The following is a 55819-nucleotide window of genomic DNA, read 5'->3' on the forward strand; positions in this document are numbered from 1 at the left end:
ATCGACGCGGTCGCGCGCTCCTAACGTAAACCCACGGTAAGCCCCTTCCCCCATTTCGGAGAACTCGCATGTATCAACGCATCCTAGTACCCGTCGACGGCAGTCCGACGTCGGAACGCGGCTTGCAGGAAGCCATCCGCCTGGCCCTGCTGACGCACGCCAGCCTGCGCCTGATCCACGTGATCGACGAAATGTCCTTCATGCTGGGCATCGACGCCTACGGCTACGCCGCCGGCGAACTGCTGGACCTGCTGCGCAAGGACGGCACCGAAATTCTGCAGCAGGCCAGCGCCACCGTGCGCGCGCAAGGCGTGCCGGTCGACAGCGTGTTGTATGAGAATCTGGACAAGACCGTGCAGCAGCGCATCATCGCCGAAGCCGAAATGTGGAAGGCGGACCTCATCGTGATCGGCACGCACGGCCGTCGCGGCGTGCGCCGGCTGGTGCTGGGCAGCAGCGCCGAAGGCGTCCTGCGCACCTCGCCCGTGCCGGTGTTGCTGGTGCGCGCGCCAGAGGAATCCGCGTGATTCCAGGGCGGCACCGGGCGGGGTGATGCGGCATGCGCGCGCCGAGCCACCGGCCCGCGGCGGGCCGGCGCCGGGCGCGGCCCCGCCGGTCCGCTGCCTCGCCCTACAGTCCGCGGCAGTTGGGCGCCGGCCTGATCACCGGCGCGGCCGATGACGATCCCAGCGGCATCGCCACCTATTCCCAGGCCGGCGCCCAGTTCGGCTACGCAATGCTGTGGACGATGCCGCTGACGCTGCCGCTGATGGTGGCGATCCAGCTGGTGAGCGCGCGGATCGGCTACGTAACGCGGCGGGGCCTGGCGGCCAACATCAAGCGCGCCTTCGCGCCGCCGGTCTTGTGGCTGGTGGTCGGCCTGCTGGTGATGGCCAACACGCTCAACCTGGCGGCGGACATCGCCGCCATGGCACAGGCGCTGCACCTGGCGGTGGGCGGCCCGCGCGGCGGCTATGCCGTCGGCATCGGCGCGCTGTGCCTGGCGTTGCAGGTGTTCATGCGCTATCAGGCCTATGTGCGCTGGCTGAAATGGCTGACGCTGGCCCTGCTGGCCTACGTCGCGGTGGCCTTTACCATTGAACTGGACTGGGGCGAGCTGGCGCGCCAGCTCGCCCTGCCCCGCCTGGCGCCTGGCCGTGATGCGCTGCTGATGATCGTGGCGGTGTTTGGCACCACCATCAGCCCCTATCTGTTCTTCTGGCAGGCCGCGCTCGAGATGGAATCGGGTCGGGACGGGCTGACGCGCTCGGCTGGCGAAGTGCGGCGGCAACTGCGGCGCATCCGCGCCGACACGCTGGTCGGCATGACGTTCTCGAACCTGATCGGCTTTTTCATCATACTGGCCACCGCCGCCACGCTGCATGTTGGCGGCGGCGTCCGCATCGAAACCTCGGCGCAGGCGGCCGAGGCGCTGCGGCCCGTGGCCGGCGACCTCTGCTTCCTGCTGTTCTGCCTGGGCATCGTCGGCACCGGCCTGCTGGCGGTGCCGGTGCTGGCGGGATCGGCCGCGTATGCCGTGGCCGAGGCCGCCGGCCTGTCCGCCACCCTGGATGCCCAGCTGGGGCGGGGCGAGGGACACGCGTTCTACGCGGTCATCGCCGCCGCGACGGCGGGCGGCGTGGCGCCGTGCTTCGCGCCGGTCGACCCGGTCGAGGAATTGTTCTGGGCCGCGGTGCTCAACGGCGTGGTGGCCCTGCCCATCATGGCCGTGATGATGGTGTTGGCGTCCCGGCGCGCGGTGATGGGGGCGCACGTGATCGGGCCGCGCCTGTGGCTGGCGGGATGGTGCGCCACGGTGGCGATGGGAGGTGTCGTCGCCGCCATGCTGGCCACGCTCTAGCGGCTCGCCCGATCGCCCGCGCAGGCCGTGGCGGCGTCCCCGCACATGACCAGCGGGACCTTGATGAACTGACTGCCTGACAGGGACAGGCCGCGCAACAGGCGATCCGTCGACAGGATGAAGCCGGCGATCTGCGCGACCGTGGGCGCGCGCGGCCCCGCCATGGCGCTTTCGTCCAGGATCTGGATGGTGCCGTTCTCACCCTCGATCCAACCGGGGCCGGCCAGGAACGCGCGCAACGCGTCGTGGGCGGAAAAGAACAGCACGACGGCCTTGCCGTCGAGGCCGAGAATGGCGCCGGCCGGGCCGGCGATGACGTTGTAATAGGTGCGCTCGCCGCTGGCTTCGATCAGGACACCGCGCCCGTAGGCCACGCCCAGGATGCCGCCGTCGGCGCGCAGGCCGGGCACCACCAGCACGCCGAAGGCGCGCGCCACCAGGGCCTGCGCGGGGGGCGAGAGCCGGTACAGCCGCGCCAGGGTGGCCTCGGCTTCGCGGTCGATCCGGTCCAGCATCGCGGGCGGCACCGCCAGCGGGCCCGGGGCCGGCTGGGCCCGCGCGGCGCTGGTCAGCAGCAGGGCCAGCAGGAGAAAGAGCAGCAACAGGAGGATGGGCTTTTTCATGAGGCGCTCCCGTGGTGGGCGGCATGGCGGACGCGGCGGCGCCGCCTGGCCAGGATTCACCTAGATTGACGCACGGGCGCGCCGACCCGCTGTTGACAAGTGTCAACCAGTGGGCGGCGTGGCGATGCTACACCGGGTTGTCGGCGCGGACATCCCGGACGCGCCGCCGGCCTTGCGAGGACGCGCGTCATGCCGCCATCCGCGGATATCTCCGATCTGGTCTTCGCCGACCGCTACGCCCGGCCCGGCGAAGCGACGCGGCTCGACACCTACCGCCGGGTGGCGACGGCGCTGGCGCGCTGCGAGGCCGCGCCCGACCGCGCCCGCCACGCCGCGCGCTTCTTCGACAACTTCCTGGCGGGAGCAATCGGCGCCGGCCGCATCATGGCCAACGCCGGCGCGGGCGATGACGCCACCATGGTGAATTGCTTCGTGCAGCCGGCCATCGACACGGCGCCAGGGGGGCCGGCCAGTGTCGATGCCGCGCTGGCGCGCGCCGTGCGCACCCTGCGCATGGGCGGTGGCGTGGGCTACGACTTCACCCCGGTACCGCCGGCGGGAAGCGGCACGGGCGGCGTCTGTGCCGCCATCGACCGCTACGACCAGGCCTGCCAGGCGCTCGCCGCCAGCGGGCGCCGGCGCGGCGCGCAGATGGCGGTGCTGGCGTGCGACCACCCCGACCTGCCCGCGTTCCTGCGGGCCAAGGCGGGCCGTCGTCGCTGGCCGACGTTCAACCTTTCCGTGGCGCTGAGCGACCGCTTCCTGCGGGCGGTGGAACACGACGCATCCTGGGATCTGCGCCACGCCTGCCCGCCGGCGGCTGGCGCGCTATCGCCGCGGGCGGCTCGCGACAGCGACGGCTGCTGGCGCTACACGCGTCTGCCGGCGAGACTACTGTGGGAGTGGATTACCAGCGCGGCCTGGCGTGACGCCGAGCCGGGCGTGCTTTTCATCGATACGATCAACGCCCTGAATACGCTGCGCGGTAGCGAATGGCTGGCCGCCACCAACCCCTGCGGTGAACAACCCTTGCCCGCCTATGGCAGCTGCGTGCTCGGCCCGATCCACGTCTCGCGCTTCGTGCGCCATCCGTTCGGCGTGGGCGGGCCCGCCGGTTTCGACTTCAGCGCGCTGGCGCGGCGCGTGCGCATCCAGGTGCGGCTGCTGGACAACGTGCTGGAACTGACCCACTGGCCCTTGCCCGAACAGGCCTCCGAAGCGCGGGCCAAGCGTCGTATCGGCGTCGGCCTGTCGGGCCTGGCCGACACCCTGCTGATGCTGGGGTTGGACTATGGCGAGGCGCCCGCGCGGGCCTGCGCGGCGCGCATCGCGCGCTGTATCCGCGACAATGCCTATCTGGCATCGGCCGAATTGGCGGGCGAACGCGGCGCCTTCCCGGCGTTCCAGCCGGCCGCCTACCTGGACGCGGGCGCTTGCGGCCTGTCGCGCCTGCCGCCGGCCGTGCGCGCAGCCATCGCGCGGCATGGCCTGCGCAACAGTCATCTGGTGTCGTTCGCGCCCACCGGCAGCGTCAGTATCGCCTTCTTCGACAATTGTTCGTCGGGGATCGAGGCAGTCCATGCCTGGCAATACTCACGCCGGCTGCGCCTGGGCGGCGGCGAGCCGGTCTCCGTGCGGGCGACCAATCCGGCCTGGCGCTTGTGGCATCGCCTGCACGGTGACGCCGCCGCCCTGCCCGCCTGTTTCCGCCGCGCGGCCGAGTTGCCCGCGGCGGCGCATCTGGCCATGCAGGCGGCCTTGCAACCCTGGGTCGATGCGGCGATTTCCAAGACCGTGCCGTTGCCGCCGGCCAGCACACCGGCCGATGTCGGCGCCCTGTTCCAGCAGGCCTGGCGCCAGGGCGTGAAAGGCCTGACCGTGTTCCGGCCGGATCCGGCCATGACGGCGGTGCTGGAACCGGCCCCGGACCCGGCCGGCGCGTGCGCGGCCGCCCGCGCGGCGGGTTGAGGGCTGCGCGCTACGCGGGCGCGGGCAGTCTTGCGGGCGCGCCCTCCGCCAGGCGCCGCGCCACGCGCCCCTGTTTGCGCGCCGCCCAGAACGACGGCGCTCGCAGGAAGCGCCTGCCGGCCTTGCGCGCCTCGGCCTGGGCTTGGCGCCGCAGGTGTCGGCAGGCGTCATCCAGGCCTTGGCGCGCCAGTTTGCCGGTGGCCAGGCTGACGCAGGTATCCGGCGCCAGGCGCGCCGCGGTGCGCAAATCCTGTGTGCCGCCCAGCGCCGCCTGCAGGTCGGCCAGGCCCTTGGCATAGCGTTCCAGCCGGCGCGAGGGACACAGTTGCAACAGCGCTTCGCTGGCGTAGCGCAGGCGCTTGATCTCGATGCGGGTTTGATGCTCGCGCCGGGCGCCCTGCCCCTCGGCCTCCAGGCGGCCGCGCAGCGCCGCGTCCCAGCGCTCGAGCCGACGGCGCATGGCGCGGTACAGCGCCTTGGGCTGGCGCTCGGCCAGGGCCGCGTGCATTTCATCGCTGCGCTCGCGCAGCAGGCGCACCATGCCGTCGAAGCGCTCGTTGCGCAGGCTGGCGTACATTTCGGCATGCGCCACGTCCGAGCGCGCGCCCGCCCGCCGCAGCGAGACCTCGCGGTCGATATCCGGCTCGGCCTCGCACAGCCGCGGCAGGACGTCGGCCATGAACACATCCCAATCTCGCGCCCGCGACAGGGGCTGCATGGCCCAGGCGACCTCCCGGCGCAGCGCGCGCCGCAACGGCCGCCGGTCGGCCGGACGCGGCAACAGGTCCGACAAGGCGCACAACCGGCGCACGTAGATCCGCAGGTCGTGGATGAGGTCGGGCGCGGCCTGCCCTACCGCGGCATCGCCTTCCCTCAAGCGCCGCACGCGCCCGTGGATCTCGCCGAACCAGATCGCGGCGACGGCGTGCAGCCCGTCCCGCAAGGGAGATGGCGCGGCGGCGCCATTGCCCTCGGGCCTGGCCCGCGGCGCAGGCGTGGCGCCGGCGGGTTCCCGCGCGCCGCCGCCGTTGGCGGCGGTGCGCTTGGTTGATCGCGTCATGACCGCGCTCCTGGTGATTGGGTCAATCCCACGGTACTCGCGCCCGCCCGGGGCTTATTGACGCGGATCAAGCTTGCAAGGCGCCAACGAAGGGCGCGCCTGGAAATCCGCTGACCGTGGGCGGCAGCGCGATGCCTGCCGTCCCTGCGCGCGGCCAGGCAATGGCAGGCGGCATCAGCCCCCCGCCGCCCGACCCGCATCAGCCCACCACCAGCCTGTCGGCCACCTCGACCACGCCCGGGGCCGACCAGGCGGCGCGTTCGGCCGCGCCCCGCTCGCTCCAGCTGTTGACGCAGCCGTTCAGCGTCACCTTGTTGCCCTGCACGCTGACCTGGACCCGGTTGGCTTCCAGCTGGGCGCTGCGCAGCAAGGCGTCTTCGATGCGCCGCTTGATGTCGCCGGCGCGCACGCTGGGAACGACTTCGATCGTGTTCGAAATGCCGATCACGCCGGAGAGCTTGCGCACCGCGCGTTCGGCGGCGTCTCGCTGGTAGAACCACTCCACATTGCCGCTCAACGTGACCCAGCCTTTTTGCACGGTGACCTGCACCTTGCCATCGGGCACGGTGGCGTCCCAGGCAATGATGCTGAGCGCGCGCGCGGCGATCTGGTCGTCCGCCAGCTGTTTGGCCGCCGCGGTGCGCACCTGGATTTCCTGGGCGATGCCGCGCACGCCTTTCACATGCTGCACTGTATGCTCGGCGGCCAGTTTCTGCGCATAACTGCCGACGTGGCCGCTGAGCGTCACCACGCCGTTCTCCACCGCCACGCCGATGTGCAGGTCGTCGATGCTGGGCTCGAATGCCAGCGCCTGCAGCACCCGCTCCCGCAGTTGTTCGTCACTCATGATGTTCTCCTGGTCCCGGGACCGGGACACCCGGTCCGCGTACATCGCCCGGGCGCGTCGCGCCCCTGGCATCCTGGGGCGTGGCGCTATTCGATCCGCAGCGTCTTGCCCTGGCTGCCCGCCATTTTCGGCAGCGTCAGCACCAGCACGCCGTTTTCGCAGGCCGCCTTGGCGGCGGACGCATCGATCGGGGTTGCCAGGGTGACCGAGCGCTCGATCTGGCCCCAGTAGCGCTCCCTGCGCAGGACCTTGCCTTCTTCCTTGACTTCGCTGCGCTGTTCCTTGTTGGCGGAAATCATGACGGTGGCGCCGTCGATCTGCACCGAGATGTCCTTCTTGTCGACGCCGGGCAATTCGGCCTTCAGGACATACTTGTCGCCGTCCTCGGTGACGTCGAGGTCCATCCGTGGCGATTCGCCGTCGGCGCGCTGCCGCAGCGGCCGCAGGAAAGCTTGGAAGACGTCCGCGAACGGATCGGCGGAGACGGCGCTGTAGGGGGTGAGGCGAGACATGATGGCTCCTTCAATAGCGGTGTGGACACACCTGTCCCGCCATCTTGAGCCGTCATCTCCGGCGCTTGTTGACCTTTATCAAGCAGAAATCGCGCCCCTATTTCGACCGAGGCGATCACCGTCCCTGCAGCCGGACGAGCGCGGCCGCCAGGTCATCGCGCGCCTGGCCAGGCGCGGCGTGGTCGAGCGCCTGCCGCAGCGGTGCGACGGCGGCCTGGCCCGTCCGAAGCAGCATTGCCTGCACGGATGACCGCAGCAACGGATCGTCACTGCGCAGCCGCGCGTCGATCGCCGCCTCGATCACCGCCGATGCAATTTCAGCCGGCAACGGCCAAGATTCACCCGCCACCGCCGCCATCATCGTCGCCTTGTCTACGAGTCGTGTGGCGTCGGTCTCCCCTTTGATCGAGCCCGCAAGATACAGCAGCCCGGCCGGGCCGCTCTGCGCGAGCGTGCGCCACGTGACCCTGGAGGACGTGTTGGAGCGCGATACGGCATCGATCATCGCCTGTGCGATGGCGTCATCGGGCTTGGGAAAGCCGCCGAGCGTGACGATGAGGCGTTCACGCGCTTCATCGGAGGGAGCCCTTTCCAGTGCCAAGATCAGCTCGCGCACGATATCGCGATAGCCTGTAGACCCTGGCCCCAGCGTCTGGGCGATCTGGATGCGGACAGCGGGCGATGTTGATGCCGCGCTGGTGGCATCGAGTTTCAGGCGCACGTCGTCCGGCAAGGTCAGGCCTGCGGCGATCTGCGCCAGATCTCCCAGCGTTCTTTCATCCCGCGTGTCGCGGATGGCCTGAAAAATGGTCTCGGACGCGCCTCGAGTCGCGGTCCAGAGCGCCGTCCGCGTTGAAGCGCGATCCGGCTCCGCCTGCGCCTGCCGCAAATGCGCGAGCAAGGGGCCTGCCATGGCAGCGCGTCCAGGCGCGTCGGCCACGGCGAGAATCCTGGCCACCGCGTTCATGCGCGGCTGCGGGACATTGCCGGCCATGTCTCGCGCCATAGCCTGTAGCAACGCGTCGGACAGGCCGACGCCGCCTTGACGGCGTTGCGAGAGAAACGGCGCTGTCCAGAGTTGTTCGGCCAATGCCTGCGCGGCCTGGGTTTTCTCGCCTTCGTCCTGCGCAGCCACATAGCGGCGCGCGATCTCAGCAAACCTGCGCTGGTGCTCCGCCGACAGTTCCTCGCGTGGCGGGGACTGCCGGGGCGGATCCGGAAGACCGGCCGCGGCGGCTCCCGCGGCTGTCAATCCCAAGATGGCTGCCAGCCCGAATGGCCGCAATGCCGGGCCGCATGCCCGCCACGCCGGTCGCCGCACGGCGAGCCTGCGCAGGTTGTGTGCCCATTGCCAAAACGTGTCGATAGGTCAGGCTCCGTGTTCAGGTCAGGACGCTGGTCACGCTTCCGGCTGGATACCCTGTGCGGCGTGAGTCCGTATATTAGCCGGCGCTCCTGTCGGTCGCCGGTCGCGCTACGGCGCTCAGCCCGGATGGAACTTGTACAGCGCGCATGCCAGAAAACCCGCTGCCAGCGCGAGATGGATGGCAATCCCCTGCCGGCCTTGCAGGATCGACGCAGGCCGTCTTGCGCGGAGCGCCCAGGCGAGCAAGCCGGAATGCGCCAGCAGCAGTCCGACCGGCCACAGCGCCAGGTAAAGCAGCACCCCGAGTGGATCGGGGCCATAGCCGTCGCTGTGGCGCGGCGGTTCGTAGACGGCGGCGGCGATTGTCCAAGCCGCGAGCGTCAGCAGGCTCACGATAAAACTTATCCGGTAGTACAGAAACAAGGGGTCCCCTTTGTTTTTGTGGAGGCGTCATCGCTCCGGTCATGGCGCTCCTCATGCAAGCGTTCTCGACTCAATTCCCCAGCAGCCGCACCGTCCGCGGGTTGTAGCCGGCATAGGCGCCGGCGCCGCAGGCGACGACCGTTCGCGCTTGCGGCGGCACGCCGGTGGCGCGCACGGCCAGCTCGCCGCCACGCAGCCGGAATTCCCGGAACCGCTCCGCGGCCACTGAGCCATCCGGCAGGAAATACAGCCGCACCCGTGGCAGCCCCTTGTCGGGATCCGCCTGGCTCGCGGCGCTGAAAGTGGGCACCACCGCCCTCGCCTCGTGCCAGCGCGAGGGATCTTCCAGCGTCTGCCAGCGCACGCGCAGCGGCTGTTCCAGGTCCAGCATGGCCGGGCTCCCGCCCCGTCCCGGGTCGCAGGGTTCGCCGGCCTGGCTGCGCGCCGCCTGGCCGCCCAGGTCCAGCGTCTGGCCATTGATTTCCAGGCGGGCGATTGCCTGCGTCGTGTAGTTGTCGAGGCTGACTATCGTCAGTCCCGGGGGGCGCGCGGCTGTCATGGCCTCCTCGGTCGTGCCGGCAAAGCGCTCGATGGTCGGCGCGACCTCGACGTGGTCGGCGTAATGGAAGTACTGATAGATCAGCAGCGCCGCCTCGCCGTAGGCGAATGCCGGCAGCAGCTTGTCCAGATCGGGCGCGGGCAGGCGCCGCAGCGGCAGGGAATCGCCGGCATTGCCATCCTGCGAGGAATATGCATAGCGCTCGCTGTCTGGCTTCAGGTGCGCGCCGGCGTAGGGAAACGTGCCAGCCGCCACCAGGTTCGCGCCGGGATAGCGGCGAAAGCGCGAGAACCGGTCGTTTTGCGCCGAAGCGGGTTCCATGTAGGGTGAGCCGCCGCCATCGTTCGAAGATGCGGCGCGATAGTCCAGCCAGAGCGTGCGGCCGCTGAAGTTGACGTGATTTTCAGTGATGGCCGGGTTGGCATCGCGGAAACGGTCGGCGCCCGCCCGGCGCAGGGTGTCGTCCACCGGCACGATCAGCAACGCCAGCAGCGAGGGCAGGAACAGCAGCGCGTGTACCCGGCCGGGCACCTTGCCGCGATCCCGCACCAGGTACACAACCCAGGTCAGCGCCAATACGATCGCCAGCGGCCCGCCGTACAAAACCCCGTACGACAGCAGCGCCGCCATGCCCCAGCCGAGGTTGTCGCTGAAGACGGCGAGCAGGCCAAGCGAGGCCAGCAGCGTCGCCAGCGCGAACGACACGATGATGCCAAACAGATAGTTCGTGGTTTTCAATCGATCAGGCCTCGTCGGACTGCCCTGGCATAGGCGGCGGGGTCTTGGGGATGCGGCATGGGGATCCGGCCCCGGCAACGATAACAGAGGCCCGGATATTGCCAGGACGATACCCCCGAAGGCGTGCCGCGGCCGGCCAGGTCAGGCCGGGTCGGCGCGTCCGTCGGGCCAGGGATCGGCCCAGGCCGGCAGGCGCGCCAGGCCATCGAGCCATTGCACGATGTTCGGGAACGGCGCCATCGGCATGGTGGATGTTCGCCAGTACGCCGCCATCGACGCGAGTTGGAAGTCGGCGATCGTCAGCCGGCCGCACGCGACGTGATCGCGCCGCTGCAGATGCGTGTCCAGCACCGCCGCGTACCGGTTGAAATCCTTGCCCTTGCCCGCCAGCTGGCTCTCGTCCGGCGGCCCGATGCCGAAGGTGGGTTTGACGATGTGCTCGAAGTAGTACGGCGACACCGCCTGTGCCCAGTGGCAATCGTTCCAGGACAGCCAGCGCAGGACCTCGATCTGTTCCTGCGCATCGGTTGGCCACATGTCCGAGCCGGCCTTGACGCACAGGTAGGCCATGATCGCCGATGATTCCCACAGCCGGTAATCGCCGTCCACCAGGGCCGGCGCCTTCATGTTGGGATTGATGGCGGCGTAGTCGGGCCGCCGCAGCGCGCCCGCCATCAGGTCCATTTCGATGAGTTCGGCCTCGATGCCCAGGTGCTTGACCAGGGCCAGGACGCGCCGTGGCGCCTGCGCCTGGATCCAATAGATCTGCATGGGTTGCTCCTCCGGGGTGTCGATAGGGTCACGACTTGCGCAACACCATACCCACGCGGCCGGCCTGGCGTCAAAGGACGTTGCATTGGGAAACGGCCAGCAGCGACGGGCGCCGCTTGCCGCGGCGCGCGGGCGCGCGGAGAATGCGTGGGCGGGTCCCCTTCTTCCCTTCCCTCCGGGAGTTCCTTCGAACATGGCAGACACCCTACTCGTTTTCGCCGTGGTGGCGTTCATCGGCATCGCGACGCCCGGCCCGACGGTGCTGCTGGCGCTCAACAACGGCGCCAGGCTGGGCCTGCGCGCGTCCCTGCCCGGCATGGCGGGCGCGGTGCTGTCGGATGTCGTCCTGATCGGCGCGGTGGCGCTGGGGCTGGGGGCGCTGCTGGCCGCTTCCGAATTCTGGTTCTCGGTCGTCAAATGGATCGGCGTGGCGTACCTGGCCTACCTGGGCCTGCGCCTGTGCCGCTCGTCCGGCGCCCTGACGTTGCCGGACGAAGCCGCCGCGCGCACGCCGTCCGGCCGGGCGGTGTTCCTGCGCAGCTTCCTGGTTGCGCTGACGAACCCGAAGGGATACCTGTTTTTCTCGGCCTTCCTGCCGCAGTTCATCTCCACGCAGGCGCCACAGTTTCCCCAGTATGCGGCGCTGGCGGCGGTGTTCGCCGCCATCGACCTGCTGGTCATGTTCGCCTATGCCTGCGCCGGCGCCAGGGCCATCCGCCTGTTCAAGCGGCGCGGCGCCCGCTGGCTGGACCGGGCGTGTGGGGGCGCGCTCCTGGCGCTGGCCGGCTCGCTGGCGTTCTATCGGCGCGGCGCGTGATTCATTCGCCGCGCCCGTAGCATCCCAGGAACATCGCCACGGCCGAATCCACCACCCGCTCGCGCTCGGCCGCGCCCAGCGGCGGCTGCCCCAGCGTGACCTGCGGCCAGAAGGCGAAGCTTTTGATCAGCCCCTGCAATTGCTGGCCGGCGAATTCCGCGTCTCCGGCGGTCAGGCGGCCATCAGCGATGGCGGCGCGGATCCAGGCGGTTTCGCTGCCCTCCTTCGCGCCCATGCGGCAGACAATGGCCTGCGCCCGTTCCGGTGTGTGGATGATCTCGGCCATGGCCACGCGCGCCAGGTCGATGAAGTTCGGATCGCCCAGCAGTTCCAGTTTCCGCAGCAGCAATTGGCGCAGTTGCGCCGCCAGGGGCTGGTCGGCACGGTAGACGACCGTGGCGTTGGCGATGCTGCGGTTCCACAGCTGTTCCAGCATCAGCCCGAACAGTTCTTCCTTGCTGGGGAAATGGTTGTAGACCGTGCGTTTGGACACGCCGGCCGCGGCGGCGATGCGATCCATGCTGGTGGCTTCGTAGCCCGCCGTGCGGAATTCCTCCACGGCGGCGCGGAGGATGGCTTCGCGCTTTTTGTCGGTGAGGCGCTGCGGTGCTTCTGCCATGAGGATTTCCTGATTGGAGCAATAGCGAAAATTCTACACTCGACGGTGTACTTTAAAGAAAAACGAAATTACACTGCTCAGTATACTTTTGGCCTCCGCGGCCATTCCCCCTCCCTTCTGCCGCCAGGAATCTCGCCGTGACCGCTTCGATGCCCGCCTCCCCCGCTTTGCCGGTTGCTCCCGGCGCTCGCCCGACGCATCATGGCGACGGCCGTTTCCGCAATGCCCGTCCCCGCCCGTCCCTGGGGTTCTGGCAGGGGCTCAAGCTGACCTGGGCCTTTCTGTTCGGCAAGCCGGCCGGCACCGTGCCCGACCAGCCGATCCCGGTGCGGCCGCTGAGCCGCGCCGAACTGGGCGCCGCGCCCGACCGCAGCCTGTTCCGGCTGGGGCACTCAACCATCCTGATGAAATTGCGCGGCCGCTACTGGCTGACCGATCCGGTGTTCTCCGAGCGCGCCTCGCCGGTGCAATGGGCCGGACCGGCGCGCTTTCATGCGCCGCCCATCGCCATCGACGATCTGCCGCCGATCGCCGGCGTGATCCTGTCGCACAACCACTATGACCATCTCGACCGCGCCGCCGTGACCCGCCTGGCGGCGCGCACCGGCCGCTTCATCGCGCCGCTGGGCGTGGGCGACCAGTTGATCGCGTGGGGCATCGATCCGGCCAACGTGGAACAGCTGGACTGGTGGCAGTCCACCGAGGTCGAAGGCCTGCGCCTGACCGCCACCCCGGCGCAGCATTTCTCCGGTCGCGGCCTGGCCGACAGCGATCGCACCCTGTGGGCCTCGTGGGTCATCGACGACGCCGGCATGCGCGTGTTCTTCAGCGGCGACAGCGGCTATTTCGACGGGTTCAAGGCCATCGGTGACGCCTTCGGGCCGTTCGACCTGACGCTGATGGAAACCGGCGCCTACGATAAGCGCTGGGCCTTCGTGCACATGCAGCCCGAGGAAACCTTGCAGGCCCACCTGGATCTGGGCGGCCGCTGGCTGCTGCCGATCCACAACGGCACCTTCGACCTTGCCATGCATGCCTGGCAGGAGCCGTTCGAGCGCATCGCCGCGCTGGCGGCCGAACGCGGGGTCCCATTGGCCACGCCCGAAATGGGTGAGCGGCTGGACCTGGACACCCCGCATCCGGGATCGCCCTGGTGGCGGGCGGTTGCCGCGCGCCAGCCGGCGTCCGGCGCGTGCCGCCGCCTGGCGCCTTGCCGGGCCCGGTGAAGCGGCAGGATGGCCCCCCGAGGGCCGTCCGGGTATCGGTGGGAACGCCCGAGGGCCTCGCAACCGCAATCTGTTTACAATCGCAACGCAACGCGTATTGCGCCCAAGCCAATGCCCGCGACCCGGGTATTGCGGCTTGATCAGCCAGCTTCGGCTAGGCTGTGGCCTGCGCGCATGACCTGACCGCGCACCCATCGACAGATGGGTCGCTCCGGCCGCCTGCCGGACCGGTCGGGTTCCCATTCCATGATGTTCCCGCAACCGCCCCGTCCCGCCCTGGCGCCCTGGATGGCCGGGAAGCCGTTTGCGTATTTTTCGTCCGGAGGTGCCTGCGCCCCTTTTCCCGTAGTGCCTACAACGACAACAACATAATCCTTTGAACCGTAAGGTCTAATACCCATGAGAAAGTTTCTCAAAATCGTGGGCAGCCTGGTGGTGACGGTGGTGGTCGCGGCCGCCCTGTTCCTGTACTGGCCCCTGCATCAACGTTCGGTCCCGGCAGCCGACAACGACAAGCCCCTGGACGCCGTGCTCGTCGGCGGCGGCATCATGAGCGTGACGCTCGCCACCTACCTGCAGGAATTGCAGCCGGACTGGCGCGTCGAACTGTTCGAACGCCTGGACGGCGTGGCGCTGGAAAGCTCCAACGGCTGGAACAATGCGGGCACCGGCCACTCGGGTTTCGCCGAGCTGAACTACACCCCCGAGATGCCCGACGGTTCCGTCGATATCAAGCGGGCCATCAATATCGCCGAGCAGTTCGAGATCTCGCGCCAGTTCTGGGCTCATCAGGTCAAGGTCGGCCGCCTGGGCCAGCCGTCGGACTTCATCAACCCGACCGGCCACATGAGCTTCGTCTGGGGCGATGACCGCATCGAATACCTGCGCAAGCGCCGCGATGCCCTGGTCAAGAGCCCGCTGTTCTATGGCATGGAGTATTCCACCGACCCGGCGCGGATCCGCCAGTGGGCGCCGCTGCTGATGGAAGGCCGCGACGCCAGCCAGAAGGTCGCCGCCACCTACATGCCGCTGGGCACCGACGTGAACTTCGGCGTCATCACCAACCAGCTGACCCAGGGCCTGCAACGCAATCCCAACTTCACGCTGCAACTGCGGCATGAGGTCACTGCGCTGCGCCAGAACGGCGACAAGACCTGGAACGTCACGGTCAAGGACCTGAAGACCAACCAGGAGCGCACGGTGAAGTCGCGCTTCGTCTTCATCGGCGCGGGCGGCGCCTCGCTCAAGGTGCTGCAGCTGTCCGGCATTCCCGAATCGAAGAACTACGCCGGCTTCCCGGTGGGCGGCCAGTTCCTGGCCTTCGACGCGCCGGCCATCGCCGGCCGCCACGAGGTCAAGGCCTACGGCATGGCCGATACCGATTCGCCGCCGATGTCGGTGCCGCACCTGGACGCGCGCAAGCTGGACGGCAAGCCGGTGGTGCTGTTCGGCCCGTTCGCGCTGGCCACGACCAAGTTCCTCAAGCAGGGCTCGGCCTTCGACCTGTTCTCGTCGGTCAACCACAACAACGTCGCCAGCATGGTGGACGTGGGGCTGGAGAACCTGGACCTGGTCAAGTACCTGGTGGACCAGGCGCAACTGACCGACGCCGATCGTCATGCCCAGTTGCTCAAGTACTTCCCGCAGGCCAAGCCCGAAGACTGGCGCCTGGTGACGGCCGGTGAACGCGTGCAGGTCATCAAGCGCGATCCGGAGAAAGGCGCGATCCTGCAGTTCGGCACCGAAGTGGTGACCGACAAGGACAACACCATTGCCGCGCTGCTGGGCGCCTCGCCGGGCGCCTCGACCTCGCCGCCCATCATGCTGAACCTGCTGGCCAAGGCCTTCCCGCAGCAGATGGAGGCGGGTTGGAAGGCGCGGCTGAAGGAGATCATTCCGTCGTACGGCCAGAAGCTCAACGACAGTCCGGCGCTGACCAACCAGATCCGCGCCATGACGAGCCAGGTGCTGCACCTGCCGTACGTGGAGGTGCCGGTGCAGGAAGCCGCGCCCGCCGCGCCGGCCGTGACGCCGGTGGCGCCCGCCGCCCGGGAGCCGGGCGCGCCGGCGCCAGGCCGCAATGCCAACACGGAAATGCAGGCGCTGTAAGGCCCGCCCCGCCCTCCCTCGCCGGAGGGCTTTTTTTGCTCGCGAGGCGACTCGCGGGCACCCGCGCAAGCGGCCTCGCGGCCGCGTTTTTCCGCTACGCCGTCGCGGCGGATCGCCGGCGTCATTGTGCTAAGGTGCCCCATCGGCAACCCGATAATGACAAGCACAATGCGCCATCCCCTGATCTGCCCGCGCACGCCCTGCGCGGCCGTCCTGTTGTCGCTGTCCCTGGCCGCCATGGCCGGTCCGTCGCAGGCCCGCACGATCTATAACGACAAGGGCTTGCGGGTCGAGGAAACCGATATCGGCTTCCAGGACTACCAGGAAGGCAGGCGGCGCAACGCCAGCCAATACACCCTGGCCTACCAGCGCCAGCCGCTCTGCGGCAAGGGCGTCAAGCTGGGCGAGCGTTTCCTGCCGGCGGGCGACCCGCGCCGCGCGCGCGACTATTTCTGCGGTCCGGCCAAGGCCATCAACGCCCACGGGGTGCTGGCCTTCGTCACCCGCACCTCCGGCCACGGCAACCTGCTGTACCTGGATGTCGGCGGCGGCGATCTGCGCATCACCGACATCCCGGTGCAGAAGGAAGGCGCCGGCGACAGCATCGGCGGGCAGGTGTTCCTGGACGCCGGCTTGCCCGGCTGGACGCGCTACGAAAACGGCTGGTACGAGACCACGCTGATCCGCCACGAACCATTCCAGGCCGTGCGGCTGGGACGCGGCCGCCTGCTGGATATCGACAATGGCGTGGCCTTCCTGCTGGTGCCGCGCGACCAGGAGGTTCAGACCGTCAAGCCGGCCAGCCTGGGCCAGACCGCCAATGGCACGCCGGTGGTGATCCCGGCCGAGCTGCGCCAGCGGCCGACGCCATTGCGCTTTCGCGCGGTTGAACTGGAGACTGGCCGCGAGCTGGCCAGCGTGGCCGCGCGCGATGCCTGCCTGGATGCGCCGAGCATGGACTTCTGGGGCACCGGCGGCGCGTCGTCGGCGCAGGTGCCGTATGCCGAACTGGCCGTGTGGCGCGCGCGCAATCTGGTCTATGCGGCGGGCGCCAGGCCGTCCCTGCGCCTGGCGGCGGCCAACGAGCTGCGGCCGGCGGCCAACTGCCGGACCGACTGGCAGCCGGCGCGCTAAGGCGCGCTGGCGCGTCCCGCGCTCTCCGGGGTACGCGCGCCCGATCCCGCCGAACCGCCGCCGTGGCAGTCCGGGTCGGGTCATTCCTGTCCCGGGGTTCTGCGTGCATCGTCGGTCATTATTAGGGTTTCCACTCATAAATGCGCTGAATTTCGCGGATAAGAATTCAGAATTTTTCTTATGCCGGGGGCGCGCGTATAACGGTTGGCGCAGCAATCTGAACCAACCTGCAAGAGAGAAAATCATGAGGGGAAATACCAAGACGGGCCACCAGCCGGTGCGCGCGTCCACCGCCGCATTCATCGGCACGATGATCGAGTGGTACGACTTTTATATCTACGCCACCGCCGCCGCGCTGGTGTTCGGCAAACTGTTCTTTCCGTCCGCCACGGGCTTTTACGGCACGCTGGCGGCCTTCGGCACCTTCGCCGTGGGCTTTTTCGCGCGGCCGCTGGGCGGCGCCCTGTTCGGCCACATCGGCGACCGCATCGGCCGCAAGAAATCGCTGGTCATCACACTATTGATGATGGGCACCGTGACGGTGCTGATCGGCCTGCTGCCGACCTATGCCTCGATCGGCTTCTGGGCGCCGGTGCTGCTGGTGCTGCTGCGCATCGTCCAGGGCGTGGCGGTGGGCGGCGAATGGGGCGGCGCCGTGCTGATGGCGGGCGAGCACTCGCCCGACAAGAGCAAGCGCACCTTCTTCGCCTCGTTCGCGCAGCTTGGCAGCCCGGCCGGCCTGATCCTGTCGATGCTGATGTTCAAGCTGGTGACCGGGCTGGACGATGCCGCCTTCCTCAGCTGGGGCTGGCGCGTGCCGTTCCTGTTCTCGGCGGTGCTGCTGGTGGTGGGCTTCGTGATCCGCCTGAGCGTCAACGAGTCGCCCGACTTCCTGGAGGAAAAACAGGCCCAGGCCAAGCGCGCCAAGCCGGCCCGGGCGCCACTGGCGCAGGTGCTTACCGGCGCGCCGCGCCTGCTGGCGCTGGCCGTGGGCGCCAATGTGCTGGGCATCGCCGGGTTCTACTTCACCAGCACCTTCATGATCGCCTACACCACCCAGTACGTCGGCCTGAACCGCGCGGTGATCCTGGACTGCCTGCTGGTGGTGTCGATCATGCAGTTCTTCATCACGCCGCTGGCGGCCTATATCGCCAGCCGCGTCGGCAACCTGCGCTTCCTGGCGACGATGGCGCTGGTGTCGGTCTTCACGCCCTACGCCATGTTCAACCTGGTGGACCTGGGTTCGCTGGGCGCGATCACCCTGGGCATCGGCGTGGCGGTGCTGTTCATGGGGGCCTACTATGCGGTGATCGCCGGCTTCGTCAGCGACAGCTTCCCCACGGCGATCCGCTACACCGGGATTTCCATGGCCTACCAGCTGTCGGGCGCCATCTTCGGCGGCCTGACGCCGATGCTGGGCACCGTGCTGGCCGAGAACTTCAAGGGCCAGTGGTGGCCGCTGGCCGTGCTGTTCTCGGTGATTTCGCTGCTTTCGCTGGTATCCGTGCTATTGCTGGGCGCCTGCCGCCAGCGCCATGTCCAACTGCAACCCGAGGCTCAACAAGCATGAAGGCGTACTTCCACGACGATCAGAAACTGCATCATCCGCAGACCTATTTCTCGCGCGGCAAGATGCGCACGCCGCAGGAAGTGCCGTCGCGCCTGGACGCGCTGGCGCAGGCGGCGCGCAACCTGGGTTTTGACGTGCAGGCGCCGCCCGACCACGGCAGCGCCCCGCTCGAAGCGGTGCACACGCCGGCGTACCTGCGCTTCTTGCGCGAAGCGCACGCCGAATGGAAGAAGCTGCCCGACGACTGGGGCGACGAGGTGGTTTCCAACGTCTTCGTGCGCGAACCCAACGCGCTGCGCGGCGTGCTGGCGCAGGCCGCGCGCTACCTGGCCGACGGCAGCTGCCCGGTGGGGCCGAACACCTGGCAATCGGCCTATTGGTCGGCGCAGTGCGCCATTGCCGGCGCCGACCGCATCGCCGCCGGCGACCGCCACGCCTACGCCCTGTGCCGCCCGCCCGGCCACCATGCGCGCCGCGACGCGGCCGGCGGCTTCTGTTATCTGAACAACGCCGCCATTGCCGCCCAGCGCCTGCGCGACACCTATGGGCGCGTCGCCATCCTGGACACCGATATGCATCATGGCCAGGGCATCCAGGACATCTTCTACGAACGCAGCGACGTGCTGTACGTGTCGATCCACGGCGACCCGGAGAATTTCTATCCGGTGGTCGCGGGTTTCGAGGACGAGCGCGGCGCGGGCGAAGGCTACGGCTACAACCTCAACCTGCCGATGCCGCACGGCTCGCCCGAGTCGGTGTTCTTCGACCGCCTGCGCCAGGCGCGCGCCGCGATCGAGCAATTCCAGCCCGATGCGCTGGTGCTGTCGCTGGGCTTCGACATCTTCGAGAAGGACCCGCAGGCCATGGTGGCGGTCACGGAAGACGGCTTCGAGCGGCTCGGCCGCGAGATCGCCGGCCTGAAGCTGCCGACCTTGATCGTGCAGGAAGGCGGCTACTATATCGAGGGCCTGGAGTCGAACGCCGCGCGCTTCTTCGCGGGGCTGGCCGGAACCTGAACATGGGACCGGCGTGGCGGACGGAAACCGGCCCTGTCCTTTCGCCGGAATCCGCCACGCCGCCATGTGCCCTGCCCCTGCCCGCCCCGCCCACACCCTGTCGCTCGCGCCCGAGCGCATGGACTGGAACCTGCTGCGCACCTTCATGTTCGTGGTGCAGGCGCGCGGCGTGGGCCGCGCGGCGCAGGCGCTGCACCTGAGCCAGCCGGCCGTGAGCCAGGCCTTGAAGCGGCTGGAGGACGCGGTCGGGGGCATGCTGCTGCACCGGCGCAATGGCGAATTCCGCCTGACGGGGCTGGGCGAGGAGATCTACGCCATCGCCCGCGACATGTACGGCGCCATGGCGCGCATCGAGACCGCCGCCCCGCAGGACCGGCATGAGGTCGCCGGCACCTTGCGGCTGCTGGTCATGAGCCGCATCCAGAGCGCGGCCTACGACGATTTCCTGGCCGATTTCCACCAGCGCCATCCGCGCATCGAATTCCACATCGAGGTGCTGCCCAGCGCCGACATCCTCGACGCCCTGTCCAAGCGCGTGCCGGCGCTGGGCCTATGCCTGTGCCGCAAGCCGGTCGAGGCGCTGGAGCGCCGGCTGTTCCTGCGCCACCATTACGCGGTGGTCTGCGGCCGGCGCCATCCGCTGTTTTCACGGCCGCGGGTGGGCATCGAAGACCTGATGAACCAGAACTTCGTCTGTTTCGCCAGCGACCAGATCGGCGACACGCTGTCGCCGCTGACCATCTTCCGCGACCAGCAGGGCTTCACCGGCCGCATCGTCGGCACCTCGCCGCATATCGAGGAGGTGCGGCGCATGGTGGTGGCCGGGATCGGCCTGAGCTTCCTGCCCGAACACCTGATCGTGCCGGACGTGGTCAACGGCGAATTGCGGCGCCTGCCGCCCAACGAGAGCGTGGCCGAGATCGACGTGTTCCTGACCTGGCACCGGCAGCGCAAGCTGAGCGCGGCCGAGACGGCCTACCTGGAGGCGTTCGAGCGCTTCCTGGCGCGCACGCCGCTGGCGGCCCGCGCCCGCTGAGCGGGCGTTGACGCGGGCCGGGCGCTGCGCGACCTGTGCGGTGTCGCCGTGCGCGCGCGGCGCTCCCCATAGGCGGCGCAGGCGGTTATGGCGATAATGACCCCTTGCGCTTTGCCACCCGTCACCACCGCTCAAGAGGACGCCATGTCTCGTTGGACCTTCTACACCGCGCCGGGCACCTGTGCCCTGGCCACCCACATCGCCTTGCAGGAAGCCGGCGCCGAGTTCGACGTCGTCAAGCTGGATTTCGGCGCGGGGCAGCAGCAAAGCCCGGAATTCCTGCGCGTCAATCCCAAGGGGCGGGTGCCGGCGCTGGCCACCGAGCATGGCGTGCTGACCGAAACGCCGGCCCTGCTTGCCTACGTGGCGCAGCGCTTCCCGGCGGCGGGGCTGGCGCCGCTGGACGATCCGTTTGCGTTCGCCCGCCTGCAGGAGCTGAACAGCTACCTGGCGTCCACCGCCCATGTGGCGCACGCGCACAAGCGGCGCGGCGCACGCTGGGCCGACGACCCGGCGGCGCACGAAGCCATGCGCGCCAAGGTGCCCGAAACCATGACGGCCGTGGCCGCGTACCTGGAATCGCAGATCGCCGGTCCCTGGGCGCTGGGCGACCGCTTCAGCGTGGCCGACGCCTATCTCTACACCATCGGCAGCTGGCTGGAGGGCGACGGCGTGGACTTGGCGCGCTTCCCGGCGCTGACCGCCTACCTGGCGCGGGTCGCGGCGCGGCCGGCGGTGCAGCGCGCCCTGGCGCAGGCCAAGGCCGAATAAGGCGCGCCCGAACAAGCCGGGTTCGAGCAAGCCGGGTTCGAGCAAGCCGGGTTCGAGCAAGCCGGGTTCGAACAAGCCGCTTCCGAACAAGCCGCTTCCGAACAAGGGCGTCTGAACAAGAAGCGTCCCGACAAGACTCGCGGCGCGCGGGCCGGCTCAGCGCGGGGCCGGCGCCGCGTCCGCCGACAGGCCGCGCGGCGTGGTCGTGCCGTAGTCCTCGTCCGCATAGATGCAGGCCGGCAGCGGTGAAACCGCCCGGCCGCCCCGCTCCCACAAGGCCTCGATCCAGTCGGCCGCCGTGTCGGCGATGACGTCCTGCACGCAGAAGCCGGGATCGCGCCCGAACATCGGCACCGGCGGCGTCAGGCCGGTTTCGCCGTGCACCACGTCAAACAGGTGGCGGTGCCCCTCGATGGCCTTGTTCAGCACGTACAGGTCGGGCCCATCCAGGCCGATGACCACGGAGAACGTGCCCTCGCCGTCCTGGTCGGGGAAGATGCCGAACTGGATCTCGCGCGCCTTTTCCGGCAGGCGCGGGAACAGGCCGGCCAGCACGCGCAGCGCGGCGTCAGTGTGGGCGTCGAGTTCACGCCGCAGGGCGGTTTGGTAGTCGTGTTGGTTCATGCCGGGAGCTTAGCGGATCGCGGTGATTTCTGTTATTTCTGTCTTGACAGAAATAACAGAAATATCTACAGTGGCCCCATGAAACTGACTCCGATCGCCGAACGCTTCATCCTCCATTGGGGCGAAATGGGCTCGCGCTGGGGCGTGAACCGCACCGTGGCGCAGATCCATGCCCTGCTCTACCTGCTGGGCCGGCCCGTGCCCGCCGAGGAAATCGCCGAGACGCTGGGCGTGGCGCGCTCGAACGTCAGCAACAGCCTCAAGGAACTGCAGGCCTGGCGCCTGGCCAAGGTGGTGCACGTCATGGACGACCGCCGCGACCATTTCGAAACCTCCACCGACATCTGGGAATTGTTCAAGCTGATCGTCGAGGGCCGCCGCCAGCGCGAGATCGATCCCACCCTGTCGATGCTGCGCGACACCCTGGCCAGTCCCGAGATGGCCGACGAAACCCCGCTCACCGCGCAGCGCGTGCGCGAGACGCTGTCGTTCCTGGAAATCCTCACCACCTGGTCCGATGAAATGCTGCGCATGAAACCCGAGACGCTGATGAAGACGCTCGGCATGGGCGCCAAGATCAGCAAGACAATGCGCCGCACCAAGGCGTGATGGCGTGGGCGGGCCGCGTGTCCCGCCTTTTTTTGGTCTGTTATTTCTGTCTATACAGAAATAACAGAAATTGAAGAATCAATCGGCCGATGCGGCTGGAGGCGGATCACATGAACATCCTGGTATGCGGTGCCAATGGCTTCATCGGCCGCGCGTTGTGCCAGGCGCTGGCGCGCGACGGACACCGGGTGCTCAAGGGGGTGCGGCAGGCGCGGCATCCCGATGAGATCGCCGTCGATTACCGCGTCGATACTACGCCGGCTGCCTGGGTCGACCGTCTGCGCGGCATCCATGTCGTGATCAACGCGGTCGGCATCTTGCGCGAAGCCGACCGCGGCGATTTCGACCGGCTCCATCACCTTGCCCCGGCGGCCCTGTTCGACGCGGCGGCGCAAGCCGGCGTCAGGCGCGTGTTGCAACTATCCGCGCTCGGCGCGCAGCAAGGCGCCACCGCCTATTTCCGCAGCAAGCGCGCGGCCGATGAGCATCTACAGGCGCTGCCGGTGGCGCATCATATTTTGCGGCCGGCGCTGGTGTATGGCGCCCAGGGCGCGTCGGCGCGGTTTTTCCGCGCGCTGGCGTCGCTGCCGCTGCACGCCCTGCCCGCCGGCGGACGCCAGCCGCTGCGGCCGATCCACGTCGATGAGCTGGCCGAGATCGTGGTCCGCCTGGTCGGCGGGACGGTCGATGCGCCGGCGGTGCTCGATCTGGTGGGCGGCGCCGAGGTTACCTTCAAGCGCATGCTGGCGGTCTATCGCGCATCCATGGGCTTTGCGCCGGCCTGGACGCTGGCCGTGCCGGGCGCGCTGGTCGCCGCGGGCGCGGCACTGTGCGACCGCCTGCCCGGCTCGATCCTGACGCGCGACACCTGGCGCATGCTGCGCGCCGGCAATAGCGGCGACGCGGCGCTCACCACCCGCGTGCTGGGGCGTCCGCCGGCTGCCATCGACGCCTTCATTACCCCGGAACAGGCCCCCGCCCTGCGCCAGCAGGCCCTGGCGGCCTGGCGCCCCGCCCTGCTGCGCGCTGCGCTGGCGCTGATCTGGCTGTGGACCGCGCTGTGCAGCGCCTTCATCTACCCGACCGGCGACAGTCTGGCGCTGCTGGCGCGGGTCGGCCTGCACGGCCCGGTGGCCGTGGCGGCGCTGTACCTGGCCGCCGCGCTGGACGCCGTGTTCGGCGTCGCCACGCTCTGGCGACCCGGCCGGCGGCTGTGGGCAGCGCAGCTTGCCCTGGTGCTGGGCTATTCCGCGGTGATCGCGTTGGCTTTGCCGGAATTCCTGTGGCATCCGTTCGGCCCGCTCCTGAAGAACGTCGCCGTCGTCGCGCTCCTATTCATCCTGTTCAGCGAGGAAACCCAATCATGAACGCCTATCTCACGATCAAGACCCTGCACATCCTGTCGTCCGTCCTGCTGGTGGGAACCGGTTTCGGCACCGCGTTCTACCTGTTCTTCGCCAACCGCACCGGCTCGGTGCCGGCCATCGCGGCGGTCTCGAAGCTGGTGGTGCGGGCCGACCTGTGGTTCACCACGCCCGCCGTGGTGGCGCAGCCGCTGACCGGATTGTGGCTGGCGCACACCGCCGGCTGGGGCTGGACCACGCCGTGGATCGCCGTGTCGATCGGGCTGTACCTGCTGGCCGGCGCCTGCTGGCTGCCGGTGGTGTGGCTGCAGTATGAAATGGCGAAGATGGCCGGTGACGCCCACACGGTCGGCGCCATGGCGCTGCCGGCGCGCTACTGGCGCTTCGCGCGTTATTGGGAATGGCTGGGGTACCCGGCGTTCCTGGCGATGGTGGGGGTGTATTTCCTGATGGTGGTCAAGCCGGCGCTGTAGGCGTCCGGCTTTCCCGCCCCAAGGGTCTGGCCTGCCCTGCCCGCCGTGGCGAGACCCGCGCCGGGTCGGCGCGGATCCCGCGCGGCGGTTTCAGTCGATGGCGGCGCCGGCCGTCTTCACGACCTTGCCGAGCCGCGTGTATTCCTCGGCGCCGAACTCGGCCAGCGACTGGCGCGTGGTCGGCGACGGGATCGCGCCGCGCGATTCCAGCGCCTGTTTCACCTCGGGCCGCTGCAGCGCCCGGTTCACGGCGGCGTTGAGCTTGTCGAGGATGGCGGCGGGCGTGCCCTTGGGCGCGTACAGGCCGTCCCAGGCGAAGAACTCGTAGCCTTTGACGCCGGCCTCGCTCAAGGTCGGGATGTCCGGATTCGACGCAACACGCTGCGGCGTGGTCACGCCCAGCGCGCGCAACTTGCCCGCAGCGATCTGGCCGGATACGTTCGGCATGACGTCGATCAGCAGCGAGATGCGCCCGCCCAGCAGGTCGGTCATGGCGGCGCTGCCGCCCTTGTACGGGATGTGCATGATCTTGACCCCCGCCATCTGGTTCAGCAGCTCACAGGCCAGGTGCGACGAGGTGCCGTTGCCGGCCGAGCCACAGGTCAGTTCGCCCGGATGCGACTTGGCGTAGGCCAGCAGCTGCGCCAGCGACTTGAAGCGCTCGTCACTGGCGTTGACCACCAGCGCCGCCGCGATCACGGTAAAGCGCGAGACCGGCTCGAAGTCGCCCGGCGCGTAGCCCGGCGACTTGTACAGCCAGTGGTTGGTGGCCTGGGTGCCGTTGGTGCCGTACGACAGCGTGTAGCCGTCGGGATTGGCGCGCGCCACGATGGCGGTGCCGATGTTGCCGCCAGCGCCGGGCCGGTTCTCGATGATGATGGACTGCCCGAGTTCGCGCGACAGCGGCTCGGCCACCAGCCGTGCCAGGGTATCGCCGCCGCCGCCGGCGGCGAAAGGCACCACCAGGGTGATGGCATGGGTGGGCCATTCGGCGGCCTGCGCCGGCGCGGGGCCGGCCGCCAGCGCCATACCGGCGGCGGCGATGCCGAACGAGATTTTGAGGGGGATCATGGTTTGTCTCCTTGGGGGTGCGGGGCGCGCGGCCGCTGGTTTTGATGTATCGGACGCGCGTGGAACGAAAAATGGAATGGTGCGACAGGCTCCCGGCGGCGTCACACGAAGCGGCAACTGACCGCGCCGAGCACGCCGTAGTCCACGTGGAAGGTGTCGCCTTGCTGGGCGAACACCGGCCTGGTGAACGAGCCGCTCAGGATGATCTGGCCGGGTTCCAGCGCGACGTCGTAGCCGGCCAGCTTGTTGGCCAGCCACACCACGCCGTTGGCGGGATGGTTGAGCACGCCCGCCGCCAGGCCGGTCTCCTCGATCACCGCGTTGCGCGACATCATGGCGCCGACCCAGCGCAGGTCGACGGCATCGACCCGCACCGGCCGCCCGCCCATCACCACGCCGGCGTTGGCGGCGTTGTCGGCGATGGTGTCGAAGACCTTGCGCGGCCGCTTGCTGTCGGGGTCGATCTGGTGCGAGCGCGCGTCGATGATCTCCAGCGCGGGGATCACATAGCGGACCGCGTCCAGCACATCGAACAGCGTCACGCCGGGGCCCTTGAGCCGCCGGTCCAGGATGAAGGCCAGCTCGACCTCGACCCGGGGCACGATGAAGCGGTCGTGGGGGATCTCGGCGCCGTCGTCGAACAGCATGTCGTCCAGCAAGGCGCCGTAGTCGGGCTCGTCGATCTGCGAGGACAGCTGCATGGCGCGCGAGGTCAGGCCGATCTTGTGGCCGACCAGCCGGCGGCCGCCGGCGATCTTGGCCGCCACCCATTCGCGCTGGATGGCGTAGGCGTCGGCGATGGTGATGTCGGGATGTTCCAGCGACAGCTGGCGCACCTGGGTACGGCTGCGTTCGGCCTGGTCCAGTCGCTGGGCCAGCGCCTTGATGGTCGCGGCGTCCATGGAGGTTCCTTGGGGTGTCATGGGATTTTCCGGCAGGGGTTGGGGAATGTCATTCGGGCGGCAGATGGCGCCGGCTGCGCTTTTCCACCAATAGCCAGTCCTGGCCGCTGGCGACCAGCCGGTCCTGGCAGTCGCGGATGGCGACCAGGCGCGGCGCCCCGCCCTGCACTTGCGGATCGCTGTCGTAGGCGGTGAGGAAATAGCCGACCATGGCCTGCGATCCGCTGTGTTCCAGCAGGCGCAGGTTGGTGATGACGTGGCATGTGGCGCGCTGCGGCGCGCGCGCCTCCAGGGCCGCCAGCACCTCGCCCGGCCCGGTCAGCAGCTGGCCCTGGCGCAGCCAGGTGCCATCTGGCGCCATCAGCAAGGCGGCAGCCTCGTGGCGCCGGGTATCCAGCGCGTGGAAAAAGGCCAGGACGACCGCCTCGCAGGCGGCCTTGACGTGTTCGGTCTGCATTCCGTTCTCCATCGTGGGTCAGCCGATCCGGGCGCTGGACAGCGGCGCGTCGGCGCGCGCCAGCTGCGCGGGGTTCACCTGGGTGCCTTGCGCGATCCACTGGCGCAGCTGGCGCAGTTCGCGCGCCGCGTTCACCGCCACGGCGCCGATGACGCGGCCGCCATCGTCCAGCGCCACCGACAGCAGCGCCCGGGCGTCCGCCTGGGGCCGCAGCACTTCGCGGGCGGCCCGCGCCGGAAAACCGGCGATCTGCACCATGGCGTCGTACTGTTCCGACCACACCGCGCCGCTGGGCTGGTAGGGTTGGCCGGCATCCAGCGCCGACAGCGCCGCCGCCGCGCCCTGGTCCTGGGCGTTCTGCCAGGATTCCAGGCGGATGGGGCCGCCGCGGGCGGGCGCGGCCACCGCCACGTCGCCCGCGGCCAGCACATCGGGCGCCGACGTGCGGCAGTATTCGTCGACCAGCACGCCGCGCTCGCAGGCGATGCCGGCCTCGCGCGCCAGGGCGTCGTTGGCCTGCATGCCCACGCCCAGCACCACGGCGTCCGCTTCCAGTCGGCTGCCGTCGGCCAGCTCGGCGACGCAGCCGCCTTCGGGTCGCGCATGCACCGCGCGCAGGCTGGCGTTCAGGCGCAGCGCCACCCCCTGCCCGGCATGCAGCGCCGCCAGATGGGCCGAGACGCCGGGCGGCACGCTGCGGGCGCACAGGCGCGGCGCCTGCTCCAGCACCGTGGTGGCGCAGCCCGCCTGGCGCGCGGTGGCGGCCACTTCCAGGCCGATCCAGCCGCCGCCGGCAATGACGATGCGGCGGCCCGGGCCCAGGCGGGCCCGCAGGCGCAAGGCATCGTCGCGGGTGCGCAGCACATGGACGGCGGGGCCGTCGGCGCCGGGCAACGCCGGCACGATGGGACGGCCGCCGGTGCACAGGATCAGCTTGTCGTAGTCGAGCACGGCGCCGGTGGAGGTTTCCACCTGATGGCGTTCGGGCCATAGCCGTGTCGCCGCGACGCCGGGCCGGAACGTGATATCCAGTTCGGCCAGCCGTTCCAGGGAAAACAGCTCGGTGCTTTCAGGCGCCGCCTGGCCGCCCAGCACCGTCTTGCTCAAGGGGGGGCGCTCGTAGGGCGCGTGCGGTTCATCGCCCAGCAGCACGAGGCGGCCGGCGTAGCCGCGGCCGCGCAGCGTGGCCGCCGCCCAGCCGCCCGCCTGCCCCGCGCCGACGATGACGATGGCGCCCGCTTTCACGGGGCCTCCGCGCTCAAATAGATGGTGCCGGCCTCGACCCGCACCGCGTAGCGGCGCAGGTCGGTGGTGACGGGCGGGCATTGGGGCTTGCCGCTACGGATGTCGAACACGCCCTGGTGCAAGGGGCATTCGATGGTGCCGTCTTCCATATAGCCGTCGGCCAGGCTGGCGTTGCCGTGCGGACAGCGGTCCTGGGTGGCGCAGATATCGCCCTGCAGGTCGTAGAGGCAGACCGCCTCGCCATCCAGCGCGACGCGCAGCGTGCCAGTGTCGGGAGAGATGTCGCCCACCTGGGCGACCGGGGTCCAGGTCGTCATGGTCACAGCCCCATCGCGTTGCGGTAGTAGTCGTAGAACGAGCGGATCAGCACTTCGGTCACCATGTAGTCGGCCGGCTCGGTGTCGCGGCCGCCCATCTCGACGATGCCGCGCGCCTCGGGGTAGCCGGTGACGCCGATCTGCACCTGGTTCAGCATCTCGCTGTCGTCCATCGAGACGAAGCCGGCCGGGCCCAGCAGGTTGGCGTGCTTCAGGCGCAGGCGGGTCATTTCCTCGTCATCGTCCTCGTAGCCGTAGTAGGTGAAGACGAGTTCATGCTCGGTCGGGCTGCGCGGGATCACGTGGCGGGTCTTGAGCGAATTGGCCTGGATGCCGAACTGCGCGGCGGGAAAGACCCAGGCGCCGCCGACCCGGCCGCGGTTGAATTCGGCGCGCGGGGTGACGGTTTCCAGGTCGAGCAGCTCCAGGTCGTCGCGGAAGCGGCTCATCTCGCTGGTGGCCTCGGTCTTCTTCTTGCCCTCGTTGTGCGACACCATCACGCTGTGGGCGCCGCCGCCGGTGGGAATGCACTCGGACTTGGAATCCGCGCGCCACAGGCCGAAGGTGATGTAGAAGGTGTGCAGCAAGGTGGCGTGGTACGGGTCCTTCAGGTTCTCCAGGTACATCTTCCAGTTGCTGGGAATCAGCTGGCGGCTGTAGCCCAGCAGCTTGAGCTTCTTGCCCGGCAGCATGTGGTCGATCTCGGCCAGCACCTCGGGGCCGCAGTAGTCCTCGAAACTGGGCGCATCGTCGGCGAACGTCGCCCAGATCGAGCCGCCGCGGTTGACGCTGCGCAGCTTGCGGATGCCGTTCTGCCTGGGGTCGAAGTCGCGCGGCATGCCGCCCTTGCCCATGGCGCCGCGGCGGAACGGGACGCCCTGCAGGTTGCCGTCCAGGTCGTAGTTCCACTGGTGGTACGGGCAGGTGAAGTCGCTCACCTTGCCGGTGTTCTGCCAGCAGATCTGGGCGCCGCGGTGGGCGCAGCGGTTCTCCAGCACGTTGATCTCGCCGCTTTCGGTGCGCACCATGATGACCGGGCGGTTGCCGATCCAGTTGCGCTTGTAGCAGCCGGTTTCGGGCACCTCGCACTCCAGGCCGACGTAGTTCCAGGTGCGGCCGCCAAAGAACACGTCCATCTCCTTCTGGAAGATGGCGGGGTCGGTGTAGACCCAGTTGGGAATGCGCGTGTAGCCCTCCTTGGGCCAGCGGCGCTCGATATGGATGGGGGCCGCGGCGGGCGTTTCCAGCACGGCGGAATCGGAACAGGTCATGGCGGGTTTCCTGGCAGCGGGATCAGAGGGGAACGATGAGCGAGGTGCGTACGCGGTAGTTGTCGTAGACGCAGTCGCGGCGGGCCAGCAGCGGGCCCTGCGGCGTCAGGCGCAGCTCGTCCAGGTAGCGGCCCACCATGTTCAGCGTGGGCTCGCGGTCGGACAGCGACTCCATCACGGCGAAGTTGGCCTGGGCCACGATGCGCTCGCCCTGCGCCTCGATGACGCGCACGCCGCTGATGAAGTGGCGCAGCGAACGCGGTTCGAACATGGTGGTTTGGCGCAGCGCGGTGACGCGGTCGCGCAGCATGTTCTTGTTCATGCAATAGATCAGGCCGAGCGGCAGGCCGGCGTCGTGGTTCTCGCGCGACAGCACGCGGTAGTGGCAGTCCTCGGTGAAGAAGTCCGGCCATTCCTCCAGCCGGTCTTCGTCCAGGCAGTAGGCGTAGTCGTCGTAGAAGTCGCGCAGGCGGGCGCGCAGCGAGGTGTCGTCGGGCAATTGGATCTGGGTCATGGGAATTTCCGGAATGCGAGCGGCGCGCTCAGGACGCGGCGGCCAGTTGCGCCAGGTTGCTTTCGAAACCGCCCTGGCTGCCTAGCGCCAGGATCGGTTCCTGCATGCGCTCCTGCCAGATCAGCGATTCCATGGCGATCTGCAGGGGGTGGTCCTGCACCGTCAGGGCCGAGGTGGTCTCGGTGCCCGAGTGGTGCGAATGCATGGCCCAGCCGGGCGCCGACAGGATCAGGTCGCCGGCCTTCCAGTCCAGCCGCACGCCGTTGACCTTGCTGTAGCCGTTGCCGCGCAGGTAGTAGTTGATGGCCGACGAGCTGTGGCGGTGCGGCACGTGGTGGTTGTCCGGCGGCGACGATGAAATCGTGGCGAAGAAGCTGTGGGTGGTGCCGATGCGGCGTTCGGTGGCCGGGTTGTACAGCACGAAGAGGCGGCGGCCGTTATAGCCGCGCGCCATGTCCTCGACGCTGGGCAGGTGGCGCGAGACCGCCGCCCAGGGCCAGTGCAGCGCCTTCGATTCGAGCACGTCGATGTCGATCAGCCACTCGTAGCCCATCAGCCAGGCGCCTTCCGGCGTAATCTGCTCGCGCAGCGCCAGGTCGCGGGCGCGCACCGCCTCGGGCGAGCGGGCCGGCGCGGGGCGGGTGTTGGCGTCGGCCGGCGGCACGTCGCCCTCGAACTCCTCGACGTAGTGGATCTCGAGCTTTTCCAGCAGCGGCGCGTTGGAGTACGACAGCCGCACCCAGGGCGTCTGGCCGTCATTGCGGTACGAATGCACCTGCATCGCCGGCGTGTTCCATACGTCCCAGCGCGCCACCCGGATGTCGCGGCCGGCCACCGTGGCCACGCCCTCGCCGCTGATACAGATCTCCAGCATGTTGGAGTTCTTGCGCAGGTTGAAGGTGCGTTCGCCGGGGTTGACGACGTTGATGGTGACGTCCGTGCCGGGGGCCAGCCCCAGGCCCGGCGCGGTCGCCAGCGGATGGGCGATGAGCGAGGCGCGGCGGCCGTTGGCGGGGCGCGGCGCGTCGATCAGGCGGGCGATCTCCAGGTCGATCTCCTCCTTGGGGATCACGATCGATGGCCATTTGTTCTGCTCGCGGGGCGCGGCCCCGCTGACGTCGATGAACATGTCTGTCTCCTGTGGCCGGCGGGCGGTGCGCGCCGGCGTCATGATGATTTGAAAGGGGGTGATTGGAATCAGGGCTGCGCCAGCAGCAGGTTCTCGCGGGTCTGCGGCGGCAAGGCGACGCCGAGCCCGTGGTCGCGGGCGTGCTCGTACGCCACCTGCGCCATCGCCAGGTCCGACAGGCCCATGCCCATGCCCTTGAACAGCGTCAGCCGCGCATCCGGCGCGCGGGTCTCGCCGCGCGCCAGCAGGTCGCCCAGCACCGCCACGCCGTCCCACGCCGCGCCGTCCGCGCCATAGCGTTCGCGCAGTTCGCGCGAGCCGCGCCGGGCGTTTTCCAGGTCGTCCACCACCACGCGGTCGGCGCGCTCGAACACGTCCTGGCTGAATTCGGCCTTGGCCGGCAGGATCGCGCCCACCGCGTTCAGGTGTCGGCAGTCGGCCAGTTGGGCCGCGTCGACGAACGGTTCGACCGCGCGCGTGATCAGCGTGACGATCTCGGCGCCGGCCAGCGCGTGTTCCAGCGTGGGCGATTCCTCGATCGTGAAGGCGTACTTGCCGGACACGGCATCGACGAAGGCGCGGCGCTTTGCCGGCGTCGGACTGTAAACCCGCACGCACCGCAGCTTGCGCACTGCGGCCAATGCGGCCAGTTGCGTCACGGCCTGCGGCCCGGTGCCGATCAGCGCGGCCCGCGTCGCGCCCTCGGGCGCCAGGGCGCGGGTCGCCACGCCGCTGATGGCGGCGGTGCGCAGCATGCCCAGCGCGCGCGCCTCGATCACCGCCCGCAGCAGGCCGGTGTCGGCGTCGAACAGGCTGAACAGCGACCCGCCGCCCGCCTTGGTGTGAACCCAGGTCTTGAAACCGGCATAGCCGCCGGGGCCGGGCCGCACCGAGCCCAATGCATGCATCGAGCTGCCGTCGCCCCAGGTGGCCAGCGCCTTGGGCACGTTGCGCGCGCCCTCCTTCGCCTGCGCCACCAGCATGCGCTGCAGCGCGTCGATGGCGCGCGGGATGGTCAGCGCCGCCACCACGTCTTTTTCGGTGAGATACCGCAATGCCTCGGTCATGCCTGTGTCCTTCGTGTCAGTGGGGGTGGACGGGTTCGTCCGCCACCGTGTTGCGCAGCGTGCCGACGCCCGGCACCTCGATCTCCAGCGTGTCGCCGGCCGCCAGGAAGCGCGGTGGCTGGCGGCTGGAACCGACGCCTTCCGGCGTGCCGGTGGCGATCACGTCGCCGGGCGCCAGCGGCGTGAAGGCGCTGATGTAGGCGATCAGTTCGGGAATCGGGAAGATCAGGTCGGCCAGTTCGCCCTGCTGCACGGTCTCGCCGTTCAGGCGCGTCTGGATGCGCAGGCCCGCCGGGTCGCCGATCTCGTCGGCGGTGACCAGCCAGGGGCCGATCGCGCCGCTGCGCTCGAAGTTCTTGCCGGGCGTGACCTGGGCGTTGTGCTTCTGGAAGTCGCGCACCGAGTTTTCGGCCATGCAGGTGTAGCCGGCCACGTGGTCCAGCGCGTCGCGCGCCGCGATGTGGCGCCCTGCCCGGCCGATCACCACCGCCAGTTCGCCCTCGTAGTCGAAGCGGTCGGAGGCGCGCGGCTTCCAGACCGGCGCGCCGTGACCGACGAAACTGTCGGGATAACGAGCGAACAGCGAGGGATGGCGCGGCAGCTCGCGGCCGGCCTCGGCCACGTGGCGGCCGTAGTTCAGGCCGACACAGAGGATCTTGCGCGGCGCGGGCACCGGCGGCAGCCATTGCAGGCCGGCCAGCGCAATGCCGGGGCCGTCCTGGCCGGCCGCCGCTTGCGCGATGGCCTCGATGCCCGCCGCCAGGGCCGTGGCCAGGTCGGGCCAGTACCGCGTCAACGGCACGACCTCGGCGTCGCGCAGCACGCCCCAGGCCGGCTGGCCCGCATGCTCGAAGCTGATCAGCTTCATCTTGTCTCCTGTTCTGTGGGCGGTCCTCCTGGCATGCAATTGAGTGACGCATTGCATGCATTCGGTGGCTTTTAAGTGCCGTGACCGCTGTTTTTCCGAATTATTGCATGCAATTTTGATAAATCGCAAGGTCGAGTTGTTTTTTTGATCCGCGATTGCATGCAATTTTGTAGGTACACTGGAGGCCCCTTCAGATACGTTTCAGCCGACGATCCGCTATGGCCGCTCAGATCGACAAAGTGATTTCCGAACTCCGGGACATGGTGCTTTCCGGCGCCCTGCAACCCGGCGAACGCGTGGTGGAACTGCAGTTCTCGGCGCGCCTGGGCGTGTCGCGCACGCCGCTGCGCATCGCGCTGACCGAACTGGAAAAGGAAGGCCTGCTGGAACGCCTGCCTTCGCGCGGCTTTCGCGTGCGGGCCTTCACCGTCGACGAGATCGGCGACGCGGTCGAAGTGCGTGGGGTGCTGGAAGGCATGGCGGCGCGGCTGCTGGCCGAGCGCGGCGCCAGCGCCGAAGTGCTGGAACAGCTGTCGCAGGCGGTGGAGGAAGGCCGCGCCCTGCTGGCGCCGGCGCGGCGCGACCCCAAGGCCACGGTGGACGCGCGCGCCTGGGGGCAGATCAACCGCCGCTTCCACGAGATCCTGTGCGAAGCGGCCGGCAATCGCGCCCTGCTGTCGGCGCTGGAACACAACAACAAGACGCCGCTGGCCGGCCCGGCCGCGCTGACGCTGCCGTCCACCCCTTCCCTGCTGGAGACGCCCTTCGTGCTGCGGGCGCAATCGGATCACGAGGACCTGCTGCGGGCGATCACGCGGCGCGAGGCCGCGCGCGCCGAGAACCTGATGCGCGAGCACGCCTACCGCAGCCGCGAGAACAAGCGCGTCCTGCTGGAATCCCTGCGGGGGGGCGTGGCGGGGCTGGCGCAGCCGGCCGACAGCGCGGCGGCCTAGGACCGGGCCACCGATTTGAAAACGCGAGGCCTAGGGCCTGCCCACCTGCCTGACGTGGGCCGGGGCCGCGCATCCGAACGGCAGCCCGAGGCGGCCGCCAGGGAAGGCTGCGTTCAGAACAGCCGGCGCACGCGCTCGCGGATGGCGCCGGCATAGGCCCAGCACCACACCGCCAGCGCCAGCATCGCCACCGTGAAATAGGCGCGCGCTTCAAGCGGCACGGGATTCAGGCGCGACAACGTTGGGAACGGCTCATAGCCGATGAAGTCGCTGGCGGCCAGCGCGCTGAACAGCAGCGCCAGCGCCGGGCCGGTGAAATGCGGGCGTTCGCCGCGGGTCCGCGGATCGGCCCGGAAATACCAGTGGCACCAGCGCAGCAGCTGGATCACGACGGCGGCCAGCGGAACGACCAGGGCAAGCTGCAGCACGAGCAGCGCAACGATGACTTGAGTGGGAAGCATGGCCGCGATTTTACGCGGCCTCGCGGCGCGCTACGGGACAACCCCTATTACTGCGCGATATGCAAACAACTATCGTATTCGAGAATTATCAAATAAGAGAATTCTCGCTTCCGACAAAATGGCCGCAGACCCTACCTACGATTACGCCGTCATCGGCGCCGGCATCGCCGGCGCCTCCGTGGCCTACCGCCTGAGCGCGGCCGCCTCCGTGGTGGTGCTGGAGCGCGAGGCGCAGCCCGGCTACCACTCCACCGGCCGTTCGGCCGCCATGTTCATGGAGACCTACGGCACCGCCCAGATCAAGGCGCTGACCCGCGCCAGCCGCGACTTCTACGAGCATCCGCCGCAGGGTTTCTGCGAGCATCCCCTGCTGAGCCCGCGCGGCGTGCTGTACATCGCCGCGCCCGACCAGCAGGACCTGTTGCGCGAGGTCTACGACGAATTCCGCAGCCAGTCGCCCAACGTCACGCTGATCGACGCCGAACAGGCGTTGGCGCGCGTGCCCTGCCTGCGGCCTGACCAGTTATGCGGCGCCATCGAGGAGCCGGACGCTCGCGATATCGACGTGCATGCCTTGCACCAGGGCTTCCTGCGCGGCATGACGCGCCAGGGCGCGGTGCTGCGCAACCACGCCGAACTGGTTGCCGCCACGTACGAGGACGGCGCCTGGACCCTGACGCTGTCCGGCGGCGAGTCGCTGCGGGCGCGGGTGCTGGTGAACGCGGCCGGCGCCTGGGCCGATCATGCCGCCACGCTGTGCGGCGTGCGGCCGGTGGGCCTGCAGCCGTGCCGCCGCACCGCCTTCACCTTCACCGGGCCGGACGACGTCGACTTCGCGCACTGGCCGGCCGTGGTCGGGGTGGACGAGAGCTTCTATTTCAAGCCCGACGCCGGCCAGTTGCTGGGCTCGCCCGCCAATGCCGATCCGGTGCCGGCGCACGACGTGGTGCCCGAGGAACTGGACGTGGCCACGGGCATCTACCGCATCGAATCGGCCACCTCGCTGACCATCCGCCGCCCGCGCCATACCTGGGCCGGCCTGCGCTCGTTCGTGGCCGACGGCGATTTCGTGATCGGATGGGATCCGGCCACGCCCGCCTTCTTCTGGCTGGCGGCCCAGGGCGGCTACGGCATCCAGTCCGCCGCCGGCGTCTCGCGCCTGGCCGCCGACCTGCTGCTCGACCTGCCGTTGAACGACAGCCTGACCGCGCAGGGGGTCGACCCCGCGCGCCTGTCGCCGGCCCGTTTCTCCCCTTCCCGATAGGAGCCCGTTCCATGCGCCAAGCCATCCAGCGCCTGCCCAGCAGCCTGCCCTTCCCCTTCTCGCGGGCCGTGAAGGCCGGCGGCTTCCTGTTCCTGTCGGGGCAGGTGCCGATGAGCGCCGCCGGCGAGGTGGTGCGCGGCGATATCCAGACCCAGACCCGCGCGGCCTGCGAGCGCATTGTCGAAAGCCTGGCGGCCGGCGGCGCGCGGCTGGACCAGGTGGTCAAGGCCACCGTGTGGCTGTCGGACATGAGCCATTTCGCCGGTTTCAACGAGGTCTACAAGGAATTCTTCGGCGCGGCGCTGCCGGTGCGCTCGACGGTGGCGTCGGCGCTGGCGCTGAACGTCGACGTGGAAATCGAAGTGCAGGCGTATATCGGGCAGGACCCAAGCGGGCATGACCCAAGCGGCGGGCAGGACGGAAGCGGGCAGGACTGAAGTTCGACACGGCGGCAAGAACGGACAACCCTAAAGCACGGAGCGATCGCATGAAGATTTTTTCCGGGTCCCTGGCGACCGAGACCAATACCTTCTCCCCCATTCCGACCGGCCTGTCGGCCTATCGGTCGCGCGGCTACTACCCGGCCGGCCAGCACCCGGACCGCATGCAGATGTTCTCCGGCCCCCTGTGGGCCGCGCGCCAGCGCGCCCAGGGCAAGGACTGGACGCTGATCGAAGGCATGACGGCGGGCGCGACGCCGGCCGGCCTGACCACCCGCCACGCCTACGAGACCCTGCGCGACGAACTGCTGGAGGACCTGCGCCGCGCCGGCAAGGTCGACATCGCGCTGTTCGGCCTGCACGGCGCCATGGTGGCCGATGGCTATGACGATTGCGAAGGCGACCTGCTGCGGCGGGCGCGCGAGATCGTCGGCCCGGACACGGTGATCGGCGCCGAGCTGGATCCGCACTGCCACCTGACCGACGCCATGGTGAACAGCGCCGATTTCCTGGTGTGCTTCAAGGAATACCCGCACACCGACATCCTGGACCGCGCCTACGACCTGGTCGACCTGTGCGTGGCGCGCGCCGAGGGCCGCATCAAGCCGACGCGCGCGGTCTTCGACTGCGAAATGATCTCCATCATGCACACCAGCCGCGAGCCGATGCGCGGTTTCGTCGACCGCCTGCTGGCGATGGAAGGCAAGGAAGGCGTGCTGTCGGTGTCGATCGCGCACGGCTTCCCGTGGGGCGATACGCCCGACATGGGCTCCAAGGTGCTGGTCTACACCGATGGCGACGCCGGCCAGGCCGAGCGGCTGGCGCGCGCGCTGGGCGAGGAGATCATCGCTTTTCGCGACCAGCTGGCGCCGCCCTACCCCGGCGCCGACGAGGCGCTGGACCAGGCGCTGGCGTTGGCCGATTTCCCCGTGGTGCTGGCCGACTCGGCCGACAACGCCGGCGGCGGCGCGCCCAGCGATGCCACCTTCATCCTGGAACGCGTGCTGGCGCGCGGCATCCAGGACGTGGCGACCGGCCCGTTCTGGGACCCGGTGGCCGTGCAGCTCTGTTTCGAGGCCGGCCAGGGCGCGCAGATCAAGCTGCGCATCGGCGGCAAGGTGGCGCCGGTGTCGGGCCAGCCGCTGGACCTGGCCTGTGAGATCGTCGCGCTCAAGCGCGACGCCATCATGACCGGGCTGGCCGGCACGCCCGCGTTGCTGGGCGACGTGGCCGTGGTGCGCAGCCAGGGCGTGACCATCGTCATGACCACCAACCGCACCCAGGCCATGGACACCGACCTGTTCACGCAGTTCGGCGTCGATCTGGGTGCAATGAAGCTGGTCATCCCGAAATCGTCGCAGCACTTCTACGCCTCGTACTCCAGGCTCGGCCGCCACGTCATCTACGTCGAGACGCCCGGCGCCATCACGCAGGACTACAACGCGCTGCCGTTCACCAAGCGCAAGTTGCCGAAATGGCCCTTCAAGGGCTGATATCCAACCATTGCCCACGCAGGCAACCGGACAACACAAGGGGATGACCATGATGAAACGATTCAGCCTGCTGGGCGCCGCCGCCCTGCTGGCCTGCGGGCTGGCCGCGGGCCAGCCGGCCCAGGCCCAGGCCAAGACGCTGCGGATGGTGCCGCACGCGGACCTGAAGACGCTGGACCCGCTGTTCAACACCGCCTATATCACCCGCAACCACGGCTACATGGTGTTCGACACGCTGTTCGCGCAGGACAGCCAGGGCCAGCCCAAGCCGCAGATGGTGGAAAGCTGGACCGCCTCGCCCGATGGCAAGACCTGGACCTTCAAGCTGCGCCCGGGGCTGAAGTTCAACGACGGCACCCCGGTGACCGCCGAGGACTGCATCGCCTCGCTGCAGCGCTGGGCCAAGAAGGACACGATGGGCCAGGCGCTGATGGCCGCCGGCGCCGAACTGGCCGCCACCGGCCCCGACAGCTTCTCGCTGACGCTCAAACAGCCGTTCGGCCTGGTGCTGGACGCGCTCGCCAAGCCGTCGGGCATGCCGCCGTTCATCATGCCCAAGCGCCTGGCGCAGACCGACGCCAACACCCCCGTCACGGAAATGGTCGGCTCCGGCCCGTTCCTGTTCAAGCGCGATGAGTGGGTGCCGGGCAACAAGGTGGTGTACGTCAAGAACCCGGCCTACGTGCCGCGCAACGAACCGGCCGACGGCCTGGCCGGCGGCAAGGTCGCCAAGGTCGACCGGGTCGAATGGATCTACATTCCCGACGGCAATACCGCCACGGCCGCGCTGATGAACGGCGAGGTCGACATGATCGAGCAGACCACGCCGGACTTCCTGCCGGTGCTGGAAAGCAACCCGGACATCAAGCTGAACACCTCGGTCGCCACCCAGGGCATGGCCATCGTCAACGCGCTGCATCCGCCGTTCGACAAGCCGCAGGCGCGCCAGGCGCTGTACTACCTGTTCAGCCAGAAGGAAATGCTGGCGGCCATCGGCTATCCGGAGAAGTACCGCGTCGACTACTGCGCCACGCTGTACATCTGCGGCTCGCCGCTGGCCACCGACGCCGGCGCGGCGCCCTACGCCAAGCCCGACCTGGCGCGCGCCAGGCAACTGCTGCAGGAGGCCGGCTACCAGGGCGAGAAGGTCGTGGTGCTGTACCCCACCGACCACATCAGCGCGCCCGCCGTCATGGTGCTGACGCAGAACATGAAGAAGGCCGGCTTCAAGGTCGACCTGCAATCCATGGACTGGGCCTCGCTGGCGGCGCGCCGCCTGAAGAAGGATCCGCCCGAGCAAGGCGGCTGGAGCCTGTTCGTGACCTGGGGCGGGTACTACGACGCCAGCACGCCGCTGACCAACCCCTGGCTGTCGGCCGCCTGCGGCAACAGCCTGCCGGGCTGGCCCTGCGACAAGGAACTGGACGCGCTGCGCACGCAGTGGATCCAGGAACCCGACGCCGCCAGGCGCAAGGACATCGCGGCGCAGTTGCAGGCCCGCGCCTACCAGACGGTGCCGTACGTCATGTGGGGCGAATTCAAGCCGGTGTCGGCGATCCGCGGGCTGTCGCACACGGAGCTGATGAAGACCGGCATCCCCGTGATGTGGAACGTGGAAAAACCATAACGCGGCGCGGGACCGCGCGTGATCGCCACGCGCGCCCCGCCTCTGCACAATCAGGCCGCCGCCCAGCGCCCCGTGCGCGCCGCGCCAGGCTAGGGGGAAACCCAGCGTGAAATACATCCTGCGCCGCATCGCGGCCGTCATTCCCGTCATGGCCGTGGTCGCGGTCGTGGTGTTCATGTTGATCCACCTGTCGCCGGGCGACCCGGCGGCGGTGATCGCGGGCGACAACGCCACCACCGAGGACGTCGAGAAGATTCGCCAGAACCTGGGCCTGGACAAGCCGCTGCTGACGCAGTTCGGCATCTGGGTCGGGCATCTGGCCACCGGCGACCTGGGCACCTCGATCGCCACCCAGATGCCGGTGGCGCAACTGATCGGCCAGCGCATGGGGCCGACCCTGTCGATCGCCATCTTCACCATGCTGTTCGCGGTGCTGGTCGCCGTGCCGCTGGGCGTGCTGGCGGCCTGGAACGCCGGTCGCTTGCTGGACCGGCTGGTGATGATCGGCGCGGTCTGTGCCTTCTCGGTGCCGGTGTTCCTGATCGGCTACAGCCTGGTGTACGGCTTTTCCATCAAGCTGGGCTGGCTGCCGGTACAAGGCTACAAGCCGCTGGCCGACGGCCTGGCGCCCTACTTGCGGCACCTGGTGCTGCCCTGTCTGTCGTTGGGACTGGTGTACATGGCCCTGCTGACCCGCATGACCCGGGCCACCATGCTGGAGGCGCTGTCGGAAGACTACATCCGCACCGCGCGCGCCAAGGGCCTGGCGGCCGGCCCGATCGTCTGGCACGCGCTCAAGAACGCCGCCAACCCCATCGTCACCACCATCGGCGTCGGCGTGGCGCTGCTGATCGGCGGCGTGGTGGTCACCGAAACCGTGTTCGCCATTCCCGGCCTGGGCCGCTTGACCATCGACGCCGTGCTGCGCCACGACTACCCCGTGATCCAGGGCGTGCTGCTGGTCGCCTCGGGCATCTACGTGCTGATCAACCTGCTGGTCGACCTGAGCTACCGCCTGTTCGATCCGCGCATCCGCTATTGAAGAGGGGCGATCCATGACCACCACCACCCTGCCCCTGGCCGCGGCGCGTCCGCGCTGGCGCCGCGCCGCCCGCTCGCTGCGCCGCCACCCAATGCTGTACGTCGGCTGCGCCATCCTGCTGGCGCTCGCGCTGATCGCGCTGGCCGCGCCCTGGCTGACCGCGGTCGATCCACTGGACATCAACCCGATGGCGCGCATGAAGCCGCCGTCGGCCGAACACTTTTTCGGCACCGACGCGCTGGGCCGCGATGTCTATGCCCGCACCTTGTGGGGCGCGCGCGTCTCGCTGCTGGTCGGCGTAGTGGTCGCGCTGGTGTCGACCGCGGGCGGCGTCCTGCTGGGCATGCTGGCCGGCTACTTTCACCGCCTGGATGCCGTGATCATGCGCATCATGGACGGCCTGATGGCGATTCCGGGCGTGCTGCTGGCGATCGCGCTGATGGCCACGCTCAAGGGCGGCCTGGGCACCGTGATCGTGGCCATCGTGGTGCCGGAGGTGCCGCGCGTGGTGCGGCTCGTGCGCGCCCTGGTGCTGACCATCCGCGAGCAGCCCTATATCGAGGCGGCGGTGGCCGCCGGCACGCGCGTGCCCGCCATCCTGCTGCGCCACATCCTGCCCAATCTGTTCGCGCCGCTGATGGTGCAGGCCACCTTCATCGCGGCCTCGGCCATCCTGACCGAGGCGGTGCTGAGCTTCCTGGGCGTGGGCATCCCGCCGCAGATCCCGAGCTGGGGCAACATCATGGCCGAGGGCCGCAACTTCGTCGCGGTGGCGTTCCACATCATCCTGTATCCGGGCCTGTTCCTGGGCGTGGCCGTGCTGGCCGTTAATCTGGTAGGCGACGGGCTGCGCGACATGCTCGATCCGCGCCTGGCGAAAAAGCTGTAGGAGCGCGCATGCCATCCCAACCTGTCCTGCAAGTGAATGACCTGACCACCTGTTTCGACGGCGACGAGACCACGGTGCTGGCCGTGGACGGCCTGTCGTTCGACCTGATGCCGGGCGAGACCCTCGGCCTGGTGGGCGAATCCGGCTGCGGCAAGAGCGTCACGTCGCTGTCCATCATGCGGCTGCTGCGCACGCCCGGGCGCGTGGCGCGCGGCAGCGTCGAATTCGACGGCCGCGACCTGCTGGCCCTGCCCGAGAAAGCGATGCGGGCGGTGCGCGGCAACCAGCTGTCAATGATCTTCCAGGAGCCGATGACCTCGCTCAATCCGGTCTTCACGATCGGCCGCCAGATCAGCGAGCCGCTGATGCTGCACCAGGGCCTGTCGCGGCGCGAGGCGATGAAGCAGGCCGAGGCGCTGCTGGAGCTGGTGCAGATCTCCGATCCGGCGCGGCGCGTGCGCGAATACCCCTATCAACTGTCCGGCGGCATGCGCCAGCGCGCCATGATCGCCATGGCGCTGGCCTGCCAGCCCAAGGTGCTGATCGCCGACGAGCCGACCACCGCGCTGGACGTCACCATCCAGGCGCAGATCCTGCACCTGCTGCGCGACATCCAGGCGCGGCTGGGCACGGCCATCGTGCTGATCACCCACGATCTGGGCGTGGTGGCGCAGATGTGCCAGCGCGTCATCGTCATGTACGCCGGCCGCAAGGTCGAGGAAGGCAGCGTCGACGACGTGCTGGACCGCGCCGCCCATCCCTATACCCAGGCGCTGATCCGTTCGCTGCCCGACTTCGTCGACGGCCAGGACCACAGCGCCCGCCTGGCCGAGCTGCCCGGCATCGTGCCGGTGGTGACGCCCGAATCGCGCGGCTGCGCCTTTGCCGCGCGCTGTCCCCAGGCCCTGCCGCGCTGCGCCGACGAGACGCCGCCGGAGGTCGCCGCCGGCGACCGCCACCGCGTCTGGTGCTGGGCGCGCCAGGCCGCGCCGGCCGTCATGATGGAGCAAGACCCGCGATGAACCTGCACGACGCCCCCTTTCCCGCCGCCGTCGCCACGGCGCCCGCCACCCCCATGCTGCAAGTGACCGATCTGAAGAAGCACTTCCCGCTGGAGGGAGGCAAGGTGCTGCGCGCCGTGGACGGCGTGTCGCTGTCGGTGGCGCGCGGCCAGACCCTGAGCCTGGTGGGCGAGTCCGGCTGCGGCAAGTCGACCACCGGCAAGTGCCTGATCCGCCTGACCGATCCCACCGCGGGCCGCATCCTGCTCGAAGGCGCCGACCTGGCCGCGATGAACAGCGGCCAGCTGCGCGCCATGCGGCGGCGCATGCAGTTCATCTTCCAGGATCCGTTTTCGTCGATGAACCCGCGCATGCGGGTGCGCGACATCATCGGCGAGCCGCTGCGCAACTTCGGCTACGGCCGCGAGGCCATCCGCGAACGGGTGGCGCAGTTGCTGGCCCGCGTCAGCCTGCGTCCGGACGCCGCCGACCGCTACCCGCACGAGTTCTCCGGCGGCCAGCGCCAGCGCATCGTCATCGCCCGCGCCCTGGCGCCGGAACCGGGCCTGATCGTCTGCGACGAACCGGTCTCGGCGCTGGACGTGTCGGTGCAGGCGCAGGTCATCAACCTGCTGATGGACCTGCAGCGCGATCTCGGCCTGACCTATGTGTTCATCTCGCACGACCTGAGCGTGGTGCGGCACATCAGCCACCAGGTGGCGGTGATGTACCTGGGCCGGATCGTCGAAGCCGGCTCGCGCGATGCGGTGTTCAACCGGCCGGCCCACCCCTACACCCGCGCCCTGCTGGCCGCGGTGCCCTCGGCCCGGCGTGGCGAGCGCGCGCCCGTGGCGGTGCTCAAGGGCGAGATTCCCAGCCCGCTGGCGCCGCCGTCCGGTTGCGCCTTCCGCACCCGTTGTCCGCTGGCCCAGGCGCGCTGCGCCCAGGAAACCCCCAGTGCGCGTCCCATCGGCGACGGCCAGACGGTCGCCTGTCATTTCGCCTCGTAGCCGGAGCTTGCCATGTCTCAAACCGATTCCCAGCCTTTCGACCTGCTGCTCGCCGGCGGCCTCGTCATCGACGGCAGCAACGCCCCCGGCCGGCGCGCCGACGTCGGCGTGCGCGGCGATCGCATCGCCGCCATCGGCGACCTGTCCGGCGCCGCCGCCCGCGACCGTATCGATGTGTCCGGCCTGGTGGTGGCGCCCGGGTTCATCGACTCGCATACCCACGACGACAACTACCTGCTGCGGCGCCGCGACATGACGCCCAAGATCTCGCAGGGCGTGACTACCGTGGTCACGGGCAACTGCGGCATCAGCCTGGCGCCGCTGGCGCACGCCAACCCGCCGGCGCCGCTGGACCTGCTGGACGAAGGCGGGTCATACCATTTCAAGCGCTTCGCCGACTACCTGGACGCCCTGCGCGCCACGCCGGCGGCGGTCAACGCCGCCTGCATGGTGGGCCATTCGACGCTGCGCGCCGCGGTCATGCCCGACCTGCAGCGCGAAGCCACCGACGACGAAATCGCCGCCATGCGCGCGCTGGCCGAGGAAGCCATGGCCAGCGGCGCCATCGGCATTTCGACCGGCGCCTTCTACCCGCCCGCGGCGCGCGCCACCACCGAAGAGATCATCGAGGTCTGCCGCCCCCTGAGCACGCACGGCGGCATCTACGCCACCCACATGCGCGACGAAGGCGAACACATCGTGGCGGCGCTGGAGGAAACCTTCCGCATCGGCCGCGAGCTGGACGTGCCGGTGGTGATCTCGCACCACAAGGTCATGGGCCAGCCCAATTTCGGCCGCTCGCGCGAGACGCTGTCGCTGATCGAGGCGGCCATGGCGCGCCAGGACGTGTCGCTGGATGCCTATCCCTACGTGGCCGGCTCCACCATGCTCAAGCAGGACCGCGTGCTGCTGGCCGGGCGCACCATCATCACCTGGTGCAAGCCCTTCCCCGAACTGAGCGGGCGCGACCTGGACGAGGTCGCGGCCGAGCGCGGCAAGTCCAAGTACGACGTGGTGCCCGAACTGCAGCCGGCCGGCGCCATCTACTTCATGATGGACGAGCCCGACGTGCAGCGCATCCTGGCGTTCGGGCCCACCATGATCGGCTCGGACGGCCTGCCGCACGACGAGCGTCCGCACCCGCGGCTGTGGGGCACCTTCCCGCGGGTGCTGGGCCACTATGCGCGCGACCTGGGCCTGTTCCCGCTGGAGACGGCGGTGTGGAAGATGACGGGCCTGACCGCCGCGCGGTTCGGCCTGGCCGGACGCGGGCAGGTGCAGGCGGGCTACTTCGCCGACCTGGTGGTGTTCGACCCGGCCACGGTGGCCGATACCGCCACCTTCGAACGTCCCACCGAGCGCGCCGCCGGCATCCATTCCGTGTACGTCAACGGCGCGCCGGTCTGGCGCGAACAGGCCTTCACCGGCCGGCACGCCGGCCGGGTGCTGGCGCGCACGGCCGCCTGAGCCGCGCCAACCCTTACAATCCGGCGTGAACGGGCGGGTTCCGCCCTACTTCGCCAACCCTGGACGCAGACCGCTACATGGCCCCTCCACCCGCTCGCAGCACCGCCCCACCCGACATCGTGGGCAAGGAAGTCATGGGCGCCCGCCTGCGCGCCGAGCGCAAGGCGCGCAAGATGACGCTGCAGGCGCTATCGCAGGCCAGCGGCATCGCGGTATCGACGCTGTCCAAGGCCGAGCTGGGCCAGATCGCACTGAGCTACGAGAAATTCGCCGCGCTGGCGCGCGCGCTGGGCATCGACATGACGCGCATGTTCATGCTGGGCGACGCGGCCCAGGCCGAGGTGGCGCCCACCTACGTCAAGAACAAGCTCAGCGACGCGCGCGACTACGCCACCGACAACTACCACTACCGCCTGCTGATGGGCGAGTATCCGGGCAAGAAGATGATGCCCATGCTGGCGCTGATCGATTCGCGCAAGGTGGTCGAGTTCGAGGACTACATCCGCCATCCGGGCCAGGAATTCGCGCTGGTGCTGTCGGGCAAGGTGCGCATCCAGTTCGAGAACGGCGACAGCGTGGTGCTGAACCGCCTGGAATCGGCCTATTTCGACAGCGGCATCGGCCATGTCTACCTGTCGCTGAGCAAGAAGCCGGCCGAAGTGCTGGCGGTCTGCAGCGACCTGGACGAAGTGCCGTCGCGCCTCAAGCCGGCGCCGCGCAAGCCCTGAGGACGGCGCCCGCCGCCCCGCCTCGCGCACGTTGTACTGCCGCCGATCCGGCGCGGCCCGCCCCTGGCCGCGCGCCGCGATTCCCGGCTACGGGAAATCCCGTAGAAACTTTCCCTCCCCGCGCCGGGTCACTCATTATTCAGCTTATTGTCAGATATCGATGGCCGGCACCGGGCATCGCTATCCGCTGCGGATCCGGCGAGCCGCGGGCCTGGAAACAGGAAACAGGCCCCGCGGGTTGACGCGCCCCCGGCGCGCCGGGGCTTCTCGACAGCCCTCGCGCCGGGCGCCATCGCGGCTGAGCGCCGTACGTCCGTGCGGCGCCGACCTATCGGGAGAATTCCATGTCGTCTCTGCCCCGCCGTCCCCTGCGTGCCAGCCCCAGCAGCGCCGGCGCGCCGGGCGGCGTGGGCACCGGCGCCCTGGGCCCGCCGGGCCTGTCGGTGATGGATGCCACGGTGGTGCTGGTGGGAGTGGTGATCGGCATCGGTATCTTCGGCTTTCCGCCGCTGGTGGCGCAGCATGCCGCGTCGGAGGCCATGTATCTGGCGTACTGGTGCGCCGGCGGGCTGGTGATGCTGGTGGGCGCGCTGTGCTACGCCGAGCTGGGCGCGGCCTACCCTGGCGCCGGCGGGGAATATCTGTACCTGTCGCGCGCCTGGGGGCCACGCGTGGGGCTGCTGTTCGCCTGGGCCCGCTGCACTGTGATCCAGACCGGCGCGATCGCGGTGGTGGCCTTCATCTATGGCGATTATGCGCAGCAGTTGCTGCCGCTGGGCGAGTACGGCGCCACCGCGCACGCGGCGTTGTCGGTGGCCGGCCTGACCGCCCTGAACGTGGCCGGCACCCGCCACTCCAAGCGCCTGCAATGGCTGTTCACGATCCTGACCCTGGCGGCGCTGGCGGCGGTGCTGACCGCCGCCCTGTTCACCTCGACCCCGCTGGCGCCGGCGCCCGCGCCGCTGGATGGCAACGCCGCCGGCCTGATGGGCATGGGCATGGTGTTCGTGCTGCTGACCTACGGCGGCTGGAACGAAGCCGCCTACCTGAGCGGCGAACTGCGCCATCCCGGCCGCAACATGGCGCGGGTGCTGCTGATCGGCACGGCGGTGGTCACCGGCGCCTACCTGCTGACCAACCTGGCGCTGCTGGAACTGTTCGGCCTGCAGGGCCTGCGCGACACGCCGGCCCTGGGCGCGGCGGTGATGCAACTGGCCGCCGGTCCCTATGCCGCCGCGCTGCTCAGCCTGGTGATCTGCGCCACGGCGCTGAGCACCATCAACGGCACCATCATCACCGGCGCGCGCGTCTACTACGCGCTGGGTCGCGACCTGCCGCGGCTGCGGGCGCTGGCTGGCTGGAGCGCGCGCAACGAGACCCCGGTCAGCGCCCTGCTGGCGCAAGGCGCGATCACGCTGGCGCTGCTGGCGGTGGGCGCCTTCAGCCATAACAGCGTGCAGGCCATGGTGGCCTACACCGCGCCGGTGTTCTGGCTGTTCATGCTGCTGGTGGCGGCCTCGGTATGGCGCCTGCGCCGCCTCGATCCGGCGCGGCCGCGGCCGTTCCGGGTGCCGCTGTATCCCCTGACCCCGGCGCTGTTGGCGCTGGCCTGCGCCGGCCTGGTGTTTTCGAGCGCGGTGTATGCCGGGGCCGGCGCCCTGATCGGCCTGGCGGTGCTGGCGGTCGGCGTGCCGATGCTGCGCCTGCTCAAGCCGGCCGGTGCGTCGCCGGCCACGCCGCCGGGCTGAACGCCGCGCCCTCTTTTTCGTCCGCCCCAAGGAGTCTTCCTCATGCAACGTGTCCTACCGTCCGTTTCGTTCGCCCGCCGCCGGGCCGCCCTGGGATCGGCGCTGGCGCTGGCCCTGTCCCTGTCGCTGCTGGCCGAGGCGCGCGCCGCCGGCGCCACTCCCGAGGCCGCCGCCAAGACCGGCGCCAAGACCGACGCATACGTGCCCGATGTCGGCCAGGATGGCAAGGACGTCATCTGGGTGCCGACCCCACAGGCCCTGGTCGACAAGATGCTCGACATGGCCAAGGTCACGCCGCGTGACCGGCTGATGGACCTGGGTTCGGGCGACGGCCGCACCGTCATCACCGCCGCCCAGCGCGGCCTGCAAGCCAAGGGCATCGAATACAACCCCGACCTGGTGGCCCTGTCGCGCGGCAACGCGGCCAAGGCGGGCGTGGCCAGCCGCGCCACGTTCGAGGTGGCGGACCTGTTCGAGACCGACCTGTCGCAGGCGGACGTGATCACCATGTTCCTGCTGTCGACCATCAACGAAAAACTGCGGCCCCGGCTCCTGGAGCTGGAGCCTGGCACCCGCATTGTCTCCAACACTTTCCGCATGGGCGACTGGGAGCCGGACGCCTCCGAGACCGTGACCGAGGCCTGCCAGACCTATTGCAACGCCCTGTTGTGGATCGTGCCGGCCAAGGTCGGCGGGCGGTGGGACCTGGACGGCCGCACCCTGCGGCTGGAGCAGCACTACCAGATGCTGACCGGCAAGCTGGGCGGCAGCGAGATCTCGCAGGCGCGCATGGACGGCCGCACCATTTCGTTCATGGTCGACGGCGTGCGCTACACCGGCGAAGTCAATGGCGCCACCATCCGCGGCAGCGCCGCCGGCAAGGGGGAATGGTCGGCGCGGCGACTCTAGCGCGCCGCGTCCCGGATGACCCGGTGCACGAATTGCAGCTTGCCGACCACCGCGCCTGGCAACACGAATGGGTAGAAATCCTGCTGGCCCATGCTGCGCGACAGCTCGTTGAGCACGCCCGTCAGCGCCACCCAGGCGTTGATCAGGTCGAGAAAGCCCTGCCCTTCGGGATCGTCCGGGTCGTACAGCGATGCGCGGGTGAAGGGCTCATAGGCCTGTTCCACGGCCACGCGGCTGACGCCGAAGCTGATGGCGGTGTCGAGCGTGTCCATCATGTGCAGGTAGTGGGCCCAGGTCTCGGCCCAGTCCTCCCAGGGATGGCAGGAGGCATAGGTGCTGATGAAGCGCTGCGCCCAGTCGGCCGGCGGCCCCGCTTCATAGTTGCGCCGCAGCGCCTGCGCGTAGTCGGCGCGCTCATCGCCGAACACGGCGCGGAACGGGGCCAGCCAGGGGCCGCCCGCCACCAGCTGGTCCCAGTAGAAATGGCCGATCTCGTGGCGGAAATGCCCCAGCAGCGTGCGGTAGGGTTCATGCATCGCTTCGCGCACCTGCACCCGATAGGCATCGTCGGCCTCGCGGATGTTCAGGGTGATCAGGCCGTGGTTGTGCCCGGTCAGCGGCGGCGTGCCGTCGGCAGCCGGCGCCAGCAGGTCGAACGCCAGGCCGCCGTCGCCGGGCGCCTGCGAACGCCGGATCGGCAGGCCCAGGGTCAGCAACTGGGCGATCATCTGGCGCTTGGCGGCTTCGACCTTGAACCACAGCCTGCCGTTCTCGGCCACCGACAGGTCCGGAATGGTGCGGTTCAGGCCGCAGGCCAGGCACAGCGAGTTGGCGGCCGCGGCCGGCAGCAGCCAGTTGCAGGCCGCCGGGCTGGCGAAGTTGGCGCAGCGCTTGAACGTCCGGCCGCGCGTGCGGCCGGCTTCGAGCCAGCTGTCCGCGGCCTTGCCCGGATCCAGCGCCAGGACGTGGCCACGCCTGGGATCGAAGCCCAGTTGGCGGCGGCAGTTCAGGCATTCGGTGTTGTTGAAGAAGATGCGCTGGCCGCAGACGCACTGGAACGCCTTGGCGCGCGCATGGCGTTGGGCGGCGCGCGCGCGCTGCGGGGATTTGAGCTGGCGGCCCAGGGCCTGGAAGAAATCGTTCATGGGTCGGTTCCCGGATGGCGGCGGCGCGCGGGGCCTAGACCGCCACCGCCTGCTCCAGCCGCAGGCCGCGCCGCTGCGTGTCCAGCGTCACCGTCGCGCCCAGCGGCAGCGTCAGGTTGGGATCGCCGTGGCCGCTGGGCCAGGCCGCCAGCACGGGGATGCCGCGTCCGCCGAACTGCTCCTGCAGCAGCGCAAACAGCTGGCTCTGTCCCAGCGCATCGCCCATCGGCAGGCCCAGCCGGGTGAAATTTCCCGCCAGCACGCCCCTGATGCGGTCGAATTTGCCCGCCGCGCGCAGTTGCCACAGCAGGCGGTCGATGCGCGGCAGCGCCTCGTTGACGTCCTCGATGAACAGGATCGCGTCGCGCGTGGCGATTTCGTGGCGCGAACCGATCATGGCGGCGATCAGCGCCAGGTTGCCGCCCACCAGCCGGCCGCTGGCGCTGCCCGGGGCCAACACCACCGGGTTGGAGTCGGGCGGCGCGTCGATCCACGCGCCCTGCCCGATCTGGCCGCCCACCATGGCCAGCACATGGCTGGCGGTGGGCTCCTGTTTGCCGGCCAGCAGGTCCTGCGCCAGCATCGGTCCGTGGAACGTGACGAAGCCCGCGTGGCGCTGGATCGCCAGGTGCAGCGCGGTGATGTCGCTGTAGCCGATGAACGGCTTGGGATGCTGGCGCAGCAGGTTGAAATCGAGCCGGTCGGCCAGCCGCCAGGAGCCGAAGCCACCCTGCAGGCACCAGACCGCGTCGATCGCGGGATCGTTGAAGGCTGCGTGCAGATCGTTCAGGCGCGCGCTGTCGTCGCCAGCCAGGTAGTCGAATGGCGCATCGGCGCGCGTCAATGCGGCGGGCATGATGCGTGGGTCGTAGCCGCGCGCCTGCAGCCATTCGGCCGCGTCGAAGGCGGCGCCATCGGCGGCCGAGGCCGGCGCGACGATGGCGACGCGGCCGCCCGGGCGCAAGGCAGGAACGGCCATGTCGCGGCGCGGCGCCACGGCGGCATTGCCGCCAGGGGCCTCCTGGCTATCGCGAGGCGCGGCCACCCGGCCCGCGCAGCCCGCCAGCGCCAGGCTGGACAGCCCCAATGCGCCCGCCGCTCGCAGCAGGCCGCGCCGCGTGGGATCGATCGGTGCAACAGACTCGCGAGGCGGCATTGCCATTCCCTATTCCTGGTTATTGCTATTTATCAAATACTTATGGCTAATTAATGAGAATTCACCTTAGAAAGGATTCCGGGGTTTGGAGCGGTCAGCGTTCCCTTATTCTTTCCTAGAATTCACTTTAAGTGTGCCCTGCCATCCCCGAATTCACTTTAAGTTATTCCAGAATTCACTTTAAGTCTTCAGAAGCGCTCGTAGTCGAGCCGGTAGCGCCACTGCCCCGCCGCCAGGCCGGCCATGGGGAGCCGGCCGATGCGGATGCGGCGCAACGCCAGCAATTGCAGGCCAGCCGCATCGCAGGCGTATTCGATGAAACCCAGCGCGGGCGTCTTGAGCGCAAAGCGCAGGTGGGTTTCGTTCTGCCAGCTGACCTTCATGGGCGTGGCCGGCCGGCCTTCGTAGGCCAGGCCGCGTTGCAGCCGCGCCAGGCCGGCAGCATCCAGCGTGCCGCGCACCTGCGCGATGTATTCCTGTTCGACGTGCGGGCCCTCTTGCACCAGCTTGCGCGTGACCGCGTATTCCTGGGTGTAGACCACCAGTCCGCTGGCCGCGCGCTCCAGCGGCGTGGCCAGCTTCAGACCGTTGAACATGCGCTGGAGGTAGCGCTGGCCGGAACGGTCGCCCGGCATCAGGTTCTCGGGCACCACCAGCGCCAGGGCCGAGTGCGCCGGATCCGAGGCCGACAGGCCCGCCGGCTTGTGCACCAGCACGGTCACGGGCCGCATTTCCTCCAGGCGCGCGCCTGGCAGCAGGGTCACGGCCTGGTCGGGCCCGACGCGAAAGCCCGGTTCTTCGACGACCTTGCCATCCACGGCGACCCAGCCCCCCTCGATGTAGCGTTCGGCGTCGCCGCGGGAGCAGGATTGTTCGGCGGCCAACCGCTTGGCCAGGCGCACGCTATCGCTCATGGCCGCACCGCCGGCGCGTGCAGGACGGGAAAATGGCGGGGCTGGGCAATCGGCGGGAACATCGTCATCTCGGATACGGCGTGAAAGGCGAAAAAAGACCGGCCCCGCGCGGCGCCCGGGGCGCAGGCATGGGGCCTGGAGCGAGATGTTACGCCGTTTCCGACGGCCTTGCGGCGGCCCGCGACCGATCGCGTGGGCGGTTCACGGATCGGTGGATTGCGTGGCGGCGGCCGGCGCGTCGATTGCGGGCGGCGGGACTTCGTCGACCCAGGCCTTGAGCAGCGTGGACGTCACCGCCAGGATCACCGGGCCGATGAACAGGCCGACGATGCCGAAGGCGAGCATGCCCCCCAGCACTCCGGCCAGGATCAGCAGCATGGACAGGTTCACGCCGCGCTTGATCAGCATCGGCCGCAGCAGGTTATCCAGCATGGTGACCAGCACCGCCCACACCAGCAGCAGGATCGCCGTCACCTTCATGTCGTTCTGGAACAGCCAGATCACCCCGCCGAGCAGCGGCAGGAACGGCCCCAGCTGCGCCAGGCACAGCATCAGCATCAGGGCGGTGATGACCCCGGCCGCCGGCACGCCGGCGATCCACAGGCCCAGGCCGCCCAGCGCCGACTGCACCACCGCCGTGACCACGATGCCCAGCGCCACCGCGCGGATCGACAGGCCCGCCAGGCGGATCGCCGCCACGCCGCGGTGCCCGGCCAGCCGATTGGCAAAGCGCTGCACGAAATCGGCGGCCACGTCGCCCTGACTGTAGAGGATGCCGGCGATCACGATCGTGATCAGCATGTGCATCACGAACACCCCGACAATGGCGGCATTGCTCAGCAGCCATTTGGCGGCCATGGTGACGTACGGCTCGAGCCGCGCCAAGAGGCCGCCGGCCCCGGCATCGGCCAGCGCCTGCCATTCCCGCGCGATGCGCTCGCCGCCCAGCGGAATGCCGCGCACCCAGCCCGGCGGCGCCATCAGGGCATAGTCCGGCAGGCCCTTGATGGCGGCCATGATGGCGCCGCCATGCAGCGCCAGCGTCGAGATCGCCTGATACAGCGGCAGCACGATCACCACCAGCAGCACGATCAGCATGGCCCCCGTGGCCAGCCAGCGGCGGCCGCCGCAGCGACGCTGCACCGCCCGCATCACGGGCCAGGTCGCCACCACGATGGTGGTGGCCCAGATCAGGCCGAACAGGAATGGTTTGAGGACGTACAGGCTGCCGATCATCAGCGCCGACAGGATGACGATGACGAGCAGATTGCGGGCGAGGTCCGCGGGCGGGCGTGGGATCGGATTCAAGCGAGGCTCCAGGCGGCGGATTGGCCGTGTACGAATTTATCCGAACTTCGCCGGCCGTGGCGCGCCGCCGCGCCTCAGGCGCCGTTGCCGGGCGTGTCCTCGCCCGCGGCGGCGCGCGGGTCGACGCGCGCCGCGATCAGGTGGCGGGTCAGTTCCAGTAACTGTGCATCGCGGGCTTGCTGCTGCGCCAGCAATTCGGCCTGCCGCGTTTCGGCGGCCGCCAGGCGCTGGGCCAGATCCTGCTCGCGGCGGCGTGAAGCCTGCAGCGCTTCCTGCGCCGTGGCCAGTTCGGCCTGGCGCCGCCCCTGCTCCGCCTGGGCCTCGGCCTGCATCGCGCGCGCCTGCGCGGCGGCCTCGGTTTCGGCGGCGCGCAGGCGCTCGGCGGCCTGCGCCAGGGCCTGGCGCGACTGTTCGGCCTGCTGTTGCTGGGCAGCCTGCAATTCGTCCAGGCGCGCCTGCAGGCGCTTGGCGCTGCCGCGTTCGGCGTCCAGCTCGTTGAGCCAGCGGCGTTCGTGGGCGGCATGGCGCGCGTGCGCCGCGGCCAGGGCCTCGGCCTGTTCCTGGCGGCCGCGTTCGGCATCGGCCACCTGGGCCAGCAAGGCGGCGCGGGCATCGGCCAGTTGCTGCTGGCCCAAGGCCACGGCGTCGTCGCGCTGGCGCAACTGGCCTTCGGCCGCCCGCAGCCGGGACTCGGTGGCGGCCAATTGCCCGGTCACGACCTTAAGGCCTTCTTCCAGGTCGCGTTCGCGGCTGGCAAGCACGGCCTCGCGCTGCCGCAGCTGCTCGGCCTGCGCGGCCAGGCGATCGCCCTCCTGGCGCAGTTCGTCCCAGCGTTCGCGGAGGGCGTCGGCCTGGTCGGCCCGGGCGGCGGCCAGGGCGGTTTCCCAGAAATGGGCGGCGGCCTGGGCGATGGGCTCGGGCACCGCCGCGGGCGCGGCGAACGCGCCGGGATCCTGGATGCGGGCGCCAAGGGCGCGGAACCAGGTTTCCAGGTGCGGGCTGACGGTATTGGGCGAGCCGCGTCCGATCTTCTGGCGCACCCGCTCGATGGTGGGCCGGGCGCCCTCCAGCAGCAAGGCGTCGGCGGCGCGCCATACATCCTGTTCGTTGATTCCTGCGGCCATGGCTGGATTTCCCGGTTCGATAGTGTTGAATTACTCACGATAATGGAATCTTATCGTGATTAAATTGCAGTAAACGTTTTATATCATACATCATATGTAGGATTTCATATCTTTCAAGACGAAGCTCGTCTTTCCTGGCTCGAAACAGGCAGGTGCTAACATCGACGGCAGTCATGGGCCACCACGCCCGACCACGGTCACCGGTTCGTATGAAGGGGGAAAACCGCCAATGAAGCGCCTCATGTTGGTCATCATGCTGTTAGCGTCCGCCATCGCACAGGCCCAGGAACCCAGGACGTGGCACTTCACTGGCGCCGAACTGGCCACGGCGCTTGCCGGGCGGATGCCTTCTGAAGTGCGCGATGCCTCGCTCGGCCGACAGTTCTCGGCCTCGTATGCGCAGGCCTACATACTGGGGGTCGCCGACCAGACCCAGGGCACGCTCTGGTGTACCCGCAGCGGCGTCCTGCCCCATGAACTGAAGGACCGCGTCTACACCTACCTGTCCGAGTTGCCCGCCAGCCGCCTCGACGGGAATGCCGCGCCGCTGGTGAGCGAGGCGCTGCGCCGGTCGTTTGCCTGCCGCTAGCGGCTCCCCTCACCGCCCGCCGTTGAATCGATCCGGGGCGCGCATTCCGCACACCACGGTGCCTGAATCCATGCCGGTCGCCCTGGCGGCCAAAGGAGTGTTGCGATGAATACCGAGCAGCTTCCCGCGGACTATGCGCCGCATGCCGTAGCCGGGCTGCCGTTGCTGTACGGGCCGCGCCAGGGCTGGTGCGTGTGGATGACGGCATTGCCCTTGCCGGAAACAGCGCGTTTTCGCGACGCCAGCGCTCTCCCCCCGTCGAAAGGCTATGCGCGCGACGACCGGTTGGCGGCGCCGGGCGAGGTGCTGGCGTGCTTCGAGAACGACGATGGTTCCTGCGACGCGCCGGCAACGCCGATGATCGAGGCGGCCCTTTGGCTGCTGGCTCACGACGCGGCGTTCTATCGCACCGTGCGGGACACCCTGCTGGCCGACTTGCCGCGCCTGCGGGCCGAACAGGAAGGCATCGCACTGCCCGATGACGCCTTCCTGCTGCCGCGGCAATGGGACGAAGGAAGCATGCACAAGTTGCTGCGGCTCAATACCGTCACGTTCCACCCCGTCGCTGGCGCGGCCTACATCGGACTGGATTTCGGCTGTGCCTGGGACGCCGAACATGGTTATGGAATGATGATGGCCGGCACCGAAGTCGTCGAAACGGGCGGCGCCGATGTGGGCGGGTTGTCGTGGATCGCCGCGCGCCATGCCGCCGCCCGTCAGACAGGGCAATGAGGTCCCGGCCAGGCGCTTCTCTCTCTTGGGCTCCCGGCGCCCGTCCCGCACACGGCGCCACCATCACGGATTGCCAATGCGAATTCACGTTGCACTGATAGTACTGGCGCTGACCCTTCCGCCTGCCCTGGCCGGCGCGCAGGACCCGCGCGACGACCCGTTCGCGCAGGGATACGCGCAATACCAGGCCGGCAATTACGCCGGCGCGCTCGAACATTGGCGCGCGCTGGCCGAAGCCGGCCACGCCAAGGCCCAGTATGGGCTGGGGCTGATGTATGCGCACGGGCAAGGCGTCAAGCAGGACGATGCGCTCGCGGTGAAGTGGCTGCGACGAGCCGCCGAGCAGGCGGTGGCCGGGGCCCAGTTCAATCTGGCGGTGATGTATGCCAATGGTCGCGGCGTGCCGCAGGATTACGCGCTGGCCGCGCAATGGTGCGGCCAGGCCGCCGCGCAGGGCGACGCCCAGGCGCAGGCCATGCTTGGCCAGCTGTACCATCGCGGCCAGGGTGTGGTCCGCAACGACGCGCAGGCGCTGCAATGGTGGCGCAAGGCGGCCGACCAGGGCCTGGCCGAAGCCCGGTTCCTGCTGGGCGACTACTATTTCGATGACCGCGCCGGCGCGCGCGACGACGCCCAGGCCGAGCACTGGTTCGCCCTGGCCGCCGCGCAGGGCCATGCCGAGGCGCAGAACAATCTGGGCACGTTGTATGCGGACGGGCGCGCAGCCAAGGGACGGGATGTCGGCGAGGCGGTCCAGTGGTTTCGCCGGGCCGCCGACCAAGGATTGGCGAAGGCGCAGAACAATCTCGGGGCGATGTACGCCACCGCCAGCGGCGTGCCCCGCGACGATGCGCTTGCCGCGCAGTGGTGGCGCAAGGCCGC

The 55819-nt window shown here is 69.3% G+C and carries 56 protein-coding genes (1 of these 56 cut by a window edge); 30 read left to right on the forward strand and 26 right to left on the reverse strand.

Features of this window, described 5'->3' with window-relative positions:
* Positions 1-68: 68 nt before the first annotated feature.
* Entirely contained in the window at positions 69-527 is a 459-nt protein-coding gene (locus ABFG95_RS28310) for a universal stress protein (RefSeq protein ID WP_049073734.1), read from the forward strand.
* Between the two features lie 32 nt (positions 528-559).
* Positions 560-1861, forward strand: coding sequence for a divalent metal cation transporter (locus ABFG95_RS28315; RefSeq protein ID WP_348995211.1), 1302 nt, complete (start codon positions 560-562; stop codon positions 1859-1861).
* Here ABFG95_RS28315 and ABFG95_RS28320 read toward each other — a convergent pair.
* A complete protein-coding gene (locus ABFG95_RS28320; protein ID WP_100508629.1) occupies positions 1858-2484 on the reverse strand; it encodes a hypothetical protein in 627 nt (208 codons plus the stop codon). The two genes, ABFG95_RS28315 and ABFG95_RS28320, sit on opposite strands and share 4 nt — an antisense overlap.
* 189 nt (positions 2485-2673) lie before the next feature.
* On the opposite strand from ABFG95_RS28320, the gene ABFG95_RS28325 reads away from it, so the two are divergent.
* On the forward strand, positions 2674-4452 hold the full coding sequence (locus tag ABFG95_RS28325) for an adenosylcobalamin-dependent ribonucleoside-diphosphate reductase (protein WP_348995212.1): 1779 nt from the start codon (positions 2674-2676) through the stop codon (positions 4450-4452).
* Between the two features lie 10 nt (positions 4453-4462).
* Here ABFG95_RS28325 and ABFG95_RS28330 read toward each other — a convergent pair whose 3' ends face one another.
* The 7 genes from ABFG95_RS28330 to ABFG95_RS28360 all read right to left on the reverse strand — a co-directional run bounded on the left by ABFG95_RS28330 (position 4463) and on the right by ABFG95_RS28360 (position 10728).
* On the reverse strand, positions 4463-5512 hold the full coding sequence (locus ABFG95_RS28330; protein ID WP_278990838.1) for a CHAD domain-containing protein: 1050 nt from the start codon (positions 5510-5512) through the stop codon (positions 4463-4465).
* Positions 5513-5711: 199 nt separating this feature from the next.
* Positions 5712-6359 (reverse strand): BON domain-containing protein, encoded by a 648-nt coding sequence (locus ABFG95_RS28335; RefSeq protein ID WP_348995213.1) that lies wholly within the window; start codon positions 6357-6359, stop codon positions 5712-5714.
* A gap of 86 nt (positions 6360-6445) precedes the next feature.
* Complete coding sequence (locus ABFG95_RS28340; protein ID WP_063583046.1) at positions 6446-6871, reverse strand: Hsp20/alpha crystallin family protein; 426 nt, start codon at positions 6869-6871, stop codon at positions 6446-6448.
* A gap of 115 nt (positions 6872-6986) precedes the next feature.
* On the reverse strand, positions 6987-8129 hold the full coding sequence (locus tag ABFG95_RS28345; RefSeq protein WP_348995214.1) for a hypothetical protein: 1143 nt from the start codon (positions 8127-8129) through the stop codon (positions 6987-6989).
* A 225-nt stretch (positions 8130-8354) separates the two neighbouring features.
* Positions 8355-8660, reverse strand: coding sequence for a hypothetical protein (locus tag ABFG95_RS28350; RefSeq protein ID WP_348995215.1), 306 nt, complete (start codon positions 8658-8660; stop codon positions 8355-8357).
* Positions 8661-8730: 70 nt separating this feature from the next.
* On the reverse strand, positions 8731-9957 hold the full coding sequence (locus tag ABFG95_RS28355) for a hypothetical protein (RefSeq protein WP_348995216.1): 1227 nt from the start codon (positions 9955-9957) through the stop codon (positions 8731-8733).
* A gap of 141 nt (positions 9958-10098) precedes the next feature.
* Positions 10099-10728 carry a glutathione S-transferase family protein gene (locus ABFG95_RS28360; RefSeq protein WP_348995217.1) on the reverse strand — a complete coding sequence of 210 codons (630 nt, stop codon included), beginning with the start codon at positions 10726-10728 and terminating at the stop codon, positions 10099-10101.
* Between the two features lie 193 nt (positions 10729-10921).
* Between ABFG95_RS28360 and ABFG95_RS28365 the strand changes: the two genes are divergently transcribed.
* On the forward strand, positions 10922-11545 hold the full coding sequence (locus ABFG95_RS28365; protein ID WP_054418144.1) for a LysE family translocator: 624 nt from the start codon (positions 10922-10924) through the stop codon (positions 11543-11545).
* A 1-nt stretch (position 11546) separates the two neighbouring features.
* Here ABFG95_RS28365 and ABFG95_RS28370 read toward each other — a convergent pair whose 3' ends face one another.
* Complete coding sequence (locus ABFG95_RS28370) at positions 11547-12164, reverse strand: TetR/AcrR family transcriptional regulator (RefSeq protein WP_054418142.1); 618 nt, start codon at positions 12162-12164, stop codon at positions 11547-11549.
* Positions 12165-12313: 149 nt separating this feature from the next.
* Here ABFG95_RS28370 and ABFG95_RS28375 point away from each other — a divergent pair, with 149 nt between their 5' ends.
* From ABFG95_RS28375 to ABFG95_RS28405, 7 genes are all read left to right on the forward strand, one after another.
* Complete coding sequence (locus ABFG95_RS28375) at positions 12314-13390, forward strand: MBL fold metallo-hydrolase (protein WP_348996070.1); 1077 nt, start codon at positions 12314-12316, stop codon at positions 13388-13390.
* A 399-nt stretch (positions 13391-13789) separates the two neighbouring features.
* A complete protein-coding gene (mqo, locus tag ABFG95_RS28380) occupies positions 13790-15499 on the forward strand; it encodes a malate dehydrogenase (quinone) (protein ID WP_278990846.1) in 1710 nt (569 codons plus the stop codon).
* Between the two features lie 168 nt (positions 15500-15667).
* The gene (locus tag ABFG95_RS28385; protein ID WP_348995218.1) at positions 15668-16633 is read left to right on the forward strand and encodes a hypothetical protein; all 966 of its coding nucleotides are present in this window, start codon (positions 15668-15670) and stop codon (positions 16631-16633) included.
* A gap of 244 nt (positions 16634-16877) precedes the next feature.
* Positions 16878-18203 (forward strand): MFS transporter, encoded by a 1326-nt coding sequence (locus ABFG95_RS28390; protein ID WP_049073705.1) that lies wholly within the window; start codon positions 16878-16880, stop codon positions 18201-18203.
* Positions 18200-19219 carry a histone deacetylase family protein gene (locus ABFG95_RS28395; protein ID WP_348995219.1) on the forward strand — a complete coding sequence of 340 codons (1020 nt, stop codon included), beginning with the start codon at positions 18200-18202 and terminating at the stop codon, positions 19217-19219. Before ABFG95_RS28390 ends, ABFG95_RS28395 begins: the two co-directional genes overlap by 4 nt.
* A 64-nt stretch (positions 19220-19283) precedes the next feature.
* Positions 19284-20255, forward strand: a complete 972-nt coding sequence (locus tag ABFG95_RS28400; protein WP_348995220.1) for a LysR family transcriptional regulator — start codon at positions 19284-19286, stop codon at positions 20253-20255.
* 144 nt (positions 20256-20399) lie between these two features.
* Complete coding sequence (locus ABFG95_RS28405; RefSeq protein WP_049073700.1) at positions 20400-21026, forward strand: glutathione S-transferase; 627 nt, start codon at positions 20400-20402, stop codon at positions 21024-21026.
* A gap of 156 nt (positions 21027-21182) precedes the next feature.
* On the opposite strand, the gene ABFG95_RS28410 is transcribed toward ABFG95_RS28405, so the two are convergent.
* Complete coding sequence (locus ABFG95_RS28410) at positions 21183-21650, reverse strand: DUF6389 family protein (RefSeq protein WP_348995221.1); 468 nt, start codon at positions 21648-21650, stop codon at positions 21183-21185.
* A gap of 78 nt (positions 21651-21728) precedes the next feature.
* Here ABFG95_RS28410 and ABFG95_RS28415 point away from each other — a divergent pair, with 78 nt between their 5' ends.
* The 3 genes from ABFG95_RS28415 to ABFG95_RS28425 all read left to right on the forward strand — a co-directional run bounded on the left by ABFG95_RS28415 (position 21729) and on the right by ABFG95_RS28425 (position 24096).
* Positions 21729-22259 (forward strand): MarR family transcriptional regulator, encoded by a 531-nt coding sequence (locus tag ABFG95_RS28415; protein ID WP_049073696.1) that lies wholly within the window; start codon positions 21729-21731, stop codon positions 22257-22259.
* Positions 22260-22369: 110 nt separating this feature from the next.
* Positions 22370-23626 carry an SDR family oxidoreductase gene (locus ABFG95_RS28420; RefSeq protein WP_348995222.1) on the forward strand — a complete coding sequence of 419 codons (1257 nt, stop codon included), beginning with the start codon at positions 22370-22372 and terminating at the stop codon, positions 23624-23626.
* Positions 23623-24096 carry a DUF2269 domain-containing protein gene (locus ABFG95_RS28425; RefSeq protein ID WP_348995223.1) on the forward strand — a complete coding sequence of 158 codons (474 nt, stop codon included), beginning with the start codon at positions 23623-23625 and terminating at the stop codon, positions 24094-24096. Before ABFG95_RS28420 ends, ABFG95_RS28425 begins: the two co-directional genes overlap by 4 nt.
* 90 nt (positions 24097-24186) lie before the next feature.
* Here the strand turns inward: ABFG95_RS28425 and ABFG95_RS28430 are convergent, their stop codons facing one another.
* The 10 genes from ABFG95_RS28430 to ABFG95_RS28475 form a co-directional block, all read right to left on the reverse strand.
* Complete coding sequence (locus ABFG95_RS28430; RefSeq protein WP_348995224.1) at positions 24187-25167, reverse strand: tripartite tricarboxylate transporter substrate binding protein; 981 nt, start codon at positions 25165-25167, stop codon at positions 24187-24189.
* A 101-nt stretch (positions 25168-25268) separates the two neighbouring features.
* On the reverse strand, positions 25269-26069 hold the full coding sequence (gene hpaH / locus ABFG95_RS28435) for a 2-oxo-hept-4-ene-1,7-dioate hydratase (RefSeq protein WP_175146016.1): 801 nt from the start codon (positions 26067-26069) through the stop codon (positions 25269-25271).
* 49 nt (positions 26070-26118) lie between these two features.
* A complete protein-coding gene (locus ABFG95_RS28440) occupies positions 26119-26526 on the reverse strand; it encodes a nuclear transport factor 2 family protein (RefSeq protein ID WP_068950857.1) in 408 nt (135 codons plus the stop codon).
* Positions 26527-26544: 18 nt separating this feature from the next.
* On the reverse strand, positions 26545-27771 hold the full coding sequence (locus ABFG95_RS28445) for an FAD-dependent oxidoreductase (protein ID WP_348995225.1): 1227 nt from the start codon (positions 27769-27771) through the stop codon (positions 26545-26547).
* Entirely contained in the window at positions 27768-28088 is a 321-nt protein-coding gene (locus ABFG95_RS28450; RefSeq protein ID WP_049073688.1) for a non-heme iron oxygenase ferredoxin subunit, read from the reverse strand. Before ABFG95_RS28450 ends, ABFG95_RS28445 begins: the two co-directional genes overlap by 4 nt.
* Before the next feature lie 2 nt (positions 28089-28090).
* Positions 28091-29359, reverse strand: a complete 1269-nt coding sequence (locus tag ABFG95_RS28455; protein ID WP_049073685.1) for an aromatic ring-hydroxylating dioxygenase subunit alpha — start codon at positions 29357-29359, stop codon at positions 28091-28093.
* Positions 29360-29381: 22 nt separating this feature from the next.
* Positions 29382-29873, reverse strand: coding sequence for an aromatic-ring-hydroxylating dioxygenase subunit beta (locus ABFG95_RS28460; protein WP_063583410.1), 492 nt, complete (start codon positions 29871-29873; stop codon positions 29382-29384).
* A gap of 28 nt (positions 29874-29901) precedes the next feature.
* Entirely contained in the window at positions 29902-31002 is a 1101-nt protein-coding gene (locus ABFG95_RS28465; RefSeq protein ID WP_054418112.1) for an AraC family ligand binding domain-containing protein, read from the reverse strand.
* Between the two features lie 68 nt (positions 31003-31070).
* Complete coding sequence (locus tag ABFG95_RS28470; RefSeq protein ID WP_175145946.1) at positions 31071-32069, reverse strand: ornithine cyclodeaminase family protein; 999 nt, start codon at positions 32067-32069, stop codon at positions 31071-31073.
* A gap of 16 nt (positions 32070-32085) precedes the next feature.
* Complete coding sequence (locus ABFG95_RS28475) at positions 32086-32937, reverse strand: fumarylacetoacetate hydrolase family protein (protein ID WP_059270547.1); 852 nt, start codon at positions 32935-32937, stop codon at positions 32086-32088.
* 218 nt (positions 32938-33155) lie between these two features.
* Here ABFG95_RS28475 and ABFG95_RS28480 point away from each other — a divergent pair, with 218 nt between their 5' ends.
* On the forward strand, positions 33156-33890 hold the full coding sequence (locus ABFG95_RS28480) for a GntR family transcriptional regulator (RefSeq protein WP_054418106.1): 735 nt from the start codon (positions 33156-33158) through the stop codon (positions 33888-33890).
* A gap of 113 nt (positions 33891-34003) precedes the next feature.
* Here ABFG95_RS28480 and ABFG95_RS28485 read toward each other — a convergent pair whose 3' ends face one another.
* Positions 34004-34351, reverse strand: a complete 348-nt coding sequence (locus ABFG95_RS28485) for a hypothetical protein (protein WP_068980914.1) — start codon at positions 34349-34351, stop codon at positions 34004-34006.
* Positions 34352-34469: 118 nt separating this feature from the next.
* Between ABFG95_RS28485 and ABFG95_RS28490 the strand changes: the two genes are divergently transcribed.
* The 12 genes from ABFG95_RS28490 (at position 34470) to ABFG95_RS28545 (ending at position 47969) form a co-directional block, all read left to right on the forward strand.
* A complete protein-coding gene (locus ABFG95_RS28490; protein WP_278990860.1) occupies positions 34470-35615 on the forward strand; it encodes an FAD-dependent oxidoreductase in 1146 nt (381 codons plus the stop codon).
* 11 nt (positions 35616-35626) lie between these two features.
* Positions 35627-36052 (forward strand): RidA family protein, encoded by a 426-nt coding sequence (locus tag ABFG95_RS28495; protein WP_278990862.1) that lies wholly within the window; start codon positions 35627-35629, stop codon positions 36050-36052.
* A gap of 50 nt (positions 36053-36102) precedes the next feature.
* On the forward strand, positions 36103-37548 hold the full coding sequence (locus ABFG95_RS28500) for a M81 family metallopeptidase (RefSeq protein WP_336729549.1): 1446 nt from the start codon (positions 36103-36105) through the stop codon (positions 37546-37548).
* Between the two features lie 49 nt (positions 37549-37597).
* Positions 37598-39175, forward strand: coding sequence for an ABC transporter substrate-binding protein (locus ABFG95_RS28505; RefSeq protein ID WP_278990865.1), 1578 nt, complete (start codon positions 37598-37600; stop codon positions 39173-39175).
* 106 nt (positions 39176-39281) lie between these two features.
* Positions 39282-40217: an ABC transporter permease gene (locus tag ABFG95_RS28510; protein WP_049073665.1), complete on the forward strand. Its 936-nt coding sequence runs from the start codon at positions 39282-39284 to the stop codon at positions 40215-40217.
* Between the two features lie 13 nt (positions 40218-40230).
* Complete coding sequence (locus tag ABFG95_RS28515; RefSeq protein ID WP_348995226.1) at positions 40231-41106, forward strand: ABC transporter permease; 876 nt, start codon at positions 40231-40233, stop codon at positions 41104-41106.
* Between the two features lie 8 nt (positions 41107-41114).
* Positions 41115-42128, forward strand: a complete 1014-nt coding sequence (locus tag ABFG95_RS28520) for an ABC transporter ATP-binding protein (RefSeq protein WP_059270553.1) — start codon at positions 41115-41117, stop codon at positions 42126-42128.
* On the forward strand, positions 42125-43117 hold the full coding sequence (locus ABFG95_RS28525; RefSeq protein WP_348995227.1) for a dipeptide ABC transporter ATP-binding protein: 993 nt from the start codon (positions 42125-42127) through the stop codon (positions 43115-43117). The genes ABFG95_RS28520 and ABFG95_RS28525 overlap by 4 nt, the downstream gene beginning before the upstream one ends.
* Before the next feature lie 12 nt (positions 43118-43129).
* Positions 43130-44584, forward strand: a complete 1455-nt coding sequence (locus ABFG95_RS28530) for a D-aminoacylase (protein WP_348995228.1) — start codon at positions 43130-43132, stop codon at positions 44582-44584.
* A 77-nt stretch (positions 44585-44661) separates the two neighbouring features.
* Positions 44662-45312 carry an XRE family transcriptional regulator gene (locus tag ABFG95_RS28535; RefSeq protein ID WP_059270556.1) on the forward strand — a complete coding sequence of 217 codons (651 nt, stop codon included), beginning with the start codon at positions 44662-44664 and terminating at the stop codon, positions 45310-45312.
* Positions 45313-45758: 446 nt separating this feature from the next.
* The gene (locus tag ABFG95_RS28540; protein ID WP_175204295.1) at positions 45759-47060 is read left to right on the forward strand and encodes an APC family permease; all 1302 of its coding nucleotides are present in this window, start codon (positions 45759-45761) and stop codon (positions 47058-47060) included.
* 42 nt (positions 47061-47102) lie between these two features.
* Positions 47103-47969 carry a class I SAM-dependent methyltransferase gene (locus ABFG95_RS28545; RefSeq protein ID WP_049073652.1) on the forward strand — a complete coding sequence of 289 codons (867 nt, stop codon included), beginning with the start codon at positions 47103-47105 and terminating at the stop codon, positions 47967-47969.
* Here the strand turns inward: ABFG95_RS28545 and ABFG95_RS28550 are convergent.
* The 5 genes from ABFG95_RS28550 to ABFG95_RS28570 all read right to left on the reverse strand — a co-directional run bounded on the left by ABFG95_RS28550 (position 47966) and on the right by ABFG95_RS28570 (position 53616).
* A complete protein-coding gene (locus ABFG95_RS28550) occupies positions 47966-49114 on the reverse strand; it encodes a putative zinc-binding metallopeptidase (protein ID WP_348995229.1) in 1149 nt (382 codons plus the stop codon). The genes ABFG95_RS28545 and ABFG95_RS28550 overlap by 4 nt on opposite strands.
* A gap of 34 nt (positions 49115-49148) precedes the next feature.
* Positions 49149-50093: an LD-carboxypeptidase gene (locus ABFG95_RS28555; protein ID WP_068950899.1), complete on the reverse strand. Its 945-nt coding sequence runs from the start codon at positions 50091-50093 to the stop codon at positions 49149-49151.
* Positions 50094-50458: 365 nt separating this feature from the next.
* Complete coding sequence (locus ABFG95_RS28560) at positions 50459-51184, reverse strand: RNA pseudouridine synthase (RefSeq protein ID WP_348995230.1); 726 nt, start codon at positions 51182-51184, stop codon at positions 50459-50461.
* A 201-nt stretch (positions 51185-51385) separates the two neighbouring features.
* Positions 51386-52492: an AI-2E family transporter YdiK gene (gene ydiK, locus ABFG95_RS28565; RefSeq protein WP_049073647.1), complete on the reverse strand. Its 1107-nt coding sequence runs from the start codon at positions 52490-52492 to the stop codon at positions 51386-51388.
* 74 nt (positions 52493-52566) lie between these two features.
* Complete coding sequence (locus ABFG95_RS28570; protein WP_336729565.1) at positions 52567-53616, reverse strand: DNA-binding protein; 1050 nt, start codon at positions 53614-53616, stop codon at positions 52567-52569.
* Positions 53617-53869: 253 nt separating this feature from the next.
* On the opposite strand from ABFG95_RS28570, the gene ABFG95_RS28575 reads away from it, so the two are divergent.
* The 3 genes from ABFG95_RS28575 to ABFG95_RS28585 all read left to right on the forward strand — a co-directional run.
* Entirely contained in the window at positions 53870-54205 is a 336-nt protein-coding gene (locus tag ABFG95_RS28575) for a Rap1a/Tai family immunity protein (RefSeq protein WP_263900915.1), read from the forward strand.
* Between the two features lie 105 nt (positions 54206-54310).
* Positions 54311-54937 (forward strand): hypothetical protein, encoded by a 627-nt coding sequence (locus ABFG95_RS28580; protein WP_049073641.1) that lies wholly within the window; start codon positions 54311-54313, stop codon positions 54935-54937.
* On the forward strand, positions 54909-55819 hold the 5' portion of the coding sequence (locus tag ABFG95_RS28585) for a tetratricopeptide repeat protein (RefSeq protein WP_348995231.1). It continues 688 nt past the right edge of the window; only the first 911 of its 1599 coding nucleotides appear in the window; the start codon lies at positions 54909-54911; its stop codon lies beyond the right edge, outside the window. Before ABFG95_RS28580 ends, ABFG95_RS28585 begins: the two co-directional genes overlap by 29 nt.

The sequence above is a fragment of the Achromobacter sp. HNDS-1 genome (assembly GCF_040084795.1).
Taxonomy (GTDB): domain Bacteria; phylum Pseudomonadota; class Gammaproteobacteria; order Burkholderiales; family Burkholderiaceae_B; genus Achromobacter; species Achromobacter ruhlandii.

Coding starts and splice junctions, on each gene's coding strand:
- ABFG95_RS28310 (WP_049073734.1), top strand. CDS start 69: ATGTATCAACGCATCCTAGTACCCGTCGACGGCAGTCCGACGTCGGAA.
- ABFG95_RS28315 (WP_348995211.1), top strand. CDS start 560: ATGCGCGCGCCGAGCCACCGGCCCGCGGCGGGCCGGCGCCGGGCGCGG.
- ABFG95_RS28320 (WP_100508629.1), bottom strand. CDS start 2,484: ATGAAAAAGCCCATCCTCCTGTTGCTGCTCTTTCTCCTGCTGGCCCTG.
- ABFG95_RS28325 (WP_348995212.1), top strand. CDS start 2,674: ATGCCGCCATCCGCGGATATCTCCGATCTGGTCTTCGCCGACCGCTAC.
- ABFG95_RS28330 (WP_278990838.1), bottom strand. CDS start 5,512: ATGACGCGATCAACCAAGCGCACCGCCGCCAACGGCGGCGGCGCGCGG.
- ABFG95_RS28335 (WP_348995213.1), bottom strand. CDS start 6,359: ATGAGTGACGAACAACTGCGGGAGCGGGTGCTGCAGGCGCTGGCATTC.
- ABFG95_RS28340 (WP_063583046.1), bottom strand. CDS start 6,871: ATGTCTCGCCTCACCCCCTACAGCGCCGTCTCCGCCGATCCGTTCGCG.
- ABFG95_RS28360 (WP_348995217.1), bottom strand. CDS start 10,728: ATGCAGATCTATTGGATCCAGGCGCAGGCGCCACGGCGCGTCCTGGCC.
- ABFG95_RS28365 (WP_054418144.1), top strand. CDS start 10,922: ATGGCAGACACCCTACTCGTTTTCGCCGTGGTGGCGTTCATCGGCATC.
- ABFG95_RS28370 (WP_054418142.1), bottom strand. CDS start 12,164: ATGGCAGAAGCACCGCAGCGCCTCACCGACAAAAAGCGCGAAGCCATC.
- ABFG95_RS28375 (WP_348996070.1), top strand. CDS start 12,314: ATGCCCGCCTCCCCCGCTTTGCCGGTTGCTCCCGGCGCTCGCCCGACG.
- mqo (WP_278990846.1), top strand. CDS start 13,790: ATGAGAAAGTTTCTCAAAATCGTGGGCAGCCTGGTGGTGACGGTGGTG.
- ABFG95_RS28385 (WP_348995218.1), top strand. CDS start 15,668: ATGCGCCATCCCCTGATCTGCCCGCGCACGCCCTGCGCGGCCGTCCTG.
- ABFG95_RS28390 (WP_049073705.1), top strand. CDS start 16,878: ATGAGGGGAAATACCAAGACGGGCCACCAGCCGGTGCGCGCGTCCACC.
- ABFG95_RS28395 (WP_348995219.1), top strand. CDS start 18,200: ATGAAGGCGTACTTCCACGACGATCAGAAACTGCATCATCCGCAGACC.
- ABFG95_RS28400 (WP_348995220.1), top strand. CDS start 19,284: ATGTGCCCTGCCCCTGCCCGCCCCGCCCACACCCTGTCGCTCGCGCCC.
- ABFG95_RS28405 (WP_049073700.1), top strand. CDS start 20,400: ATGTCTCGTTGGACCTTCTACACCGCGCCGGGCACCTGTGCCCTGGCC.
- ABFG95_RS28410 (WP_348995221.1), bottom strand. CDS start 21,650: ATGAACCAACACGACTACCAAACCGCCCTGCGGCGTGAACTCGACGCC.
- ABFG95_RS28415 (WP_049073696.1), top strand. CDS start 21,729: ATGAAACTGACTCCGATCGCCGAACGCTTCATCCTCCATTGGGGCGAA.
- ABFG95_RS28420 (WP_348995222.1), top strand. CDS start 22,370: ATGAACATCCTGGTATGCGGTGCCAATGGCTTCATCGGCCGCGCGTTG.
- ABFG95_RS28425 (WP_348995223.1), top strand. CDS start 23,623: ATGAACGCCTATCTCACGATCAAGACCCTGCACATCCTGTCGTCCGTC.
- ABFG95_RS28430 (WP_348995224.1), bottom strand. CDS start 25,167: ATGATCCCCCTCAAAATCTCGTTCGGCATCGCCGCCGCCGGTATGGCG.
- hpaH (WP_175146016.1), bottom strand. CDS start 26,069: ATGGACGCCGCGACCATCAAGGCGCTGGCCCAGCGACTGGACCAGGCC.
- ABFG95_RS28440 (WP_068950857.1), bottom strand. CDS start 26,526: ATGCAGACCGAACACGTCAAGGCCGCCTGCGAGGCGGTCGTCCTGGCC.
- ABFG95_RS28450 (WP_049073688.1), bottom strand. CDS start 28,088: ATGACGACCTGGACCCCGGTCGCCCAGGTGGGCGACATCTCTCCCGAC.
- ABFG95_RS28455 (WP_049073685.1), bottom strand. CDS start 29,359: ATGACCTGTTCCGATTCCGCCGTGCTGGAAACGCCCGCCGCGGCCCCC.
- ABFG95_RS28460 (WP_063583410.1), bottom strand. CDS start 29,873: ATGACCCAGATCCAATTGCCCGACGACACCTCGCTGCGCGCCCGCCTG.
- ABFG95_RS28465 (WP_054418112.1), bottom strand. CDS start 31,002: ATGTTCATCGACGTCAGCGGGGCCGCGCCCCGCGAGCAGAACAAATGG.
- ABFG95_RS28470 (WP_175145946.1), bottom strand. CDS start 32,069: ATGACCGAGGCATTGCGGTATCTCACCGAAAAAGACGTGGTGGCGGCG.
- ABFG95_RS28475 (WP_059270547.1), bottom strand. CDS start 32,937: ATGAAGCTGATCAGCTTCGAGCATGCGGGCCAGCCGGCCTGGGGCGTG.
- ABFG95_RS28480 (WP_054418106.1), top strand. CDS start 33,156: ATGGCCGCTCAGATCGACAAAGTGATTTCCGAACTCCGGGACATGGTG.
- ABFG95_RS28485 (WP_068980914.1), bottom strand. CDS start 34,351: ATGCTTCCCACTCAAGTCATCGTTGCGCTGCTCGTGCTGCAGCTTGCC.
- ABFG95_RS28490 (WP_278990860.1), top strand. CDS start 34,470: ATGGCCGCAGACCCTACCTACGATTACGCCGTCATCGGCGCCGGCATC.
- ABFG95_RS28495 (WP_278990862.1), top strand. CDS start 35,627: ATGCGCCAAGCCATCCAGCGCCTGCCCAGCAGCCTGCCCTTCCCCTTC.
- ABFG95_RS28500 (WP_336729549.1), top strand. CDS start 36,103: ATGAAGATTTTTTCCGGGTCCCTGGCGACCGAGACCAATACCTTCTCC.
- ABFG95_RS28505 (WP_278990865.1), top strand. CDS start 37,598: ATGATGAAACGATTCAGCCTGCTGGGCGCCGCCGCCCTGCTGGCCTGC.
- ABFG95_RS28515 (WP_348995226.1), top strand. CDS start 40,231: ATGACCACCACCACCCTGCCCCTGGCCGCGGCGCGTCCGCGCTGGCGC.
- ABFG95_RS28520 (WP_059270553.1), top strand. CDS start 41,115: ATGCCATCCCAACCTGTCCTGCAAGTGAATGACCTGACCACCTGTTTC.
- ABFG95_RS28525 (WP_348995227.1), top strand. CDS start 42,125: ATGAACCTGCACGACGCCCCCTTTCCCGCCGCCGTCGCCACGGCGCCC.
- ABFG95_RS28530 (WP_348995228.1), top strand. CDS start 43,130: ATGTCTCAAACCGATTCCCAGCCTTTCGACCTGCTGCTCGCCGGCGGC.
- ABFG95_RS28535 (WP_059270556.1), top strand. CDS start 44,662: ATGGCCCCTCCACCCGCTCGCAGCACCGCCCCACCCGACATCGTGGGC.
- ABFG95_RS28540 (WP_175204295.1), top strand. CDS start 45,759: ATGGATGCCACGGTGGTGCTGGTGGGAGTGGTGATCGGCATCGGTATC.
- ABFG95_RS28545 (WP_049073652.1), top strand. CDS start 47,103: ATGCAACGTGTCCTACCGTCCGTTTCGTTCGCCCGCCGCCGGGCCGCC.
- ABFG95_RS28550 (WP_348995229.1), bottom strand. CDS start 49,114: ATGAACGATTTCTTCCAGGCCCTGGGCCGCCAGCTCAAATCCCCGCAG.
- ABFG95_RS28555 (WP_068950899.1), bottom strand. CDS start 50,093: ATGGCCGTTCCTGCCTTGCGCCCGGGCGGCCGCGTCGCCATCGTCGCG.
- ABFG95_RS28560 (WP_348995230.1), bottom strand. CDS start 51,184: ATGAGCGATAGCGTGCGCCTGGCCAAGCGGTTGGCCGCCGAACAATCC.
- ABFG95_RS28570 (WP_336729565.1), bottom strand. CDS start 53,616: ATGGCCGCAGGAATCAACGAACAGGATGTATGGCGCGCCGCCGACGCC.
- ABFG95_RS28575 (WP_263900915.1), top strand. CDS start 53,870: ATGCTGTTAGCGTCCGCCATCGCACAGGCCCAGGAACCCAGGACGTGG.
- ABFG95_RS28580 (WP_049073641.1), top strand. CDS start 54,311: ATGAATACCGAGCAGCTTCCCGCGGACTATGCGCCGCATGCCGTAGCC.